General features: G+C 67.3%; 56 protein-coding genes (2 of these 56 only partly in view). 23 read left to right on the top strand and 33 right to left on the bottom strand.

Annotated elements, in window-relative coordinates:
* The 6 genes in view from gspE to gspG are tightly spaced (at most 35 nt apart) and all read right to left on the bottom strand, a layout consistent with a single transcriptional unit that may run on beyond the window.
* Positions 1-125, bottom strand: partial view of a type II secretion system ATPase GspE gene (gene gspE, locus DN388_RS09670; protein ID WP_058541159.1) — the 5' portion only. The gene continues 1294 nt to the left of window position 1, outside the view; 125 of the gene's 1419 nt are visible here — the first part of the coding sequence; the start codon lies at positions 123-125; its stop codon lies off the left edge, out of view.
* Positions 122-2473 carry a type II secretion system secretin GspD gene (gene gspD, locus DN388_RS09665; protein WP_058541160.1) on the bottom strand — a complete coding sequence of 784 codons (2352 nt, stop codon included), beginning with the start codon at positions 2471-2473 and terminating at the stop codon, positions 122-124. Before gspD ends, gspE begins: the two co-directional genes overlap by 4 nt.
* On the bottom strand, positions 2470-2988 hold the full coding sequence (gspM, locus tag DN388_RS09660) for a type II secretion system protein GspM (protein WP_104573128.1): 519 nt from the start codon (positions 2986-2988) through the stop codon (positions 2470-2472). Before gspM ends, gspD begins: the two co-directional genes overlap by 4 nt.
* Entirely contained in the window at positions 2978-3925 is a 948-nt protein-coding gene (gene gspL / locus DN388_RS09655) for a type II secretion system protein GspL (RefSeq protein WP_254999212.1), read from the bottom strand. The genes gspM and gspL overlap by 11 nt, the downstream gene beginning before the upstream one ends.
* A complete protein-coding gene (gene gspK / locus DN388_RS09650; protein ID WP_254999211.1) occupies positions 3922-4854 on the bottom strand; it encodes a type II secretion system minor pseudopilin GspK in 933 nt (310 codons plus the stop codon). Before gspK ends, gspL begins: the two co-directional genes overlap by 4 nt.
* 35 nt (positions 4855-4889) lie before the next feature.
* Positions 4890-5333, bottom strand: a complete 444-nt coding sequence (gspG, locus tag DN388_RS09645; protein WP_058541164.1) for a type II secretion system major pseudopilin GspG — start codon at positions 5331-5333, stop codon at positions 4890-4892.
* Between the two features lie 139 nt (positions 5334-5472).
* Here gspG and gspI point away from each other — a divergent pair, with 139 nt between their 5' ends.
* The gene (gspI, locus tag DN388_RS09640; protein ID WP_043860346.1) at positions 5473-5856 is read left to right on the top strand and encodes a type II secretion system minor pseudopilin GspI; all 384 of its coding nucleotides are present in this window, start codon (positions 5473-5475) and stop codon (positions 5854-5856) included.
* Here the strand turns inward: gspI and DN388_RS09635 are convergent.
* Positions 5843-6274: a type II secretion system protein N gene (locus DN388_RS09635; protein ID WP_043860347.1), complete on the bottom strand. Its 432-nt coding sequence runs from the start codon at positions 6272-6274 to the stop codon at positions 5843-5845. The genes gspI and DN388_RS09635 overlap by 14 nt on opposite strands.
* Positions 6275-6392: 118 nt before the next feature.
* Between DN388_RS09635 and gspH the strand changes: the two genes are divergently transcribed.
* Entirely contained in the window at positions 6393-6836 is a 444-nt protein-coding gene (gene gspH, locus DN388_RS09630; protein WP_054916092.1) for a type II secretion system minor pseudopilin GspH, read from the top strand.
* The gene (locus DN388_RS09625) at positions 6833-7444 is read left to right on the top strand and encodes a type II secretion system protein J (protein WP_043860349.1); all 612 of its coding nucleotides are present in this window, start codon (positions 6833-6835) and stop codon (positions 7442-7444) included. The genes gspH and DN388_RS09625 overlap by 4 nt, the downstream gene beginning before the upstream one ends.
* On the opposite strand, the gene DN388_RS09620 is transcribed toward DN388_RS09625, so the two are convergent.
* The 3 genes from DN388_RS09620 to DN388_RS09610 are packed head-to-tail and all read right to left on the bottom strand — an operon-like array spanning position 7437 to position 9568.
* Positions 7437-8348, bottom strand: a complete 912-nt coding sequence (locus DN388_RS09620; RefSeq protein ID WP_196932333.1) for a DUF4880 domain-containing protein — start codon at positions 8346-8348, stop codon at positions 7437-7439. The two genes, DN388_RS09625 and DN388_RS09620, sit on opposite strands and share 8 nt — an antisense overlap.
* Positions 8349-8387: 39 nt before the next feature.
* Complete coding sequence (locus DN388_RS09615) at positions 8388-8918, bottom strand: sigma-70 family RNA polymerase sigma factor (protein WP_043860351.1); 531 nt, start codon at positions 8916-8918, stop codon at positions 8388-8390.
* Between the two features lie 20 nt (positions 8919-8938).
* Positions 8939-9568, bottom strand: coding sequence for an STN domain-containing protein (locus DN388_RS09610; protein ID WP_235384135.1), 630 nt, complete (start codon positions 9566-9568; stop codon positions 8939-8941).
* Between the two features lie 138 nt (positions 9569-9706).
* Between DN388_RS09610 and DN388_RS09605 the strand changes: the two genes are divergently transcribed.
* Positions 9707-10027, top strand: a complete 321-nt coding sequence (locus tag DN388_RS09605) for a hypothetical protein (RefSeq protein WP_054916095.1) — start codon at positions 9707-9709, stop codon at positions 10025-10027.
* Positions 10028-10233: 206 nt separating this feature from the next.
* On the opposite strand, the gene DN388_RS09600 is transcribed toward DN388_RS09605, so the two are convergent.
* Positions 10234-11532 (bottom strand): ATP-binding protein, encoded by a 1299-nt coding sequence (locus DN388_RS09600; protein WP_254999195.1) that lies wholly within the window; start codon positions 11530-11532, stop codon positions 10234-10236.
* A 15-nt stretch (positions 11533-11547) separates the two neighbouring features.
* On the bottom strand, positions 11548-12249 hold the full coding sequence (locus DN388_RS09595; RefSeq protein WP_043859689.1) for a response regulator transcription factor: 702 nt from the start codon (positions 12247-12249) through the stop codon (positions 11548-11550).
* Between the two features lie 155 nt (positions 12250-12404).
* On the opposite strand from DN388_RS09595, the gene DN388_RS09590 reads away from it, so the two are divergent.
* Genes DN388_RS09590 through mobA form a run of 3 tightly spaced genes read left to right on the top strand, consistent with a single transcriptional unit; the run spans position 12405 to position 17362 of the window.
* Positions 12405-13583, top strand: coding sequence for an efflux RND transporter periplasmic adaptor subunit (locus tag DN388_RS09590; RefSeq protein WP_054916098.1), 1179 nt, complete (start codon positions 12405-12407; stop codon positions 13581-13583).
* Positions 13584-13594: 11 nt separating this feature from the next.
* The gene (locus DN388_RS09585) at positions 13595-16723 is read left to right on the top strand and encodes an efflux RND transporter permease subunit (RefSeq protein WP_123752453.1); all 3129 of its coding nucleotides are present in this window, start codon (positions 13595-13597) and stop codon (positions 16721-16723) included.
* A gap of 60 nt (positions 16724-16783) precedes the next feature.
* On the top strand, positions 16784-17362 hold the full coding sequence (gene mobA, locus DN388_RS09580; protein WP_043859686.1) for a molybdenum cofactor guanylyltransferase MobA: 579 nt from the start codon (positions 16784-16786) through the stop codon (positions 17360-17362).
* Positions 17363-17424: 62 nt separating this feature from the next.
* Here the strand turns inward: mobA and DN388_RS09575 are convergent, their stop codons facing one another.
* The 19 genes from DN388_RS09575 to DN388_RS09485 form a co-directional block, all read right to left on the bottom strand.
* Positions 17425-19002 (bottom strand): diguanylate cyclase, encoded by a 1578-nt coding sequence (locus DN388_RS09575; protein ID WP_254999161.1) that lies wholly within the window; start codon positions 19000-19002, stop codon positions 17425-17427.
* Between the two features lie 257 nt (positions 19003-19259).
* Entirely contained in the window at positions 19260-21092 is a 1833-nt protein-coding gene (locus tag DN388_RS09570; protein ID WP_254999159.1) for a long-chain-acyl-CoA synthetase, read from the bottom strand.
* A gap of 139 nt (positions 21093-21231) precedes the next feature.
* Positions 21232-21894 carry an iron-containing redox enzyme family protein gene (locus DN388_RS09565; RefSeq protein ID WP_043859798.1) on the bottom strand — a complete coding sequence of 221 codons (663 nt, stop codon included), beginning with the start codon at positions 21892-21894 and terminating at the stop codon, positions 21232-21234.
* A 69-nt stretch (positions 21895-21963) separates the two neighbouring features.
* Positions 21964-22362: an ester cyclase gene (locus DN388_RS09560; protein WP_043859797.1), complete on the bottom strand. Its 399-nt coding sequence runs from the start codon at positions 22360-22362 to the stop codon at positions 21964-21966.
* Between the two features lie 38 nt (positions 22363-22400).
* Positions 22401-23177: a hypothetical protein gene (locus DN388_RS09555; RefSeq protein WP_231390606.1), complete on the bottom strand. Its 777-nt coding sequence runs from the start codon at positions 23175-23177 to the stop codon at positions 22401-22403.
* 188 nt (positions 23178-23365) lie between these two features.
* The gene (locus tag DN388_RS09550; RefSeq protein ID WP_043859795.1) at positions 23366-23812 is read right to left on the bottom strand and encodes an HIT family protein; all 447 of its coding nucleotides are present in this window, start codon (positions 23810-23812) and stop codon (positions 23366-23368) included.
* A gap of 319 nt (positions 23813-24131) precedes the next feature.
* Positions 24132-25136, bottom strand: a complete 1005-nt coding sequence (locus DN388_RS09545) for a CDP-6-deoxy-delta-3,4-glucoseen reductase (protein WP_196932328.1) — start codon at positions 25134-25136, stop codon at positions 24132-24134.
* A 14-nt stretch (positions 25137-25150) separates the two neighbouring features.
* Positions 25151-26185 carry a 4-hydroxy-2-oxovalerate aldolase gene (dmpG, locus tag DN388_RS09540; RefSeq protein WP_043859793.1) on the bottom strand — a complete coding sequence of 345 codons (1035 nt, stop codon included), beginning with the start codon at positions 26183-26185 and terminating at the stop codon, positions 25151-25153.
* A 10-nt stretch (positions 26186-26195) separates the two neighbouring features.
* Entirely contained in the window at positions 26196-27137 is a 942-nt protein-coding gene (locus DN388_RS09535) for an acetaldehyde dehydrogenase (acetylating) (protein WP_043859792.1), read from the bottom strand.
* Positions 27134-28993: a feruloyl-CoA synthase gene (locus tag DN388_RS09530; protein ID WP_254999119.1), complete on the bottom strand. Its 1860-nt coding sequence runs from the start codon at positions 28991-28993 to the stop codon at positions 27134-27136. The genes DN388_RS09535 and DN388_RS09530 overlap by 4 nt, the downstream gene beginning before the upstream one ends.
* Positions 28994-29097: 104 nt before the next feature.
* Complete coding sequence (locus DN388_RS09525; protein WP_058541174.1) at positions 29098-29880, bottom strand: 2-keto-4-pentenoate hydratase; 783 nt, start codon at positions 29878-29880, stop codon at positions 29098-29100.
* 29 nt (positions 29881-29909) lie between these two features.
* Positions 29910-30881 carry a nitronate monooxygenase family protein gene (locus DN388_RS09520; protein WP_043861080.1) on the bottom strand — a complete coding sequence of 324 codons (972 nt, stop codon included), beginning with the start codon at positions 30879-30881 and terminating at the stop codon, positions 29910-29912.
* A gap of 31 nt (positions 30882-30912) precedes the next feature.
* Positions 30913-31725: a 3-(cis-5,6-dihydroxycyclohexa-1,3-dien-1-yl)propanoate dehydrogenase gene (hcaB, locus tag DN388_RS09515; RefSeq protein ID WP_054916105.1), complete on the bottom strand. Its 813-nt coding sequence runs from the start codon at positions 31723-31725 to the stop codon at positions 30913-30915.
* 10 nt (positions 31726-31735) lie between these two features.
* Positions 31736-32266, bottom strand: a complete 531-nt coding sequence (locus tag DN388_RS09510) for a 3-phenylpropionate/cinnamic acid dioxygenase subunit beta (RefSeq protein ID WP_043861078.1) — start codon at positions 32264-32266, stop codon at positions 31736-31738.
* 10 nt (positions 32267-32276) lie between these two features.
* The gene (locus DN388_RS09505) at positions 32277-33626 is read right to left on the bottom strand and encodes an SRPBCC family protein (RefSeq protein WP_043861077.1); all 1350 of its coding nucleotides are present in this window, start codon (positions 33624-33626) and stop codon (positions 32277-32279) included.
* A gap of 38 nt (positions 33627-33664) precedes the next feature.
* Entirely contained in the window at positions 33665-34018 is a 354-nt protein-coding gene (locus DN388_RS09500) for a non-heme iron oxygenase ferredoxin subunit (RefSeq protein WP_043861076.1), read from the bottom strand.
* Entirely contained in the window at positions 34015-34866 is an 852-nt protein-coding gene (locus DN388_RS09495) for a protocatechuate 3,4-dioxygenase (protein WP_254999089.1), read from the bottom strand. Before DN388_RS09495 ends, DN388_RS09500 begins: the two co-directional genes overlap by 4 nt.
* Before the next feature lie 4 nt (positions 34867-34870).
* Positions 34871-35167 carry an extradiol ring-cleavage dioxygenase gene (locus DN388_RS09490; RefSeq protein WP_043861074.1) on the bottom strand — a complete coding sequence of 99 codons (297 nt, stop codon included), beginning with the start codon at positions 35165-35167 and terminating at the stop codon, positions 34871-34873.
* A gap of 6 nt (positions 35168-35173) precedes the next feature.
* Entirely contained in the window at positions 35174-35989 is an 816-nt protein-coding gene (locus DN388_RS09485) for an alpha/beta fold hydrolase (protein WP_054916107.1), read from the bottom strand.
* Positions 35990-36283: 294 nt separating this feature from the next.
* Here DN388_RS09485 and DN388_RS09480 point away from each other — a divergent pair, with 294 nt between their 5' ends.
* The 6 genes from DN388_RS09480 (at position 36284) to DN388_RS09455 (ending at position 43378) form a co-directional block, all read left to right on the top strand.
* Positions 36284-36865 carry a TetR/AcrR family transcriptional regulator gene (locus DN388_RS09480; RefSeq protein ID WP_043861072.1) on the top strand — a complete coding sequence of 194 codons (582 nt, stop codon included), beginning with the start codon at positions 36284-36286 and terminating at the stop codon, positions 36863-36865.
* Between the two features lie 447 nt (positions 36866-37312).
* Positions 37313-38350 (top strand): branched-chain amino acid ABC transporter permease, encoded by a 1038-nt coding sequence (locus DN388_RS09475; RefSeq protein ID WP_043861071.1) that lies wholly within the window; start codon positions 37313-37315, stop codon positions 38348-38350.
* Positions 38350-40116 carry an ATP-binding cassette domain-containing protein gene (locus DN388_RS09470; RefSeq protein WP_052504234.1) on the top strand — a complete coding sequence of 589 codons (1767 nt, stop codon included), beginning with the start codon at positions 38350-38352 and terminating at the stop codon, positions 40114-40116. The genes DN388_RS09475 and DN388_RS09470 overlap by 1 nt, the downstream gene beginning before the upstream one ends.
* A 5-nt stretch (positions 40117-40121) precedes the next feature.
* Complete coding sequence (locus DN388_RS09465; protein WP_229589366.1) at positions 40122-40880, top strand: ABC transporter ATP-binding protein; 759 nt, start codon at positions 40122-40124, stop codon at positions 40878-40880.
* A gap of 48 nt (positions 40881-40928) precedes the next feature.
* The gene (locus tag DN388_RS09460; RefSeq protein WP_043861069.1) at positions 40929-42065 is read left to right on the top strand and encodes an ABC transporter substrate-binding protein; all 1137 of its coding nucleotides are present in this window, start codon (positions 40929-40931) and stop codon (positions 42063-42065) included.
* Positions 42066-42097: 32 nt separating this feature from the next.
* Positions 42098-43378 carry an OprD family porin gene (locus DN388_RS09455; RefSeq protein ID WP_054916110.1) on the top strand — a complete coding sequence of 427 codons (1281 nt, stop codon included), beginning with the start codon at positions 42098-42100 and terminating at the stop codon, positions 43376-43378.
* A 216-nt stretch (positions 43379-43594) separates the two neighbouring features.
* On the opposite strand, the gene DN388_RS09450 is transcribed toward DN388_RS09455, so the two are convergent.
* Both DN388_RS09450 and DN388_RS09445 read right to left on the bottom strand, forming a co-directional pair.
* Positions 43595-45232, bottom strand: a complete 1638-nt coding sequence (locus DN388_RS09450) for a methyl-accepting chemotaxis protein (RefSeq protein ID WP_043861067.1) — start codon at positions 45230-45232, stop codon at positions 43595-43597.
* Positions 45233-45377: 145 nt separating this feature from the next.
* Positions 45378-46265: an SDR family oxidoreductase gene (locus DN388_RS09445; protein ID WP_254999069.1), complete on the bottom strand. Its 888-nt coding sequence runs from the start codon at positions 46263-46265 to the stop codon at positions 45378-45380.
* 113 nt (positions 46266-46378) lie between these two features.
* Here DN388_RS09445 and DN388_RS09440 point away from each other — a divergent pair, with 113 nt between their 5' ends.
* From DN388_RS09440 to DN388_RS09395, 10 genes are all read left to right on the top strand, one after another.
* A complete protein-coding gene (locus tag DN388_RS09440) occupies positions 46379-47356 on the top strand; it encodes a LysR family transcriptional regulator (RefSeq protein WP_088515457.1) in 978 nt (325 codons plus the stop codon).
* A gap of 42 nt (positions 47357-47398) precedes the next feature.
* Positions 47399-48103, top strand: a complete 705-nt coding sequence (locus DN388_RS09435) for a GntR family transcriptional regulator (RefSeq protein WP_254999067.1) — start codon at positions 47399-47401, stop codon at positions 48101-48103.
* A 152-nt stretch (positions 48104-48255) separates the two neighbouring features.
* Entirely contained in the window at positions 48256-49188 is a 933-nt protein-coding gene (locus DN388_RS09430) for a 4-hydroxyproline epimerase (protein WP_054916112.1), read from the top strand.
* Entirely contained in the window at positions 49185-50300 is a 1116-nt protein-coding gene (locus DN388_RS09425; RefSeq protein WP_315406570.1) for an FAD-dependent oxidoreductase, read from the top strand. Before DN388_RS09430 ends, DN388_RS09425 begins: the two co-directional genes overlap by 4 nt.
* The gene (locus DN388_RS09420; protein WP_088515459.1) at positions 50293-50529 is read left to right on the top strand and encodes a 2Fe-2S iron-sulfur cluster-binding protein; all 237 of its coding nucleotides are present in this window, start codon (positions 50293-50295) and stop codon (positions 50527-50529) included. The genes DN388_RS09425 and DN388_RS09420 overlap by 8 nt, the downstream gene beginning before the upstream one ends.
* Positions 50526-51782 carry an FAD/NAD(P)-binding oxidoreductase gene (locus DN388_RS09415; protein ID WP_254999052.1) on the top strand — a complete coding sequence of 419 codons (1257 nt, stop codon included), beginning with the start codon at positions 50526-50528 and terminating at the stop codon, positions 51780-51782. The genes DN388_RS09420 and DN388_RS09415 overlap by 4 nt, the downstream gene beginning before the upstream one ends.
* Before the next feature lie 74 nt (positions 51783-51856).
* A complete protein-coding gene (locus DN388_RS09410) occupies positions 51857-52606 on the top strand; it encodes an AraC family transcriptional regulator (RefSeq protein ID WP_043861061.1) in 750 nt (249 codons plus the stop codon).
* Positions 52607-52854: 248 nt separating this feature from the next.
* Positions 52855-53673: a transporter substrate-binding domain-containing protein gene (locus DN388_RS09405; RefSeq protein WP_043861060.1), complete on the top strand. Its 819-nt coding sequence runs from the start codon at positions 52855-52857 to the stop codon at positions 53671-53673.
* Between the two features lie 10 nt (positions 53674-53683).
* Positions 53684-55465 carry an aconitase X gene (locus tag DN388_RS09400; RefSeq protein WP_254999050.1) on the top strand — a complete coding sequence of 594 codons (1782 nt, stop codon included), beginning with the start codon at positions 53684-53686 and terminating at the stop codon, positions 55463-55465.
* Positions 55458-55811 carry the 5' portion of an amino acid ABC transporter permease gene (locus tag DN388_RS09395; RefSeq protein ID WP_043861058.1) on the top strand. It continues 312 nt past the right edge of the window, so 354 of the gene's 666 nt are visible here — the first part of the coding sequence; its start codon is at positions 55458-55460; the stop codon falls past the right edge of the window. The genes DN388_RS09400 and DN388_RS09395 overlap by 8 nt, the downstream gene beginning before the upstream one ends.

Below are 55811 nucleotides of genomic sequence, written 5' to 3'. Positions count from 1 at the left end.
TGGCGGCGCACCTCGCCCAGCGCCCAGGCCGGGGTTGAGGGGCACAGGCGCAGCGGCGCGGCGTGCTCGCCGGCCAGCAGCACCACGCGCTGGGCCTTGGCCCAGGCGTACGGCAGGCGGCTCACCGGGCAACCCCGACTTCATCCAGCGGCACGGCGCGGATCGCCGCACGCGGGGTGCCGATGGCCGCGCCCGCGCGCGGTACGCCCTGCTCGGCGCTGGGCAGCAGCGGCATCTGCGCGTCCGGCAGCGCCCAGGAATGGGCCGGCTTGAGCCCGCCCTGGGCACGGCGGATGAAATCGTAGCGGTTGAGGGTGATGCTGCGCCCCACCTCGGCATCGCGAATGATGTAGGGGCGCAGGAACACCATCAGGTTGGTCTTGCTGGTGGCGCGGCGCTCGTTGCGAAACAGCACGCCCACCCCCGGCAGGCTGGAAAGAAACGGAATGCCGTCGTTGGCCTGGGTGTAGCCGTCCTGCAGCAGGCCGCCGAGCACCATGATCTGGCCGTCGTCGAGCAGGATGCTGGTGTCGATGGCACGCTTGTTGGTGACCGTGCCGGCGGCACTGGAGGCGCGTTCGTCGACGCTGCTGACCTCCTGGTAGATGTCGAGCTTGACCGTGCCGCCTTCGGAGATCTGCGGGCGCACGTTAAGCTTGAGCCCCACCTCTTCGCGCTGGATGGTCTGGAACGGGTTGTTGCTGGTGCCGCCGCCATCGGTGACGTACTGGCCGCTGACAAAGGGGATGGTCTGGCCGACGAAGATGCTCGCCGCCTCGTTGTCCAGGGTCAGCAGGTTGGGCGTGGACAGCACGTTGCTGCCGCCCTTGCTGGTCAGGGCGCGGGCCAGCACCTTGAGGTCGAGCACCTCGCCGATGCCGGGGATGTTCACCGTGCCGTCCACCACGCCCACGCTCAGGCCGGGGGGCAACGCGTCGATGCTGTTCCTGGCACCGCGATTGAACCCGGCACCGCCCAGGTTGGCGCCGCCGAACACGCCGTTCTTGCCCAGGTTGCCGGCCTGCCACTGGATGCCGAATTCGTTGGCGTCGTCTTCGCTGACCTCGACGATCAGGCTTTCGATCACCACCTGGGCGCGGCGCTGGTCGAGCAGGTCGATCACCTCGCGCAGGTTGCGGTACAGCGGGTCGGGTGCCGAAATCAGCAGGGTGTTGGTGGTGGCGTCGGCCTGGATGGTCACCCCGCCGGCGGAAAACGCGGTGTTCTGCTCGCTGCCCTGCGAACCGTTGCCATAGGCGTTGCCGGCCTGGCCGAGGCTGGCCCCGTAGGTGGCGGCTGGCGGGGTGGCGCTGGTGGTCTGCGCGGTGTTCGCCGCCGCGCCGCTGCCGTTCTGCTTGCCTGCCAGCAGGCCACCGCCGCTGAGCCTGGCGCGGGCGTCGTCACCGCTGCTGCTGTCGCTCTCGCCGGTGAGCAGCCCGCGCAGGGCCTGGGCCAGCTTGCCGGCCTGGGCGTTGCGCAGGTACACCACGTGCAGGTTGCTGGGGTTGTTCTGTGCGTTGTCGAGCTTGTAGATCAGATCACGGGCCAGTTGCGTGCGCTCGGGGCTGCCGGCGCGGATCACCACGCTGTTGGAGCGCGGGTCGCCGATCACGCTGATCTTCTGGGTGGGATCGTTGCCCTGGGTTTCGAGCAGCTCCGAGACCATGGCCGCGATGTCGCTGGCGATGCCGTTCTGGATCGCCACCACGTCGGTGTCGATGGCGCTGGGGATGTCGATGCTGTCGAGCAGCCGGGCCACACGCTCGAGGTTCTCGGCATAGTCGGTGACCACCACGGTGTTGTTGCCGGGGTAGGCGTTGATCGGGTTGTTGGGCGACACGATGGGGCGCAGCACCGGGATCACGTTGACCGCGTTCTCGTATTGCAGGCGGAAGGTGCGGGTGAGCATGCCGGTGCCGGCATCCTTGCTGTTGATCGGCCCGCCCAGCAGCTTGGCGTCGGCCTCGGGCACCACCTGGCTGACCCCGCCCACGTCGACCACGCTGAAGCCCTGCATGCGCAGGGCTGCCAGCAGCATGGCGTAGGCACGTGTGGCCGGCACCTCGCCTTCGGACACCAGGGTCAGCTGGCCCTTGACCCGCGGGTCGACCAGAAACTGGCGCCCGGTGGCCCGCGACAGGGCGCGCACCACGGCCTGGATGTCGGCGTCGACGAAGTTCAGCTGCACCGGCTGGTCGCCCAGCGGGTTGCCCGGTGCGGCACTGGCGCTGCCATCGCTGTGGGGCCTGGCGCGGTGGGCGGGGGCACGCGGGGTCGGGCGCTGTGGCTCGACCCGCGCCTGCAGGCCGTGGCGTTCCAGGCTGGTCGGCCCGGGCTGCACGTTGGCCAGCGGTCGGCCCAGCTCGCTGCTGGCCAGTGGCTGCGCAGGCTGCTGGCTGCAACCGGCCAGGGCCAGTGCCAGTACCAGGGGAGCCAGGCCGGCCAGTCGGCGCGGCAGTTGGGTGCACATCATGACGATTCCTTAGCGCCTTGCGCCTGGTCCAAGCGAACGATTCCGGAGAACGACGCCGTGGCCGAGGGGTCGGCCAGCGGGTCGCGTTGCAGGCGGCTGTGCACCACCGTCAGGCCCAGTTGTGCGGGGGCCTGCAGCAGCCAGGCGGTGGCGGCCTCGGCGGGGGCCTGGGCAAGATCGAGCTGCCAGCCGCCCTCCACCGCCTGAAGCTGGTAATGGCCGCTGAGCCCGGCGTGCTCCAGGCTCTGGCGCAGGGCCGGCGCCTGTTGCGCGGCGCCCGGCAGTGAGGGGGCGTGGGCGAGCAGCCCGTCGAGGGTCTGCGCCTGGCTGCGCAGCCTGGGCGTTTCGGCCTCCCAGTGGGCGATGCGCGCCAGTGCCGGCTGCACCAGCACCAGCCACCACAGCGTGGTGCCCAGCAGCAGTGCGGTCAGGGCCACGGCGCGGCGCTCGCGCGCACTCAGGCCGTGCCACCAGGGGCGCAGGCGGCGCAGGGGGTGCCGTGCCTTACTCAACATTGGCCACCTCCTCGCCCGTGGCGGTCGCCGGGCGCAGGGTCCAGCCGTGGTCGCTGCTGCTGGCCTCGATGCCCTGTGCCGCCAGCTGTGTTTGCCAGGCGTTGTCGCCCGGGGGCCGCGGGGCGCCGGGCAGTGGCTGCAGGTCGAGCACGCCGTCGTGGTAGGTCAGTTGCTCGACTGCGCCGGCCAGAAACGGCATGGCGCTGCCGGCGGCCTGCAGCAGGTGGTTGAAGGGTGCGACCGCGCCATTGTCGCCGGCGGCGAGCTGCTGGCGTACCTGTTGCAGCGGGTTGAGGATCACCTGCAACTGCGGGTAGGCAGCGCGTACCTGCTGGTGCATGTGCTGGCGCAGTTGCTGGCCGGTGTCGGCCAGCCGCGCGGCGTAGAGGTTCAGGCCCAGGGTCCAGATCATGGCGGCGCTGGCGCACAGGGCGAGTGCCCGTGGCCAGCCGTGCTGTTCGGCGGCAGGGGCGCGCAGGCCGCTGTGCAGGCTCGCCACCGGGCATGCGCCGGCCCTTGCCGGGGTCGGGTACAGGCCCCGGGGTTTGAGGCCGGCATTCGACAGCCACTGCGCCAGGCCCTGCAATGCCGCCTGCCCCAGCCATGCCACCGCCACCTTCCCGTCTGCTGCGCGTGGCCCGTGGGCGATATGCACGGCGCGCACATCGCCCAGTATCAGGCCCTGCGCCGCGCACTGCACCGCCGCCCCCAGGCGCGCCGCCGGCAACGGCGGCAGTACCAGCTCGGTGCACAGGCTGTCGTCCGGGTGCAGCCACGCCAGCACCTCGCGGCCCCGCGCCAGGCTCTTGAGCTGCGCCTGCGCCGCCTCGCCCTCGGCCTCGGTCCGGCCCTGGCGGTCCAGTTGCCGATAGCCGACCCGCGCCCCGCCCTCAAGCGCCGCCAGCCGCGGCAATGCCATGTGCAGTTGTGCCTTCATGCGCCCACCCGTGCCCAGACAACCTGTGCCAGGGGCGCCTGCCCGCGCAGCAGCAGCGCCTCCAGGCGCACCTCGCGCGAGCCGCTGCGGGCCACGCCGTGCAGGCGGAACCAGTCGCTGGTAATGCCCACCGGCACGCTTTCGAGCACCACGTGGGGCATCTGCAGGCGGTTGACGAAGTCCCCGCGGTTGACGAACCACCGCCCGCCGTCGCGCTCGGCGATCAGCTGGCGCGCCTTGTCTACGCTCAAGCCCGGCACCTGCGCCGCCAGCACCTCGGCCGACGCGGTGTTGCCATTGATCCAGGTGTTGGCCGGCAGCACCGTGGCCACTCGGCGCAGGCGCGCCAGCCCTTCGGCATCCAGCCCCGGCACGGCCAGCTGGTCGAGGCTTCGCAGCATCGGCCGGCGTGCCGGCACCGGGCGCGAAGCGGCACCCGGCGAGGTTGCGCGGCCACTGTCGAAGCCGTGCACCGCCTCGGCCACGGGCGCCTGCCGGCGCGGGTAGCCGTCGATCACCCGCGCCGCGATCGCCTGCGCCACCGGCGCGGCCAGGCCGATCAGTGCACACAGGCGCTCGAAGGTGGCCAGGGCCTGCTCGTCGGGTTGCTCCTCGACCACCAGGTTGCGCAGGTTGAACTTGCCCTGCTCGTCTTCCAGCCGGCCATGAAACACCGCGCCGTGCTCGCCCACCGGCAGGCCGGCGATGGGGCGCGCCCAGCCCTGGTCGAGGCGTACCAGCGGGTCGACGCGGCGCTGCTCGGCCAGTACCTCACGGCTCCAGGCCAGGCCCGCCTGCAGCACGCCCTGCCCCTGGGCACGCTGCTGCAGGCTTTCCAGCTCACGGGTGAATACGCTCTGGCGGCTGATCATGCCCGCTGCGATCACCGCCACCACGGCGGCTATCAGCAAGGCACTGATGATCGCCATTCCGCGTTGCTGCGCGGACGGTCTCATCACGGCGCCTACAGCTGCCAGGAGCCGATATCGGCGTTCACGCCCTCGCCGTCAGGCTCGCCATCGGCGCCCAGCGAGAACACGTCGATCTCGCCGTTGGCACCGGGGTTGAGGTAGTGGTAGGGGCGGCCCCAGGGGTCGTTGGGCAGGCGCTCCAGGTAGGCGCGCCAGGTGCCGGGCTTGGCCGAGGCGGGTTTTTCCACCAGTACCTTGAGGCCCTGGGCGGCGCTGGGGTAGCTGCCGTTGTCCAGGCGGTAGAGCTTGAGCGCCTGCATCAGCCCGGCGATGTCCTGGCGGGCGGCGGTGGCACGCGCCTGGTCGGGGCGGTCGAGCACCTTGGGCACCACCATCGCTGCCAGGATCCCGAGGATGACCACCACCACCATGATCTCGATCAGGGTGAAGCCGCGTTGGCGACGGGGGGCAGAACGGCGTGGGCAGGTAAGCGACATCTCGGCATTCCTTGGCGGGATTCGGGGGCCGATTGTGGCAAGGGCATATGTCAGTGGTATTGAAAATCCTCGGGAGTTCCGGTCGCCAATCGGTCAGACAGACCCCCTAGGATGCAGCTTTGCCCACACCGAGATGCCCATGCGCAGACGCCGCCCGCAACAGGCCGGTTTTACCCTGATCGAAGTGCTGGTGGCGCTGGCCATCGTGGCCGTGGCGATGGCCGCTGCAGTGCGCGCGGCCGGGCTGATGACCCAGGGCAATGGCCTGCTGCGCGACAAGTCGCTGGCCCTGCTCTCGGCCCAGGCGCGCCTTGCCGAACTGCGCCTGGAAGGCCAGGCAACCCCGGGCCTGCGCCGCTTGGAGTGCGACCAGGGGCGCCTGCGCCTGCGCTGCGAGCAGCAGGTCGACAGCCGCCCCGGTGGGCTGCTGCAGGTGCGCCTGGAGGTGTTCGAGCGTGACCGTGAAGGCCCGCCGCTGGCGCGCCTGGAGAGCTGGCTGGGCCAGGCGCCTAGGGGCGAATGAGGCGCGGCAGCGCGGGGCCTTCGGGCAGTCGGGCGATGCCGATGCGGCTGCGCTCCCCGGCGCGCTCGATCACCAGCGCATCGGCTTCTATGGCCACCAGTTGCACCCCCTGCGCCAGTTGCTCGCCCACCCGCACGGCCTGTGGCGCGCCGCCGTTGAGCGAGACGATGGCCACCGCACCGGCACTGCCGGCCAGCAGCCCGCTGAGGCTGATGTCGACCTGCGCCGGCAGGTTGGCGAACCACTGCCCGGCGGCGGCCGGGGGTGCCGATAGGGTCTGCTCCATGGCAGCCGGCACCGGTTGGGGGGTGGGCGTCCAGAGCAACGTGCCCCAGGTCGCGAGCCCGGCCAGCGCCGCGAGCAGCGCCGCGCCCTGGACCAGTTGCGGGGCAGCCACGGGTTTGAATGCTAGTGCCATGGGGAACGGTCTCCGTGTGGTTCCTGGCCCGAGCATACGCGCCGATTCTCACGCTTTTGTTTCACACGACGATCATCTTCGCCGTGCACGCTGTCACCAGCCAAGGAGGCATCGCCCCATGCAACGCAGCCATCCACAACAGGGGTTTACCCTGATCGAACTGATGGTGGTGCTGGTGATCGTCGGCATCGCCAGCGCCGCCATCAGCCTGAACATCCGCCCCGACCCGGCCAGGGCGCTGCGCGAAGACGCCGAGCGCCTGGCGCAGTTGCTGCTGGTGGCCCAGAGCGAGGTGCAGGCCGATGGCCGCGCCCTGCTCTGGCAGGCCGACCGCGACGGCTACCGTTTTGTGCGGGCCGGCGCGGCGCTGGACAGCGACCCGCTGCTGCGCCCGCGCCCCTGGCAGGCCGCGCCGGTGACGGTGCAGCGCACCCCGCAGCGGGCCGTGCGCATCGACCCGGAATGGATCGGCGAGCCGCTGACCCTGCGCCTGGTCAGCGGCCAGCAGCAGATCGAAGTGCGCCGCGATGCCGCCGGCCGTGTCGAGGTGCACCAGCCATGAGGCGCCACCCGCAAGGCGGGTTCACCCTGATCGAGGTGATGGTGGCGATCCTGTTGATGGCCATCGTCAGCCTGGTGGCCTGGCGCGGGCTGGACAGCGTCAGCCGCGCCGACCGCCACGTCAAGGACAGCACCGAACAGGCCCGCGCCCTGCTGCGGGTGTTCAACCAGCTGGAGCGGGACCTGGCCTTGCGTGCCAGCAGCGAACTGGTCGAGCCGGTGCTGGCGGGCATGGACCCGCCCAGCGAAAAACCGCTGCCTGCGGTGCGGGTGCAGGCCAGCGACGGGCGCCCGGCGCGCCTGGAGCTGATTCGCAGCAGCGCCGCCGACGACGGCCTGATGCGCGTGCGCTGGTGGTTGCAGGGTGGCACGCTGTACCGCGCCGCGGCGCCGGCACGCGACCGCTTCCCGCTACCGGCACCTGCCGGCCGGGTGGCGGTACTGGAGGATGTGGCTGAATTCAACCTGCGGGTGTGGGAGCCGGGCAAGGGCTGGCGGCACCTGACCGGCGAGGCCCGGGACAATCCGCCGGGGCTCGAGATCGAACTGCTGCGCCAGAGCGCGCAGGGCCCGCAGCGTTACCGCCAGGTACTGGGGCCGCTCAACTGAGCAGCACCACGCCACCGGGCAGTTCGGTGCAGCGTGCGCCGTAGGCGTCGCGGATCAGCTGCGCCACCCCTGGCAGCTGCGCCAGGCTGAAGCGCGCCTGCACCTTGCGTCGCCCCAGGCTGGGGTTGAGCAGCACCAGCATGCCGGGGCGGTAGCGGTTGATTTCGTCGATCACCTGGCTCAGCGGCGCGTCATGGAACACCAGCCGCTGCTCGCGCCAGGCCATTACCTGTTCGGCATCGAACGGCTGCGCGCTGCCGGCGCTGCGGGCGTCGTAACGCAGCTGCTGGCCGGCGGGCACGGGCAAGCTGCGGCCCTGCCAGAGAATCTGCACCTGGCCCTGCAGGCAGGTGACGCACACGGCCGAATCGGTGTGGCGCACATTGAAGCGCCCGGCCTGGGCCGACACCCAGGCCTGCCCGGCCTGCACCTGCACCGGGGCCTGGGCCAGCACCTCGACCTCGCCTTCGAGCAGGGCGATCGCTTCGCCGCTGCGGTTGATGCGGGTCTGGGTGTTGAGCTCCAGCGCGATACCCTGGGTCAGGTCGATGCGCCGCTGCTCGCCAACGCCGGTGTGAAAGTCTGCCGCTGGCGTGCCGAGCCCGTCCACCAGGTTGCTGCGCAGCAGCACGAAGGCTGCCGAGGCCGCCAGCGCGCCACCCAGGAACGCGCGGCGCCCCAGGGTGCGCAGGGGCACCACGCGCTCGGCCTGGCGCGCCGCCGGCTCCAGCTGCTGCCACAGCTGGCGGGCCTGCTCGAAGGCCTGGGCGTGCGCCGGGCTCTGTGCGCACCACTGGCGCAGGGCGCGTGCGTCGGCGACGGTGGCGCGCCCGGAGGTAAGCAGCAGCAACCAGTCCTGGGCCTGGCTGTGCAGGCTGGGTTCAGCCGAAGTCTGGGGTGTCATGGTCTGAGGGGCCTGCATCAAAATGGCGCTGTGTATTGTTCAAGACGGTTTTCCCGCACCGGGACCGAACCGCTGGAACACTTTTCTTTCCAGCCGCGTGGCGCAGTAACCCAGTGCGGCCTTGAGCTCCTTCTCGACCATGCGCGTGGAGATGCCGAAGCGCTGGGCGATTTCCAGGTGCGAGGCTTCCTCCAGGCGCGCGGCGATGAAGATGCGCCGGCGCCGTGCCGGCAGTTCGTAGAGTGCGCCGAGCAGGCACTGGATTTCCTGCTGGCCGCCGACAATGCGCGCCGGGTCCTGGTCTTCGGCCACCTGCAGCAGGTCTTCGACCTCGGCGCCGGTGAGCAGCCGGGCGTCGGCCTGGCGCCGGTCGGCGGCGATGTTCAGGGCCATGCGGTACAGGTAGGCGTTGGGCTTGTGCAGCGCGTGGGTGGCCTGCATGCGGTCGACCCGCAGGTAGGTTTCCTGGAGCACGTCGCAGGCCAGGTCGTCCGAACCCAGGCGGCGTTTGAGGCGCACCTTGAACTCGTCGTAAGAGGTCAGGAACAACGTGACCAGAGGTGTATTCATACTGCCTAGCCTCCATGCGATTAAGGGCAGTCCATGCGTGTATCGGGCAACAGCAGCAGCGTCACCGGTTGCGCCAGCGCCGAGGGCGGTGGCCGCTCCAGGCGCAGGGCGCGCAGGCTTTCGACCAGCGCGCTGTCACGCCGGTGATCGCCGGTGGAGGCCAGCAGGCGGCTCTGGGCCAGCACCCCGCGGGCGTCGATCCATACCTGCACTGCGGCCCGGTAATGGCCTGGGCGTGCCAGCGCGCTGGCACACAGCGCCTGTTCCACGGCGCGTTGCAGCGTGCGCGCATAATTGCCGGCCGCGCCGGCCCCGCCTGTGGCACGCGGGTTCGGCGCGGCTGCCGGCAGTGCCACGCGCTGCACGGTGAAGGCCTCGGCGCCGCTGTAGCGGGCCATCAGCCCGGTGCCTTCGAGCAGCCTGCGCAGGCCGTCGCGGGCGCTGAACGCGCCGTTCAGCGGCATCGAGCGCTGGCGTGCGGTCAGCTCCCGGTCCACCAGCACCGCCATGCCGCTCTGCTGGCCGAAGGCGTGCAGCGCCTCGTCCAGTGGCTGGGCCGGTATGTCGAAACGGATCGGGCCTGCGCCGTGCACCGGCATCGCCAGCACGGCCAACAGCAGCACGGCGATTCTGGCAAGGCAGTGGCGCAAACCGGTGTCTCCCCCGAAAGTCGCCATCGTGGGGCCTGTGTATGAATCTGATGTGACAGCGGTAGGCAAAAAACCTTAACGATGTGGGAATTCGCCTGGGGCTAGACTGGGGGAAACCGCTTCAGGGAGGGCATGGACATGGGCTGTCGAATCGCGGGGTTGTGGCTGGTTGCCGGTCTGCTGAGTGGCCTGTCGAGTGGCGTGGTGCAGGCGGGACAGGACGAGGGTTGCATCGACGTGCAGGTGGGCCAGGCGCGGGCGCTGGCGTACGACTGCCTGACGCGCCAGTTGCAGAACGGCAACGGGCAGCGCGCGGCGCAGGCCAACCGCAAGGCGATGGAGGTGGATGTGAGCCGGCGCGCGCCGAACCAGCTGGGGTTGTTCAACCAGTCGGCCACGGGGCAGCGCATGGGCAATGCGTTCGGGGTGTCGGTGCGGCCGCAGCGGCCGGGGCCGTGAATTCGACTGCGGGGGGTTGTCAGTGCCGCCCTCTTCGCTGGCAAGCCAGCTCCCACAGGTGGTGACTCAAGGACCGCGTAAAGATCTGCAAGATCGTGGTGAGCCCATCGCGGGTCAAGCCCGCTCCCACAGGTACCGTGGGGACCCGGGGCCTGTGCAAAACCTGTGGGAGCGGGCTTGACCCGCGATGGGCCGCGCAGCGGCCCCTACCGCCCCCGCGGCAAGCAGATGCGAAACTGCGCCCCCCCCAACGCCGACTGCCCCACCGTCAGGGTGCCACCCTGCCCCTCGATCACCCGACGGCTGATCGCCAACCCCAGGCCAAACCCGCCCGTGGCACGGTCCCGACTGCGATCCAGGCGGTAGAACGGCTGGAAGATGCGCTCGCGCTCCTCCTGCGGAATGCCAATGCCGTCATCCTCGACGGTCAGCACGCACGCGCCCTTGGCATCCACGCTCAGGCGCAGCAGGATGCGCTGCCCGCAATAACGCATGGCGTTGCGGATAAGGTTCTGCACCGCCCGCGCCGTCAACCGCGGGTCCAGCACAAAGCGCGGCAGATCCGGCTCGGCACGCACCTCCAGGCTCACCCCGCGCCCATCCAGCTCTTCGGCATAGCTACCCAGGATGCTGTCGACGAACTCGGGCAGCGCCACCTCCACCCGCTCGCCACCCTGGCCATTCTGCAAGCGGTTGTACGACAGCAGCTCAAGCACCAGCGCATCCAGCTCGCGCACGTGCCCCACCAATTCCAGCAGGCGCTTGCGACTGGCCGGGGGCATTTCGTCGTACAGCAGCACCAGGCCGAAATCCAGGCGGGTCAGCGGCGTGCGCAGCTCATGCGACACCGCATTGAGCAACTCGCGCTGCTGGGTCAGCAGGCATTCGATATCCGCCGCCATGGTATCGAACACCTTGGCCAGCGCGCCGATGTTCGAGCGTGGCGAGATCAGCGTACGCTCCGCCAGGTTGCCTTCGCCCAGGCGCTGCGCCGTGGCCTTGAGCCGCTGCAGGTCACGCCAGTGCGGGCGCACCCAGAACAGCAGGCAGCCCAGCAGCGCCGCACCGATCAGCACAGTGATGCCCCACGACAGCAGGTAGATGTCCGCCGGGTCCGGCGGGTTGCGCAGCACCACCATCCACTCGCTGTCCAGCGGCGCCAGGGCGGTTTCGTAATAGCCCCACTCCCCCAGGCGCACCACGTACTGGCCGGCCTGCAGGTGCGCCTGCTCCTCGGCGTTCAGGTCCAGTTCGGCGCGCCGGCGCAGCTCGATGCTGAGGGGGGCGAAATCGGTGTTCAGCGCCTCGGCCACCTGGGGCCAGCTGTCGCGGTGCTTGAGGTGGAACTGGTTGACGATCAGGCGCTGCACGCCCCGCGCCTGGTCCTGGTTGTAGGCGATGTAGCGGTCATGGAACACATGCAGGATCAGTTCGGGGATCAGGAAGATCGACCCGGCATACGCGACGATGGTCACCAGATACAGGCGTACCAGAATTTTCAGCATGGCCGTGGCCGCTCCTCAGAATTCCCACTCGACTCGGCTGAACAGGTAGCCCTTGCCCCACACCGTCTTGATCTTGCGCGCCTCGCCGGCGCTGTCGTCGAACTTGCGCCGCAGCTTGGATATGGCCACGTCCACCGAGCGGTCGGTGCCGTTGAACTCGATGCCGCGCAACTGCTGCAGGATGCAGTCGCGGCTGAGCACGCTGCCGGCATTGCGCGCCAGCACCACCAGCAGGTTGAACTCGCCGCTGGACAACTCCACCGTCTGGTCGCGCCACAGCACGGTGCGTTCGGCCAGGTCGATGCGCAGCCCGCCGATCACGATCAGGTCGCTCTCGAGATGCGGCTCGTTGATGCTGCTGCGCCGCAGCAGGGTCCGCACCCGCGCCAGCAGCACGCGCGGCTCGCACGGCTTGCTGACGTAGTCGTCGGCGCCCATCTCCAGGCCCAGCACCTGGTCGTGGCTGTCGTCGCGGGCGGTGAGCATGAGGATCGGCAGCAGCAGCGATTCGGCGCGCAGCTGCCGGCACACCTGCAGGCCGTCCAGGCCCGGCAGCATCAGGTCCAGGATCACCAGGTCGGGTTTGCTGCGCCGCGCCTCTTCCAGCACGTGGTCCCCCCGCGCAATCACGCTGACGCTGAAACCATTGCGTTGCAGGTAGCTGGCGATCAGTTCGCTCAGGGCGCAGTCGTCTTCGACCAGAAGGATAGTGGGCATGGGTAGTTTGAAAGGCCGGGAAAGTCAGGCAGGATATAGCGCTTATTCGCAGGTCGCGAAATTCTTCACACTTTTTCACACTCGCCCTACATAGCTTAACAACTGCCTGTAGCGCGGCTGCCTTAGCATTGCCGGGTCATTTATGGAAGATCCGCATGCCCAGTTCAAGCCCCGTCCGTCTGCGTACCCTGGCGCCCCTGTTGCTGCTGAGCCTGGCCCTGGCCGGCTGCGACAGCAAGCCGCCCGCCGAAGAACAAGCCCCCAAGCCCGCCGTCAGCGTCGAAACCGTGCACGAGCAACCCCTGGCCATCAGCACCGAGCTGTCGGGGCGCATCCTGGCGCCACGCATTGCCGAGGTGCGCGCGCGGGTGGCCGGGGTGGTGCTCAAGCGGGTGTACCGTGAGGGCAGCGACGTGAAACAGGGCGACGTGCTGTTTCGCATCGACCCGGCACCGTTCAAGGCCGACTACGACAGCGCCCGCGCCAACCTGGCCAAGGCCGAGGCCACGCGCTTTCAGGCACGCCTGCAGGACCAGCGCTACGCCGAGCTGATTTCGATCGACGCGATCAGCCGCCAGGAGCATGACAACGCCCGCGCCGCCGCCATGCAGGCTGACGCCGAAGTGGCAGCGGCCAAGGCCGCGCTCGAGCGTGCGCGCCTGAACCTGGGCTATGCCACCGTGACCGCGCCGATTTCCGGGCGCGTGGGCCGTGCCCTGGTGACCGAGGGCGCGCTGGTGGGGCAGAACGAATCGACCCCGCTGGCGATCATTCAGCAGCTCGACCCGATCCATGCCGACCTGACCCAGTCGACCCGCGAGATCAACGCCCTGCGCCGTGCCCTGCGTGCCGGCGAGCTCAAGCAGGTGGGCCAGGACCAGGCCCGCGCCACGCTGATCCAGGATGACGGCACCCCTTATCCGCTGGCGGGCAAGCTGCTGTTCTCCGACATCAGCGTGGACCCGAGCACCGGCCAGATCACCCTGCGCAGCGAGTTCCCCAACCCCGACCTGGACCTGCTGCCCGGCAGCTTCATCCGCGTGCGCCTGGAACAGGCGGTGCAGCCCAAGGGCATCAGCGTGCCGCAGCAGGCCATCCTGCGTGACAGCGCGGGCCTGCCGCGGGTGCTGCTGGTGGACGCTGAGCAGCGCGTGAGCGAGCGCGCCGTGGTGCTGGGCAGCGTGCAGCAGGACCGCTGGATCGTCACCGAGGGCCTGGCCCCGGGCGATCGCATCGTCACCGAAGGCCTGCAGCACGTGAAGGTGGGTGACCAGGTGAGCGTGACCCCCGCCACCGACACGGCTGCCCCCATCGCCCAGACCACCGCCCAGTGAGGCCCTGATCCATGCCGCAGTTCTTTATTGACCGCCCGGTGTTCGCCTGGGTGGTCGCGCTGTTCATCCTGCTCGGCGGTGCGCTGGCCATCCCGCAGTTGCCGGTGGCCCAGTACCCCAACGTGGCGCCGCCACAGATCGAGGTGTACGCGGTATACCCCGGTGCCTCGGCGCAGACCATGGACGAGAGCGTGGTCAGCCTGATCGAGCAGGAGCTCAACGGCGCCGATCACCTGCTGTACTTCCAGTCCACCAGCAGCCTGGGCAGCGCCACGGTAACGGCGACCTTCCAGCCGGGCACCAACCCGGAACTGGCCCAGGTCGATGTGCAGAACCGCCTGAAGATCGTCGAGTCGCGCCTGCCGCGGGCGGTGACCCAGCAGGGCCTGCAGGTGGAGAAGATCTCCACCGGGTTCCTGATGCTGGTGACCCTGACCGCCGACGATGACCGCCTCGACGAAACCGCGCTGAGCGACTTTCTGGCGCGCAACGTGATGAACGAGGTGCGCCGGGTACCGGGCGTGGGCAAGGCGCAGCTGTATGGCTCGGAACGCGCCATGCGTATCTGGCTCGACCCGCAGAAGCTGATCGGCTTCAACCTCACCCCCGAGGACGTGAACCTTGCGATTGCCGCGCAGAACGCCCAGGTGGCCCCTGGCAGCATCGGCGACCTGCCCGGCAGCCCGACCCAGGAAATCACTGCCAACGTGCTGATCAAGGGCCAGCTGTCGACGCCCCAGGAGTTCGCCGACATCGTGCTGCGCGCCAATGCGGATGGCTCGCGGGTCACCGTGGGTGATGTGGCGCGGGTCGAGATCGGCGCCCAGGAGTACCAGTACGGCACGCGCCTGAACGGCAAGCCGTCCACCGCCTTCAGCGTGCAGCTGGCGCCCGGTGCCAACGCCATGCAGACCGCAACCCTGGTCAAGGCCAAGATGGACGAGCTGTCGCGCTACTTCCCGCCCGGGGCGGTGTACGACATCCCGTATGACACCTCGCCGTTCGTCAAGGTGTCCATCGAACAGGTGATCAACACCCTGATCGAGGCCATGGTGCTTGTGTTCCTGGTGATGTTCCTGTTCCTGCAGAACATCCGCTACACGCTGATCCCGACCCTGGTGGTGCCGGTGGCACTGATGGGCACCTTCGCGGTGATGCTGACGCTGGGCTTCTCGATCAACGTGCTGACCCTGTTCGGCATGGTGCTGGCCATCGGCATTCTGGTGGACGACGCCATCGTGGTGGTGGAGAACGTCGAGCGGATCATGGCCGAGGAAGGCCTGCCGCCCAAGCAAGCCACGCGCAAGGCCATGCAGCAGATCAGCGGCGCCATCGTCGGCATCACCGTGGTGCTGGTGGCGGTGTTCGTGCCGATGGCGTTCATGCAGGGCTCGGTGGGGGTGATCTACCAGCAGTTCTCGGCGTCGATGGCGGTATCGATCCTGTTCTCGGCGTTCCTTGCCCTGAGCCTGACCCCGGCGTTGTGCGCCACCCTGCTCAAGCCGATCGCCAAGGGCGAACACCACGTCAAGCGCGGTTTCTTCGGCTGGTTCAACCGCAAGTTCGAAGGCATGAGCAACGGCTACCAGCGCTGGGTGATGCACGCGATCCAGCGCAGCGGCCGCTACCTGGTGGTGTATGGCCTGCTGCTGGTGGCGCTGGGCTGGACCTTCAGCCAGCTGCCCTCCTCGTTCCTGCCCACCGAAGACCAGGGCTACACCATCACCGACGTGCAGCTGCCGCCCGGCGCCAGCCGCAACCGTACCGTGCAGGTGGCCGAGCAGATCGAGGCGCACAGCGCAGGCGAACCTGGCGTGGGCAACACCACGGTGATCCTGGGCTTCAGTTTCTCGGGCAGCGGGCAGAACGCGGCGCTGGTGTTCACCACGCTCAAGGACTGGTCCGAGCGCACCGCCAAGGACAGCGCCGAGGCCATCGCCGAGCGCGCCAACATCGCCTTCAGCCAGTTCAAGAACGCGGTGGCCTATGCGGTGCTGCCGCCCTCGGTGGATGGCCTGGGCACCTCGACCGGTTTCGAGTTCCGCCTGCAGGACCGTGCCGGCGTGGGCCATGCCGGGCTGATGGCGGCGCGTGACCAGTTGCTGGCCGAGGCCGCGAAAAGCCCGGTGCTGGCCAACGTGCGCGAGAGCGCCCTGGCCGAAAGCCCGCAGGTGCAGTTGCTGATCGACCGCAAGCAGGCCAACGCGCTGGGCGTGTCGTTCGACGACATCGGCACGGTGCTCAACACGGCCATCGGCTCGACCTACGTCAACGACTTCCCCAACCAGGGCCGCATGCAGCGGGTGGTGGTGCAGGCCGAGGGCGACCAGCGCAGCCAGGTCGAGGACCTGCTCAAGATCCACGTGCGCAACACCAGCGGCAAGATGGTGCCGTTGTCGGCCTTCGCCCAGGCGCAGTGGGTATCGGGGCCGGTGCAACTGACCCGCTACAACGGCTACCCGGCCATTGCCGTGTCGGGCGAGCCGGCACCGGGCTACAGCTCGGGCGCGGCGATGGCCGAGGTGCAGCGCCTGGTCGATGCGCTGCCGCTGGGCTTTGGCCTGGAATGGACCGGGCTGTCGCTGCAGGAGCAGTTGTCCGGGGCGCAGGCACCGATGCTGATGGCGCTGTCGCTGCTGGTGGTGTTCCTGTGCCTGGCGGCGCTGTACGAAAGCTGGTCGATCCCTACCTCGGTGCTGCTGGTGGTGCCGCTGGGCGTGCTCGGTGCGGTGCTGGCGGTGACCCTGCGCGACATGCCCAACGATGTGTTCTTCAAGGTCGGCCTGATCACCCTGATCGGCCTGTCGGCGAAGAACGCGATCCTGATCATCGAGTTCGCCAAGAGCCTGGTGGACGAAGGGCATGACCTGGTCGAGGCCACCGTGCAGGCCGCGCGCCTGCGCCTGCGGCCCATCGTGATGACCTCGCTGGCGTTCATCCTGGGCGTGGTGCCGCTGGCGATTGCCACCGGCGCCAGCTCGGCGAGTCAGCAGGCCATCGGCACCGGGGTGATCGGCGGCATGCTCAGCGCCACGCTGGCGATCGTGTTCGTGCCGGTGTTCTTCGTGGTGGTGATGCGCGTGACCGGCTGGCGCCGGCGTGACGCCCAGGCCGACACTGCGGTGGTCGAACAAAGCTGATGGACAGCCGCGCGGCGGTCATGGGATGGTGCTAGCCCGCTTATGGACTGGAACCTTGCAATGACCGCCGCCGTACTTCCCCCCTGCTCCATTCTTTTGCTGGCCGGCGGCCGTGGCCAGCGCATGGGCGGGCAGGACAAGGGCCTGCTGTCCTGGCAGGGCCGCCCGCTGATCGCGCACGTGCACGCCGTGGTGCGTGACCTGAGCGATGACCTGATCCTTTCCTGCAATCGCAACCAGCACGCCTATCGGGCGTTTGCCGACCAGTTGGTGGGCGATGCCGAGCCTGGGTTTCCCGGGCCGCTGGCCGGGGTGCTGGCCGGGCTTGCGGTGGCGCGGCATGCCTGGCTGGTGGTGCTGGCGTGTGATGCACCGCTGATCGAGCGCGGGTTGCTCGAGCAGCTGCTGAGCGTGGCGGTCACCGGGGACTGCGCGGCGATGGTGCGCCAGGGCCAGCAGTGGCAGCCGATGTTCTGCGTGATCCCGGTGCGCCAGCAGGCGAGCTTGCAGGCGGCATGGCAGGCCGGTGAGCGCAGCCTGTTGCGGGCGTTGCTGGAGCATCCGTTGCAGGCGGTGGAGTGTGCAGAGGAGGACCGGCGCCTGAGCAACTTCAATACGCCGCAGTGGTTGGGGCAATAAGGCTTTTGTGTCGTCTGTGAGGGCCTCTTCGCGGGCCAAGCCCGCTCCTACAGAGGCTTGCGCTACCCCTGTGGGAGCGGGCTTGACCCGCGATGGGCGGCACCGCCCCCCTCGAACACCACACACCGATTGCGCCCCGCCGCCTTGGCCGCATACAGCGCCTGATCGGCCGCCGCCACCAGCGTCAGGGGCGTTTCGCCCTGCCCCGCCATGCCTGCCACGCCGATACTCACCGACACCCGCCCGAACGGGCTGCCAGCATGCACGATGTTCAGCTCGGCCAACCGCGCCAGCACCGTCTCGGCCACCACTACCGCGCCCGCCACCTCGGTATTGGGCAGCACCATCGCCAGCTCTTCCCCGCCATAACGCGCCACCACATCCGTCGGGCGGCGCACGCACTCGCGCAACAAGGCGCTCACCGCCTTGAGGCATTCATCACCGCCAATGTGCCCGTAGGCGTCATTGAAGCGTTTGAAATGATCGATATCGATCAGCAGCAACGCCAGCGGCTGGGCCTCGCGCTGGGCACGCCGCACTTCGCTGGCCAGCACCTCGTCGAAACGCCGGCGGTTGGCCAGCCCGGTGAGCGTGTCGTGGGTGGCCAGCACCGCCAGCTGCCGGTTGGTGGCCAGCAGTTCTTCGCGCGCCACCAGCAATTGCGCATCCATCTCGGCGCGATGGCGCATGTCACGGATCAGCAGCCGGCCAATCACCGCGATCACCCCCTGCAACGCCAGTACCAGCCCCACCGTCAGCCACGCTTCCATGCGCCAGGCGTCCTGGGCCTCGCGCTTGCCGATGGCCACGGTGGTCACCAGTGGCAGGTGCTCGTTCTTGCGAAACGCATACAGGCGCTCCACCCCATCCAGGCTCGAGGCAAACGAAGCCGTGCCCACCGAGTTTTCCACCAGGTAGCGGGTGTAGATCGGCGACCGGGAAAAGTCGCGGCCCATGTCCTGCTCGCGAAACGGGTAGCGCACCAGGATGCGCCCACTGGTGTAGGTGAGCGCGATCGCACCGTCCTTGCCCACGTCGATCTTGCCGAACAGGCGCAGAAAGTTCTCCACCCCCAGGGTCACCGCGATCACCCCGGCGAACTGCCCCCCGGGCTGCTCGAAACGCCGGCTGACGGTGATCACCCAGTCCTGGGTGGAGCGGCTGCGGATCGGCGGGCCGATGAACACCTCGCGGGACGGGTTGTCGCGATGGTGGATGAAGAACTCGCGGTCGGCGCTGTTCGCACCGTCCGGAATCGGGCCGTTGGTCGACATCAGCCATTCGCCCGTCGGGCCATAGATGGTCAGCCCATGCAGTTGCGTCAGCAGTTCGTTCTGCTCCTCCACCAGCCCGGCCAGGCGCGCCAGTTGCTGCGGCCCGCCGCCATCGACTTCGAGCCGCTCGCTCAGGCCCAGCAGCATCATCGAACTCTGGCGGATGATGCCCTCGGCATAGGTGTCCAGTGCCTGGGTCAGGTTGAGGCTGTGTACCTGAACCTCGTTCAGCGCGCGCTGACGTGCAGCCCATATCTTCCAGGCCGTCAGCGATGCCAGCGATACGCAGATCACCAGCAACAGCAGCACGGCCAGGCGCACGTCACGCTTGTGCGGCAGCGGCACCGGCAGTAAGGGGGTCGACATCATGAAACGCTCCTGCGATGCCACAACTGAAGGCATCCTGCCATCAGCTGTACTCCGGAATGCCCTGTACCGCAAGGGGCAGAGCATCAGGCGCGCAATCAAGCGGTGGGGGTCACGACGGGCTGCTGCAGAATCCGGCAGGCAGAAGTTGCAGGGCGGTGAAGCTGAAATTGGATCGCAAGGCCGCCCGCTCCAGTGAGCAGCCTTGCGCATGCATGCAGGCAGGCCTCGCGGTGCGCCGCTGGCGCGGTTGCCCTTCAGTAGCGGAACTTGCCGCCATGAATGTCCTGCAGCACCTGATCGGTCACCCGCACGTAGGTTTCGGTGCCCGGCAGCCAGGCATACACCGGGTCTTCGCCGGTCTGGCTGGGGTCGAAGGCTTCGCTTCTGAGCTTGGTCTTCTGGTACTTGAAGGTGCCGGTGGTTTCCATGCAGGTCTTGACGCGCAAGAACATCGGCACCGCGTAGTGAGGCATCTGGCTCTTGACGAAGCGCAGCAGGTCGCAGAAATCCAGCTGCTCCAGCGGCGCCGACGGGGTGATGGCGGCCATCCCGGCGCGACCGTTGGTGTTCTTGATTTCCACCCCGTAGGCCACGGCTTCGGCAATGTGGGGGTGCTGCACCATGATGTTCTCGACTTCGGTGGTGGAGACGTTCTCGCCCTTCCAGCGGAAGGTGTCCCCCAGGCGGTCGACGAACTGGGCATGGCCAAAGCCGATATCGCGAATCAGGTCGCCGCTGTTGAAGTAGCGGTCGCCCTTTTCGAACACGTCGTAGAGCACCACCTTCTTGCTCTTCTCCGGGTCGGTGTAGCCATCGAACGGGGCGTCGTCGTCGATCTTGGCCAGCAACAGGCCCTGACCGCCCTTGCCGACCTTCTGCATGAATCCGTCGGCGTTGCGCCGTGGTTCGCCGGTGTCGTGTTCGTACTCCACCAGCGACCAGGCGTTGATGGCAAAGCCGATGGTGTTCTCGAAATTGAGGATGTTGGTAAAGCCGATGTTGCCGTCACTGGCGGCGTAGAACTCGCAGACCCGCTCGATGTTGAAGCGTTTCTTGAAGTCGAGCCACACGCCCGGGCGCAAGCCGTTGCCGATCATCTTCACCACCGGGTTGTCGCCATCGTTGCCGGCCGCAGGCTGATCGATCAGGTAGCGGCACAGTTCACCGACGTAGCAGATGGTGGTGGCCTTGAATTTGCGCGTGTCTTCCCAGAACTGGCTGGCGCTGAACTTGCGGCGGATGGCGAAGCCCGAGGCACCGGCCAATGCCGAACCCCAGCTCACGCACAGGCCGGTGCCGTGATACAGCGGCAAGGTGCAATAGACGATGTCATCGGGGCGCATGTCCAGGGCGATCATGCCGAAGCTGCCGTAGACCTTCATCCAGCGCCCATGCTTGAACACCCCGGCCTTGGGCAGGCCGGTGGTACCGGAGGTGTAGATGTAGAAGCAGGCGTCGTCGAGGTAGACCTGCTGGGTAGTCGCCGGATTGGCCGTAGCGTGCCCCTGACTGGCAAGGGTCAGGTTGACGTAGCCCTCGGGGGCGGTGCCGGCATCGCGCGTGGTGTCGGTGTCGGCCAGGAAAAAGCTGCGCTGCCTGTCGATGGCCACCTCGTCGCGCACCGCCTCGAACGATGGCACCAGCTCCTGGCCGACGATGATCGCTGACGGGTTGACCAGGCCCAGGCTGTGGATCAGCACGTTGTTGGTCTGCGAGGTGTTGAGCATGGCGCAGATGCCGCCGATCTTGCTCACGGCCAGTACGCTGACCAGCAATTCGGGGCGGTTCTCGATGAAGATGCCTACCACATCGCCTTTTTTCAGGCCACGGGCCAGCAGGTAGTGGGCGAAACGGTTGGCCCACTGGTTGACCTGTTCGTAACTGAAGCGCGTGTCCTTGTAGAGCAGCGCCGGCCCTTGAGGGTTGCGCGCAACCGCCTGTTCGAAGGCCCAGCCCAGGCCACAGGGCTGATCGGCCTTGAGTTTGGAAACCTTGAGGCCCCTGACGAGCCGAGGAATGGCCCGAGTGATCGAGGGAATTTTGCGCAGCATCATGCCCCAGGTAATCATGTCGCTATTACTACTCATGGCACCTCCTGGTGGATTGACCGTGGCCGCCAGGCGGTTCGACAAACGCCATGACCAGCCAATCGTTTTTATTGTTGTGCACGCCATGTGAAAAAGTCCTCGCGCAGCGGGGTGCGCGAGGACGCCTGGTACCGATCAATCAGAACTCGTCGGCGACCGACTCGAGGATCTTGCCCATCAGGTAGACCGTGGTGCGGGCCACTTGCTTGACCGCCTCTTTTTCTTCGTCGGTCACGACCCAGCGGTCGATGGCGGCGTTGACCTGCTCGGAGTGCTTCTCGTCGATGATCGCGTGGGCGACGAAGAAGGTCAGTTGCTGGTCGGTCAGCTTGAGATGGTTCTTGCACACGTCCATCAGGGGTTCGAGGTGCTCATAGCAGTCCTCGGCCCAGAAGCTGTAGCCCAGGCGCGGAATGATGCCGCGGCATACGGAAACGAAGTCCAGGTAGCCGTAGAACGCCTCGGTGGCCGGCAGCATCGGTTTCTCGAACTCCGACGGGTCCACGCCAATGGCGATCAGGTCGTTGTACGCCATGTTTTCGTGGCCCAGCTCTTCCAGCGCATGCTTCATCGCGAAACGCAGCAGGCCGACCTTCTTGTGGTCCTGGTTCCAGCACGCCACCGCCTGGTTGATCGCGTTGTTCTTGGTGTAGTGGTACACCTGGACAATCGACTTGATGTACAGCTCACGCTGCAGTTCGGGACGCTTCATCATCTGGAAGAAACGGCCGGCCTTGATCTTTTCCCATTCGGCGTCACAGATGGCTTTGAGCTCTTTGCGAAACGCGGTCACTTCAGTCATTTCACTCTCTTCCTTGGCGTGTTGATAAATCGTTCATGACACGTGTTATACGGTCAGGCGAATACGGCGTTACAGGCGCAGCACGGACTTGATGATGTAGATGAACTTGGAAAAGAAGCCCAGGCCTTCGATAGTGTCCCAGTGTTCCATCAGCACACCATTTTCAACACGGTAGATATCGATCACCTTGTAGTTCACCGTGAAGAACCTGTGCTTGGCCCAGTGCTTGGCATACAGGAAGACATAATCGCCTTCGGCGCAGACCCGCTCGATACTGGTACCCGACTCGGGGAACGTCTTGAAGAACTGCGTGAAGTAGGTCTTGAAGCCTTCGCGGCGCGGGGGAATGAACACGTTGTTGTGCTGCACGTAGTCCTCGGCAATCAAGGTATCGGCAACCGCGAGTTCACGCTGACCAAACATGCGCTCGTAAAACTCGATGACCACTTCTTTGTTCCTGGCTTCCATCTTGGATCAACCTCAATGTTGTCGTTATTGTGTGATGCTTATCCCGCCAGTGACTGCCTCGCGTGACGGGCGGCCAAGGTATGACGAATCAGGTCATCGACGTCCTTCAGGTCTGCCGGGCAGCTGGGCAGGCCGAAGAAGGGCGTCACCGACGGCATCAGATCGCCTTTGTACAGGGCGTAGTAGTGATCGCCACGGGCCTTGATCTGGAAGAAGATGCCGTCCTGATCGAACACGAAGCTGTCGAACTTCGGCGCCAGCCGTGGCTTCACATAGGTGATGAACGTCTTGTAGCCGCCTTGCAGGGCCACCAGCGAGGCACCGGTCATGGCCAGCCCGTTGACCACGTTCTTGACCGGGGCATGCTTGTCGACGATCAGGCGCGAAAGTTCGACGCACTCGTGCTCGTAGTTGGGCCCGGAGAACTGCACCAGTTGTTCATGGCTGATGAACTCACCCGACTCGTGAGGGAACGGCGTAATACGCTGAGTGCCGATGATTTCACCATCATGATAAAAGGCAAACACATAGGAACGCGGGTCGTATTCATCCAGGCACACGGTGTTGTCGACCGAGTTGCCAAACAGCGTCTTGTAATAGATCTTGCGCTGCCCATACAACCGGCTACGGGCACGAGAAAGTTCGATGAATTGCGCAGGCGTTACCACCTGCCTGACCTTTACCTTGTCAGACTGGCACAACTCCTGGAGGACTGAATCATAGAAACTGTAGATGGCCGAACCGGCGGAATCATCCTTGACCAACTGCATACTTGCCGAAGGCAAGTCAGCCTTGTTACTGGCGAGTGACGGCATGAGAAATCCCTTCTTATTGTGATCTGTAGTATTCAACTCAGCCCAGCGCACGACTTAAGTTTCCACAGGACAATACATAGCTTCGCCTCCTTGCGTAGATAGCCATAGGTTGTTGATTTACGGGCTGCGCACAGCCAGACACTCACCCGCTAGTGGCGGGCGTGCCGTTGAACCAGAGCGAGGTGCAGTCAGTTCGGTGGTAGCGAGGCCAAGGCTCGGCGGATCTGCTCGGCGCGCTCGCCCAGCACCTGTGGCGTGGCGATCGGGAGGTCCGCATGACCCAGGTTGAAACCGTCACCGACAAAGCGGGCCAGCACATGCAGGTGCGCGTGACCTACGGTCTGCCCGGCCACTGCGCCATCGCACAGCAGCAGGTTGATACCTTCACAGGGCTGTTCTTCGAGGCTCAGGCCGCTTTCACGCAGGGCGGCCGCCATCCGTTGACCCACACGCATCATGTGGCCACAGGTTTGAGGAGGGATATCACCCAGGCCGCTTGCGTGGGCCTTGGGAATGACCAGGACATGGCCAGGAGTGATCGGCTGAATCGAGAGAAAGGCCAGGCACTGCTCGTCTTCGTAGACAACGGCAGCCGGTGCTTCTTTCTTGGCGATTGCACAGAAAATGCAGTTCACGGATAGCTCCCTCTATTGTTGTAGGTGCAACCCCGGTGGAGGCATGAAGATCCGGGATGCTACAGGCTGCATTCCATTGCAGAGTTGACCGCGCAGCTTGTAGGAGAAATTACCCCTGGCCTTCCTCAGCTGTACACGGGAGTTTTGAAATTTTTTGTATCTGAATCCCGTAAATTTCCTAATGGGTTGATTTGAATGGGTTTTCCCAAGGTAACTTTTTGTATCCGGGCTGCATGGGTGCGTCACCGGCCAGGGCCCTGAGGGCCGAGGACGGTGACGCCATCACCCACCCGCTGTGCGTGGGGTCGCCCGGCCTGAGCTACACGAACGCATCGGCATGAAAATGCGCGGGCTCCAGCCCCCGCTGCTCGACGAAATCGCGTCGCGCCGAGTCGACCACGATCGGCGCACCGCAGGCATAGACCTCGAAGTCCTTGAGGCTATGGAAGTCCTGCAGCACCTGGCGGTGCACGAAGCCGGTGGCGCCCTGCCAGTCGCAGGCCGGGCCCGGCTCGGACAGCACCGGGGTGTAGCGCAGCCACGGCAACTGCGCCTCCCAGGCCAGCAGCTGTTCATGCCGGTAGAGGTCCTCACGGCGCCGCCCGCCCCAGTACAGGTACACCGGGCGGCGGTTGTCGCCGCGCTCGCGCAGTTGCTCGAGCAGCGCCTGCACCGGGGCAAAGCCGGTGCCGCTGGCCAGCAACACCATCGGCCGTTGGCTGTCGCGCAGGTAGAACGAACCGAACGGCCCCTCCATGCGCAGGATCGCCCTGGGCTGCAACGCATTGAACACATGCCCGCTGAACACCCCGCCCGGCATGTGCCGGATGTGCAGCTCAAGCTGGTTGTCGCGCGCCGCTGCGGTGGCCATCGAGTAGCTGCGCCGGCTGCCGTCCTTGAGCAGCACCTGCACGTACTGCCCCGGCAGGTAGGCGAATGCGGCGCCCGGCGCGAGCATCAGGCGCAGCACCGCCACGTCGTGGCTGACCTTGTCGAGGCTGGCCACGCGCACGCCCATCTGCTGGATGCCGATGCCGCGCAGCTCGGTGACTTCCGGCGCGTCGATGACCAGGTCGGAACGTGCCCTGGCGCAGCAGAACAGCGCCAGGCCCTGGGCCCGCTCGGCTTCGCTGAGCACTGCCAGCGGGCTGTCGGCGTGGTCCACCTCGCCGCTGAGCACCTGGCCCTTGCAACTACCACAGGTGCCGGTGCGGCAGCTGTGCTTGAGCATCAGGCCATCGGCCAGGGCAGCGTCGAGCACGCTCTGCCCGGCGTTGACCGGGCAGCTCAGGCCGACCGGCTGGATCTGCAGGGTGAAGCTCATGTGCGTACCCTCCGTCACTGCGCGCGTCCGGCGGCGGCCAGCAGGTCCAGCGCCACGTCGACGATCATGTCCTCCTGGCCGCCGACCATGCGCCGCTTGCCCAGCTCGACCAGGATGTCGACGGTTTTCAGGCCATAGCGCGCCGCGGCGATTTCGGCGTGGCGCAGGAAGCTGGAGTAGACCCCGGCATAGCCCAGCGCCAGCGATTCGCGGTCGACCCGCACAGGGCGGTCCTGCAACGGGCGCACGATGTCGTCGGCTGCATCCATCAGTGTGTAGAGGTCGGTGCCGTGGTTCCAGCCCAGGCGCTCGGCGGCGGCGATGAACACTTCCAGGGGCGCGTTGCCGGCGCCCGCGCCCATGCCGGCCAGGCTCGCATCGATGCGATCGCACCCCTCCTCCACCGCGGTGATCGAGTTGGCGACCCCGAGGCTGAGGTTGTGGTGGGCATGCATGCCGGTTTCGGTCTCCGGCTTGAGCACGGCCTTGAACGCGCGAAAGCGATCACGCACGTCCTGCATGTTCATCGCACCGCCGGAGTCGGCCATGTACACGCAGGTGGCGCCGTAGCTTTCCATCAGCTTGGCCTGGGCGGCCAGCTGCTCGGCCGGGATCATGTGGCTCATCATCAGAAAGCCCACGGTGTCCATGCCCAGCGCGCGCGCATATTCGATGTGCTGGCGGGCCACGTCGGCCTCGGTGCAGTGGGTGGCCACGCGCACCACGCGGGCGCCGGCGTCATATGCGGCCTTGAGGTCGTGCACCGTGCCGATGCCGGGCAGCAGCAGGGTGGTGATCCTGGCGTGACTGATCACGTCGGCCACGGCCTCGATCCACTCCAGGTCGGTGTGGGCGGCAAACCCGTAGTTGAAGCTGGAGCCCTGCAGGCCATCGCCGTGGGCCACTTCGATGGAATCGACCCTGGCCTTGTCCAGCGCACGGGCGATGTCCTGCACGTTCTGCAGCGAGTACTGGTGGCGCACCGCGTGGCTGCCGTCGCGCAGGGTCACGTCGCTGATGTAGAGCTTCTTGGCGGGATTGAACGTCATGCGGGCATCCTCAGTTGTGCGCCATGGCCTGGGCCATGCGCTCGGCGGTCGCCATCGCGGCGGACGTCATGATGTCGAGATTGCCGGCGTAGGCCGGCAGGTAGTGGGCGGCGCCTTCGACTTCGAGAAACACCGAGGTCTTGAGCCCGCTGAAGCGGCCCAGGCCCGGGATCAGCAGCGGCGCCTGGGGCTCGATCACCTCGAACTGCACCTGCTGCTTGAGCCGGTAGCCGGGCACGTAGGCCTGCACCGCCTGGGCCATCTCGTGGATGGAGGCCTGCACGCGGGCCTGCTCGCAGGCTTCGGAGAGCACGAACACGGTATCGCGCATGATCAGCGGCGGCTCGGCCGGGTTCATCACGATGATCGCCTTGCCCCTGGCTGCACCGCCGATGGCTTCGATGGCCTTGGAAGTGGTTTCGGTGAACTCGTCGATGTTGGCGCGGGTGCCGGGGCCGGCGGACTTGCTGGCAATCGAGGCGACGATTTCGGCGTAGTGCACCTTGGCCACCCGCGACACCGCGGCCACCATCGGGATGGTCGCCTGGCCGCCGCAGGTGACCATGTTGACGTTCAACTGCGCCAGGTTCTGCTCCAGGTTCACCACCGGCACGCAGTACGGGCCGATGGCTGCCGGGGTCAGGTCGATCAGGCGGATGCCGGGCTTGCGTGCGCGCAGGTAGGCGTCGTTGCGTACATGGGCGCCGGCCGAGGTGGCATCGAACACGAAGTCGATATCGGCGAACTCGGGCATGCGCGCCAGGCCCTCGACCCCTTCGTGGGTGGTGGCCACGCCCAGGCGGCGGGCGCGTTCCAGCCCGTCGGAGGCCGGGTCGATGCCGACCATCACGGCCATTTTCAGGTGCTTGCCGTGGCGCAGCAGCTTGATCATCAGGTCGGTGCCGATATTGCCGGAGCCGATTATGGCGACATTGAATTTTGCAGGGTTCATACGGCTTCTCCGTAGACTTCGGCGAGGAGGATGACGCTCGGGTCGAGGCTGTCGGCGTACAGGCGCTGCACGGCCTCGGCGCGCAGGCTCAAGGCGGTGCGCTGGTTGATGTAGCCCTTGTCGGTGATCTCGCCGTCGTTGAGGCTGGGCGGCGAATCGAGGATCACCAGGCGCACGGCATGCTGGGACGAGGCCGGGTATTCCCGGGCCAATGCCTGCAGGCCCGCGCACAGCGCCAGGCGCACCTCGGGCTGCAGCGCCAGCTGTGCACCGCTCATGTGCTGGCCCTCGGCGCCGAGCAGGTCGCGCAGGGCCTGGGACGGGTAGACCAGCGCGCCGATCATGTCGCGGTCATGCCCGCCGATCACGCAGTCGCTGGCATACGGCGCCAGCGCGCTGACCAGGCGTGGGCGCAGCGTGCCCACCGACACCCAGGTGCCGCTGCTGAGCTTGAAGTCCTCGGTCACGCGGCCGTCGAACTGCACGCCCAGCTCGGGGCGCGCCGGGTCGACCAGGCGCCCGGCGTCGCCGATGCGGTAGAAGCCCTCTTCATCGAACGCCGCCAGGGTGCTGGCCGGGTCGCCCAGGTAGCGCGGGAACACCGAGGGGCCGCGCACGCGCATCTCCAGCTTGTCGCCGGCCGGCACGAACTTGAGCTCGGTGCCCGGTACCGGCAGGCCGATGATGCCGGCCTTGTCGGCGGCAAAATGCACGCTGGTGACCACCGGCGAGGTTTCGGTGGAGCCCCATTCGGTGGCGAAGAACAGCGGCGTGTCGCGCACCTTCCCGGCACACGCCACCAGCCGGCTCCAGCTGCTTTGCGGCAGGGCGGCAGCGGCATAGAACAGCATGCGCAGGCGCCCGAACAGGGCCTGGGCCAGCGCCGGGTCGCGCTCCAGGTGCGGCAGCAGCATCTCGTAGCCGCGCGGCACGTTGAAGAACAGCGTGGGCCTGACCGAGCGGATGTTCTCCAGCGTGCGGTCGATCTGCCCCGGCACCGGCAGGCCGTCGTCGATGTACAGGGTGCCGCCGTTGCGCAGCACCAGGTTGAAGTTGTGGTTGGCGCCGAACACGTGGCTCCAGGGCAGCCAGTCGAGCACGATCAGTTCGCCCTGCTCCAGAAAGCGCCAGCACTGGGCGATCGCCTGCTGGTTGGCGCAGAGCATGCCGTGGGTGTTGACCACGGCCTTGGGCGCACCGGTGGAGCCGGAAGTCATCAGGTAGCGCGCCGGGGTGTCGCCATCCAGGCGCGCGAAGGCGGCCATCACCGCCGGGGTCTCGGCCTTGTACAGGTGCGGCAGGGCCAGCGCACCGGGGATTTCCTGGGCGTTGCGCGCCGCCACCACCGGGCAGTCCGGGTCGACCAGGGCGATGGCGCGGCCATAGGCATCGCCGTCGTTGACGAAGATCAGCCCCGGCTTGAGCACCTCGACAATCGCCTTGAGCTTGGCGCAGCCGCTGCCGGTATTGCGCGAGTAGGCCACCGAGATGGTCGACACCGGGACGCCCACGTGCATCGCCGCCAGGGTCAGCAGCGCCTGGTCCAGGTCGTTCTCCGAGAGCATCAGCAGCGGCCGGCCGGCTGCGATGTCCAGTTCCAGCAGGCCCTGGGCCAGGGCGCCGACGCGCTGGCGCACCTGCTCGTAGGTCAGGCTGAACCAGCCCGCGCCGCGCCGTTCGGCCAGGTAGGCACGCTGCGGCGCCTGCACGGCCCAGTGTTCCAGCCACTGGCCGATGCAGCGCGCATAGGGTTGCAGCGGCTCGGGCGAGCTGAGCACGAAGCTGCCGTCGGCACGCGGTTCGTACAGCACCTGGGCGGGGGCCAGCTGGGTGGGGTCGTTGAAGAAGTCGTACATTGCACGCCCTCGTGAGCGCGGCAGGCCGTCGGCCCGCTGCTCACTGGTTTTATTGTTGTAGGTACCGGCGGTCGGTCAGGCCGCCGGGTTCAAGCCGGCACTGCTCAGGTGAAGCGACAGCTCACTTCGCCCAGGCGGGTCAGGCGCAGGCGCAGGCTGTCGCCCGCCACCACCGGCACCATCGGCCCCAGCGCGCCGGACAGCAGCACGTCACCGGCCTGCAGCGGGCGCCCGGCCAGGGCCATGGTGCGCGCCAGCCACAGGCAGGCATCCAGCGGGTTGCCCATGCACGCGGCGCCCACGCCGATGGCGGCCTGGGCACCGTTCTTCTCCAGCAGCATGCCTTCCAGGGCCAGGTCCAGGCCGTGCAGGCTGACCGGGGTCTTGCCCAGCACGTAGAGGCCCGAGGAGGCGTTGTCGGCCACGGTGTCGACCAGGGTGATCTTCCAGTCCTCGATGGCCGAGTCGACGATTTCCAGCGCCGGCAGCACATGGTCGACCGCGCGCAGCAGCTCGCCCAGGGTGGTGTCGGGGTCGGGCAGGTCGCGCCCCAGCACGAAGGCGATCTCGCCCTCGGCCTTGGGCTGGATCAGCCGCGTGCTGTCGATGGCCTGGCCATCGTGGCATTCCATGTCGGCGAACAGCATGCCGAAGTCGGGCTGGTCGACGCCCAGTTGCTGCTGCACCGCCAGCGAGGTGAGGCCGACCTTGCGCCCGCTCAGGCGCCGGCCGGCGGCCAGCGCGGCCTGGGTGGCGAGTTCCTGCACGGCGTAGGCGTCGTGCAGCGACTGGATGTCGAAACGCTCGGAAATGCGCCCGCACGGGGTGCGGGTCGAGCGGGCCTGGGCCAGCGCTGCGGCGGCGGCCTGAAGGTTGGGGTGGGTCATGGGGTTGCTCCTGAACGGGTCCGGTTGGCTTACAACGCGCGCGCGCGACTCTGGCGATAGCCCTGGTGCAGTTCGTCGACCAGCTCGGCCACGCTGCAGGTGCGGGTGATCTGGCCCACGCCCTGCCCCGCCGACCACACGTGCTTCCACGCCTTGTTGGCGGTGGCGATGTCGCCGGAGAAGTCGATGCTGGGGCGGGTTTCGCTGCGCGGATCGATGCCGGCCTTGTCCAGCGACGGCTGCATCCAGTTGGCCAGCACACCGCTGACCGCCTTGGTGGTGGTCACCTGGTCCAGCGAGCACTCCACCAGCATGTCGCGGTAGGCGTCCTCGACCAGGCTTTCGTGGGTGGCGATCAGGCGCGTGCCCACCAGCGAGAAGTCGCAGCCCAGCACCTGCGCGGCATGGATGTCGCGCCCGTTGGAGATCGCCCCGGCCAGGCCCAGCGGGCCGTCCCAGAACTCGCGCACTTCGGCGACGAAGGCGAACGGGTTGTAGTTGCCTGTATGCCCGCCGGCGCCGTTGCACACCAGCACCAGGCCATCGACGCCGGCGGCCACGGCCTTGCGTGCCAGGGCCGGGCTGATCACGTCGGCGATCACCACCCCGCCATAGGCGTGCACGGTGTCGAGCACGCGCTTGGGGCTGCCCAGGGCGGTGGAAACGATCGGCGGCTGGTAACGGCGCACCAGTTCAAGCTCGGCCTCGAAGCGGTCGTAGGTGCTGTGCACGATCATGTTGAGCATCCACGGCGCCCACTGCTCGCCACGCTGCTGCGCGGCGTCACGCTCGCCGACGATCTGTTCCAGCCATTGCTGCAGTTGCTCGACGGTGCGCGCATTGGGCGCCGGCAGGCTGCCGACGATGCCGGCCTGGCAGCTGGCGGCGAGCAGGCGCGGGCCCGACACCAGGAACATCGGCGCGGCCAGCACCGGCAGGTCGAGCCCGGCGAACAGGTTCAGGAGTTGCTGTTGCGGTGCACTCAGGCTTGTTGTTGTCATCACGCATCTCTCTTGTTCTGGTTATCAAGGCTCAGGCCTTGCGCGACCGCGTGGGGCCGGCGCTGCGAATCTCCCAGCCGCCATCGCTGTGGATGATGTTGGCGGTGGTCAACCCGGCATTCTCGCGCGAGGCCAGCAGCACGTAGTGCCCGGTGTGGTCCTCGGGCTCGGCAATCCGTTGCAGGGGCACAGCCTGCGCGGCACCGGCCTCGAACCCGGGGATCTGGTTGAGCGGTACGCTGCGGCTGTTCAGGCCATCCAGGCTTTTCATCGGCGTGTTGGTCGCCCCCGGCGCCACGCCGTTGACCCGGATGTCCGGCGCCAGCTCGTAGGCCAGCTGGCGGATCATGCCCACCAGCGCATGCTTGGCGGTGACGTACAGAATGCCACCACCGCCGGCATAAAAGGCACTGTTGGACAAGGTAAAGATCATGCTGCCACGGGTTTGGCGCAGCGCCTCGATCGACGCCTGCGCGCCGAGCAGGTAGCCCTGCACGTTGGTGGCGAAGAGTTTCTGGAACGCACCCTCGAAATCCTGCGGGGCGATGCGGTCCAGGCGGGTGAAATAGTCGAACACCGCGGCGTTGCCGACGAAGGTGTCGAGCCTGCCGAACGCCTCCAGGGTGGCGGCCACGGCGCGCTGGTTATCCTGATAGCGCGCCACGTCGCCCTGCACGGTGATCACCGCATCGCCCAGCTCGGCAGCCAGCGCCGCCAGTTGCGCCGCGTCGCGGCCCATTACCGCGACCCTGGCGCCTTCGGCCACGTAGCGGCGCACGATGGCGCTGCCGATGCCGCCGGTACCGCCGGTGACCAGTGCCACCTGCCCTTTCAACCAAGCCATGTGCAGGCCCTCATAGGAACGTGTTGATGTTCTTGCACAGCAACATCGCGTTGGGGATCAGAATCTTGCGCTTGAGCAGCTTGAGGCCCTCGGCCTCCAGGCGCAGCACGTCCTCGCGCCGCCCGGCCAGCTGGGCGTGTTCGTCCAGGCCGCGGCTGCGCACGTTGACGAAGCACGAGTACGCCAGGTACTCGCCCGGCTCGGCGCCGGCGTACACCTCGATGTTGCTGACCAGGTGCACGTTGCGCGTGGGCGGGTTCTCGGCCCAGGCCGAGGGCTGCTTGAAGCGCGCCACGCGGCGCTTGAGCTCGCGCATGCCGTCATCGAAGAAGGCCATGTGCTCCAGGCGGTAGGGCCCGGACTTGTCTTCGCGGCGACGGTTCTCGATGCCGGGCATCCAGTAGTGGATGGCTTCGCTCAGGCTCAGCAGCCATTGGTCCCAGCACTCGTTGTCGAGCAGGCGCGCCTCGCGCAGCAGAAACTGTTCGACCCGGCGGGCCTCGTCGATGGACACCGGGGTGTCCTGCAGTTGGTGTGTCATCTCGCCCCCCTCAGCGCAGCGTGCCGTTGCGGTCTGGTACGTCGGCCCAGGTCGGTGCCTGCAGCAGGTCTTTCCAGCGCTGGTAGAACGCCCGCGCGTTGCATTCGTTGAGCTGGCCCTTGAACACGTTGCCCGGCAGCTCGCTGTCGTCCAGGCGGGTGTGCATGCCCAGGCCCACGTACAGGTCCTGGTAGCGCGTGACCACGCCCCGGCTGGTCTTGGTGCAGTACTCCCAGTTCTCGCCGTCGTCCATCTCGAACACGCCGGTGGGCGAGAAGGTCATCATCGCGCCACGGCGCCATTTGTCCTTGATGTCCTGCGGGGCGTTCTTGTTGACGATGACCCAGGTGAACAGCTCGATCTTGTGCGGGCCACGCGGCTGCCAGATGCGCACGGTGTTCTGCCCCGGCAGGAACGAGAAGTTGGGGAACACGGTGAACGAGGAGATCGCGCCGATCAGCTTCGAGCGGAACTCGCCCAGGCGCTCGGCGACCTTGGGGCGCAGCACGTGCAGGTACTTGTTGATGTCCTTTTCGCCCAGGGTGGCGGCGTTGCCGACCACGTCGGTGGCGAACTCGTAGCCGTGGCCGTTCCAGTTCACCGAGTAGGATTCGGGCAGTTCGCCGACATTGGCCACTGGGCCGCCGAGCATGGCCTTGGCCGCCGAGTCGTGGGTCCAGCCGCCGTGCAGGATGTCGCCGACGAAGTTTTCGGCGGCGATCTTCCAGTTGCACTCGATGGTGGAGCGGATGCAGCCGCCCAGGAACTCGCTGCCGCCCTCGTCCATGTCGAGCATCACGTCCATGTACCAGGTCATCGGCCCGAGGTACTCCTCCAGGGTCGGCGCATCGCTGGCAAAGGTGGCGAACACCAGGCCCTTGTAGCTGGCCACGCGGGCTTCGCGCAGGCCATGCCTGGACTTGTCGAACTGGCTTTCTTCGTAGCACTTGGATTCGTGCATGCCCATCAGGCGCCCGCCATCGGCGCCGAACGACCAGCCGTGGTAGTTGCAGATGAAGCCGCGGGCGTTGCCGGCCTCGGCAAAGCACACCTTGTTGCCGCGGTGCGGGCAGGCATTGAGGAACACCTTGATCGAGGCGTCCTTCTGGCGTACCACCAGCACTTCGTCCTCACCCATCGAGGTGGTCAGGTAGTCGCCGGACCTGGGCAACTGGGATTCGTGGGCGACGAACAGCCAGCAGCGCGCGAAGATCTTCTCCAGCTCCTGCTCGTAGATCGCCTCGTCCCAGAACACCTTGCCCGACAGGCGCCCCTCCTGCATGTCGCAGAGGCGGTCGAGGTTGCCCAGGGCGGGCGTGCTTTCGAGGGTTCTGAGCGGTATGTGCTTGTTGTTATCCATGGTTCAGACTCACAGGTATGCGGTTGGACGGCGCCCGGTCAGACCGGGCTGTCGGCGTCGGCCAGCGCCTCGTCGGCTTCCAGGGCCGTGTCGGCATACACCTCGCGGTCGGTGACAATGACCTTGTAGGTGCGCAGGTGCCGTTCGCAGGGGAAGGTCACGGCCTTGCCGCTGGGGATATGGAACTGGCCCCAGTGCACCGGGCAGGTGATCAGGTCGTCTTCCATGTCGCCTTCGGCCAGCGAGGCGGTGGCGTGGGTGCACATGTCGGTGGTGGCGTAGAAGGTGCCGCCCAGGTTGTAGACGCACAGGGCATCGCCATCGCCGTTGGCGACCTTCTTCAGTTCGCCCGGCGCCAGCTCGTCACGCTGGCAAAGCAGTACGCGGCTCATGCCGGCTCCTCGTTGTTGAGTTGCACAAAGCCCAGGCCGGTGACCCAGGCGGGCACGGCTTCATAGGCGATCACTTCACCGCGCGGACGCTCCAGGGCGGCCATGGCGCAGGCGAAGTTGCGGATTTCCATCGCGCCGTTGCCGGCCCGACGCAGGATGTCTTCGTCGCGGTAGGCACACAGTGCCTGCAGGTCGCCGTTTACCGCGTGGGCAAGGATTTCGCGGTCGAAGTCCTCGGCCACCTGGCCCATCTCGACGGTGCCTACCCAGTGGCTGATGCCGCCGCTGCCGATGATCACCACGCGCTCGTCGGCGTCGAACGCCTCGACTGCCGCGCGCAGTTGCCGGCCCAGGTCGGCCGAGCGCTCCAGCGAGATGTACGGGTCGACGCCGCACGCCAGGTACACCGGGATGCTCGGCAGCTCACGGCCCAGCAGGGCCTCGGCCGGCTTGACCACCAGCTGGTGCGGGATCGAGAACGAATGGTCGACGGTGAAGCTGCGCGCCACGGTCCAGTCCACGCCCTGCCCTTCACCGTGATGGACAATGTGCTCGGCCAGCGCCTGGTGGTTGCGCACCACGCCCCGGTCCAGGCCCGGCAGGCGGTCGATGGGGCCGTCCACGTCGCCGGTGCCGATCACGTAGCGCGGCAGGCAATGGGGGCCGAACAGGATGTAGTGATCGCAGCCGACGATGATCGCCGCCGTGGGCTGCAAGGCGGCCAGGCGCTCGGCGCATTGGGCATAGGCGCCCCATACGGCATCGCGTTGTGCAGCCGGTGGCGCTTCGGGCGCCACGAACATCACCGGGTCATGCGGCATCCAGAAGCCGCCCACTATCTTGCCCATCGGTTCACCCCTTGAGCGCGGCGGAAAACCCCGCGCCTTGTTCATCGGTACAGCCCAGGCGCTGCTTGTAGACGCGCATGCTGCGTTGCGGCGAAAGCTCCTGCCAGAAGCCCATGGTCAGCATCGGGTTGACCCCGGCCGCCTGCAGGCCGGCCACGTCGAAGTCGAGGATCATCTGCGCCTCGTCGGGGGCCAGGGCAAAGCGCTGCACGAAGCCTGCGGCGTCTTCACGAAAGCGCTGCTTGGCCGCGCGCTCCACGCACAGCTGCCACAGCACCCGCTCCATCACGTTTCTGCTCATGCCGGACTACTCGCCGAGAAAGTCGCGAACCAGCGCGGCAAAGCGCCGTGGCTGCTCGCTCTGGACCCAGTGACCGCAGCGCCCGAACAGGTGCAGGTCGGCGTCGGCAATGCTGTTGGCGATCAGCAGCCCGCACTCCGGCGGCACCACACGGTCTTCGCGGCCGTGTACCACCAGCGTCGGCGCCACGATCTTGGCCAGCGCGGCGGCGGGGAAGCCCTTGACCATCGTCTGGCCTTCGGCGGCGGGTTGCGGGATCAGCTTGCGCAAGGCGGCCTGGGCACCGGGCCGGGCACTGGCCTCGTAGCGGGCCTGCACCATGGCGTCGGTGATCAGCGCCTTGTCGTAGGGGAACAGCTCCATCAGCTGGCGCATGTTGGCCAGCGACGGCTCGTATTCCCAGGCACCGCGCAGGCCGGGGGTCTGCACGAACTCGCCGGCCGGGGTGCCGAGCAGCACCAGCTTGTTGACGCGCTCGGGGGCGAACACTGCCAGGCCGATGGCCAGGGCGCCGCCGAACGAGTTGCCGATGAAGGAGGCCTTCTGGATATCCAGGGCATCCATGATGCCGATCAGGTGGCTGACCCACAGCTTGATGTCGTACCGGGCGTCATCCTTGAACTCGGTGAAACCGAAGCCGGCGATGTCCGGCACGATCACCCGCCAGCGGTCGGCGAACACCGGCACGCTGGCGGCCCAGTTGGCCCAACCCGAAACACCCGGGCCCGAGCCGTGCAGCAGGAACAGCGGCTCGCCCTGGCCGGCCTCGTGGTAGTGGGTGTGGTGCCCTGCTGCGAGCAGAGTCTTTGCAGTTGCGCTCATGTCGGCCTCCGGTTTTTATTCTTAACATACAGTTGTGTATCTGCATGCTATTTACCGTTTTGACCTGAGTCAATGAAAAAACATGACTATTTTCAAATAATGAGCAGCCGTACCTACACCTATGTACTGTCATGTATGGCAGGATGCGGACACCCGGCACTGGCCTTGTGGCCAATGCCGGCAATAGCTTCGCCGTTGCGGCGGGCGTTAGAATGACGGTTTGCTGCCAAGGCCAAGCGTCGAACCCTGCGCTGCCCTGGCGCTTATCCAGCTTGTTGGACAAGGCCCTACACAATGTCATCACGCACCAACCTCACGCGGGAAGATTGGATTCATGCGGCACAGGAAGTGCTTGTCACCAGCGGCGTCGACGCCGTGCGCGTCGACACCCTGGCCAAGGAACTGAAGATCACCCGTGGCAGTTTCTACTACCACTTCAAAAGCCGCGGCGAACTGCTCGAAGGCATCCTGGGCAACTGGCGCGCACGCGCCACCGAGGATGTGATCCTCAACCTGCGCACGGCCCACAGCTCGCCGCTGCAGCAGTTGCAGCGCCTGCTGGAGCTGCCTTCCCACGGCCAGACCGCCAAGGACGCCGCCTCGATCGAACTGGGCATCCGCGGCTGGGCGCGGCGCGACAAGCAGGCGCGCCAGGCCATCGACGAGGTGGACAGCCATCGCCTGAACTACATCGAGGGGCTGCTGATTCAGGCCGGCGTGCCCAGCGACGAAGCCCAGGACCGCGCCTACCTGATCTACGCCTACCAGATCAGCCTGTCGCTGCTGCACAGCGAAGACACCCCGCAACAACGCCTGGCGCGCAGCCAGCGCATGGCCGGCATCCTCCTCCCCGCGTGCAGCCACGCCCCGGCCTGAGCGCCTGTGCCGACCCGCTCGGCACATTGCAAATACACAAATGTATCTTTGTATATCCAATACCCGCCATCCAGCGGGTATTGGCACGCTCGTCTTTAAAAATATTTATTCAATAAATTCAAATAGATAATCGAATAAATCGGCGAATGCAGGCGCGCCGCTGCGGCGCCTGTTGACAAGCCGCCCACCTTCCCGCGTAGTCTATACATACACATGCACATGTGTATTTAAACGCCTTGCATGTTGCCCTGCCCCGGGCAGGGGCGCACCACAATAAGAATAGAAAACGAGTACTTCACTATGCACGCGCCTGCACGCTCTCGCCGGGTCCCGCCCTGCGCGCCCGACCCGTCACGCCCCCGGTACGGCACCGCCGCACCGACGCCGACCGCCCTCTGCGACCGGCATCCCACCTCCCCCTTGCCCACTGCTCGCTGAGGCCTGCCCATGGATTTTTCGATACTGGCGTTTCTTGCCCAGGACGGCCTGACCACGGGCGCGATCTACGCACTGGTGGCGCTGGCCCTGGTGCTGGTGTTCTCGGTGACGCGCACCATCCTGGTGTGCCAGGGCGACTTCGTCACCTACAGCGCCCTGACCCTGGCCACCCTGCAGCTGGGCCTGATGCCCGGCACCGTGTGGCTGCTGCTGGGCTGCTCGCTGGCCGCCTGCGCACTGGACTGCACCGACGCCGCACGGCGCCGTCAATGGCGCCGGCTGCCGGGCCTGCTGGCGCGCTACCTGAGCCTGCCGCTGCTGTTGTGGGCGGTGCTGGGCAACCTCGACCTGGCGAGCCTGCCGGCGCTGCTGCAGATTCTGCTGACCCTGGCCCTGGTCACGCCGCTGGGGCCGTTGCTGTACCGCCTGGTGTACCAGCGGGTGGCCGAGACCTCGGTGCTGTTGCTGTTGATCGTGTCGGTGGCGGTGCATATCGCGCTGGTGGGCGTGAGCCTGCTGATGTTCGGCGCCGAGGGCGTGCGCACCGAAGCCCTGGCCGAGTCGGTGTTCATGCTCGGTGAGCTGCCGGTGGGCCTGCAGAGCCTGCTGGTGATCGGCAGCGCGCTGCTGCTGATCGGCCTGCTGTATGCCTTCTTCGGCCACAGCCTGTACGGCAAGGCGCTGCGTGCCACTGCGCTCAACCGTACCGGTGCACAGCTGGTGGGCATCCCCACCCAGTTGGCCGGCAAGGCCGCGTTCGGCCTGGCCGCGCTGATCGGCGCGATCTCCGGGGTACTGATCGGCCCGCTGACCACGCTGTATTACGACTCGGGCTTTCTGATCAGCCTCAAGGGCTTTGTGGCGGCGATCTTCGGCGGCCTGGCCAGTTACCCGATAGCCGCGGCCAGTGCGTTTTTCGTCGGCGTGCTGGAGAGCTTCGCCAACTTCGGCGCCTCGGCCTACAAGGAGGTCATCGTGTTCACCGTGGTGATCCCGGTGCTGCTGTGGCTGTCGCTGAAAAACCCGCATCTGGAGGAGCAACACTGATGGCCCTGCGACTGATCCCCCTGTTGGCCCTGCTGCTGGTGGCGGGCCTGGCGCCGCTGGTGCTGCCCGCGTTTCACGTGACCCTGCTCAACTACATCGGCCTGTACAGCCTGGTGGCCCTGGGCCTGGTGCTGCTGACCGGCATCGGCGGCATGACCTCGTTCGGCCAGGCTGCGTTCGTGGGCATTGGCGCCTACGCCAGCGCGGTGCTCACCACCCAGTACGGCCTGTCGCCGTGGCTGGGCCTGCTGGCGGGGCTGGCGATCACCCTGGTGGTGGCCACCAGCCTGGGCCTGCTGACCCTGCGCCTGGCCGGGCACTACCTGCCCATCGGCACCCTGGCCTGGGGCCTGGCGCTGTTCTACCTGTTCGGCAACCTGCCGGGCCTGGGCGGCTTCGGCGGCCTGCAGAACCTGCCGAACATCGAGCTGCTGGGCTGGCAGATCAGCGGCTCGGCCGATTTCGCCGTGCTGATCGGGTTGTTGCTGGCGGCCAGCCTGTGGCTGCTCGACAACCTGCTGCACAGCCGCCAGGGCCGTGCCATCCGCACCCTCAAGGAATCGGCCGGGATGGCCGAGGCGATGGGCATCGATACCGCACGCAGCCGCCTGCAGGTGTTCATCATCGCCGCCCTGCTCGCGGCCCTGTCGGGCTGGCTGTACGCGCACCTGCAGCGGGTGGTCAACCCCACGCCGTTCTCGGTGGTGATGGGCATCGAGTACCTGTTCATGATCGTGCTGGGCGGCGTCGCCAGCCTGTGGGGCGCGCTGCTGGGCGCAGCGTTGCTGACCCTGATCAAGCAGGTGCTGCAGGACGTGCTGCCGCAGCTGTTCGGGCATGCCGACAACGTCGAGATGATCTTCTTCGGCGTGCTGGTGATCCTGGTGCTGCAGTACGCCCGCGGCGGCCTGCTGCCGGTGTTGCGCAGCGTGCTGCCGGCCAGCCGCCCGCGCACCCTGGCGCTGGATGACGCGCCGGCCCTGCCCCGGCGCAGTATGCCGGCGGCCGGCAAGCCGCTGATGGTGGCCCAGGGGCTGCTCAAGCAGTTCGGCGGGCTGGTGGCCAACAAGAACATGGGCCTGTCGGTGAATGCCGCCGAGGTGACCGCGCTGATCGGCCCCAACGGCGCCGGCAAGTCGACCCTGTTCAACCTGCTGTCGGGGGTGCTGACGCCCAATGCCGGGCAGATCACCTTCAACGGCCAGCGCATCGAAGGCCTGTCGCCGCGCGCCATTGCCCACCTGGGCGTGAGCCGCACCTTCCAGCACGTGCGCCTGCTGGGCGAGATGAGCGTGCTGGAGAACGTCGCCCTCGGCGCCCATGCCCGGGGCAAGGCCGGGTTGCTGCGCTCGATGCTGCACCTGGAACGCAAGGAAGAAGCCGCCCTGCTCGCCGAGGCCACGCGTCAGATCCAACGGGTGGGCCTGGGCGAATACCTGCACACCCCAGCCGGCAGCCTGCCGCTGGGCCAGCAGCGCATCGTCGAGATCGCCCGCGCGCTGTGCAGCGACCCGTTGCTGTTGCTGCTCGACGAACCCGCCGCCGGCCTGCGCCATGGCGAGAAACAGGCGCTGGCGCAACTGCTCGAGCAGTTGCGTGGCGAGGGCCTGGGCGTGCTGCTGGTGGAGCACGACATGGAGTTCGTGATGGGCCTGGCCGACCACATCGTGGTGATGGAATTCGGCCAGCCCCTGGCCAGCGGCACCCCGCTGCAGATCCAGCAGAACCCTGCGGTGCTGGCCGCCTACCTCGGAGGTGTCGAATGAGTCGCCTGCTGGATGTGCGCAACCTGTCGATCAACCACGGCAAGGTCGAGGCGGTACGCAATCTCGACCTGCACCTGGAGGAAGGCCAGATCGTCAGCCTGATCGGCCCCAATGGCGCCGGCAAGACCACCCTGATGGCGGCGCTGATCGGCCTGCTGCCCTGCCAGGGCCAGGTGACCTACGCCGGCCAGGCGTTGCTGGGCCACCACGACGTGGCCCAGCGCATCGACCAGGGCATGGTGCTGGTGCCCGAGAGCCGCGAGCTGTTCGGCCTGATGAGCGTGGAGGACAACCTGCGCCTGGGCGCCTTCAGCCGCCACCGGCGCGGTTTTCGCGACCATCAGCAGACCCTCGACGAGGTGTTCGGGCTGTTCCCGCGCCTGCTCGAACGGCGCCAGCAGGCCGCCTGCACGCTCTCGGGCGGCGAGCGCCAGATGCTCGCCATCGGCCGCGCGCTGATGGCCAAACCGCGCCTGCTGATGCTCGACGAACCGAGCCTGGGCCTGGCGCCGCGGGTGATCGGCGAGATCTTCACCATCTTCGACACCCTGCGCCAGAGCGGCGTGTCGATCCTGCTGGTGGAGCAGAACGCCCGCGCTGCGCTGAAGATTTCCGACTACGGCTACGTGCTGGAGGTCGGCGAGATCGTGCTTGAAGGCGACGCCCAGGCGTTGGCCAGCAACCCCCGGGTGGTCGAAAGCTACCTGGGCCGCGCACCCGCGCCCACCGCCACCACGGAGGTGATCAGCGCTACCGGCACGTAGCGCCCCGCAGCACTTGCCACACCCATAAAAACAATATCAGGAGCTTGCATGAAACCTATTCTTCCCTTGCTGTTGCTGGCCACGCTGTCGACCGCTGCACAGGCCGACATGACCGTCGGCGTGATTCTCTCCACCACCGGCCCGGGGGCCTCGCTGGGCATCCCCGAGCGCAATACCGTGGCGCTGCTGCCCAGGGAGATTGCCGGGCAGGCCGTGAAATACGTGGTACTGGACGATGCCAGCGACAGTACCGCCGCGGCCAAGAACGCGCGCAAGCTGGTCAGCGAGCACAAGGTCGACCTGCTGATCGGCTCGACCACCGTGCCCACCTCGGCAGCAGTCGCGCAGATCGCCAAGGAGAGCCAGACCGCGCAGATCGCCCTGGCACCGTTCAGCCCCGCCAGCGGCGAGCAGAGCTGGATCTTCACCATCGCCCAGACCAACACCCTGATGGCCCAGGCGCTGATCGAGCACATGCAGCAGAACGGTGTGAAGACCCTCGCCTACATCGGCTACAACGATGTGTGGGGCGAAGACTGGCACAAGGTGCTCAGCGAAATGGCGCCGGCGGCAGGCATCACGCTGGTGCGCGACGAGCGCTTCAACCGCACCGACTCGTCGGTCAGCGGCCAGGCGCTGAAGGTGATGAGCAGCAAGCCCGACGCAGTGCTGATCGGCGCCACCGGCACCCCTGCGGCGCTGCCGCATACCGAGCTGCGCCGGCTGGGCTACAAGGGCACCGTGTACCACACCCACGGCGCGGCCAACAGCGCGTTCCTGCGCATCGGCGACAAGGCGCTCAACGGTGCGATACTGCCGGTGGGCCCGGTGGTGGTGTGGGACAAGCTGCCCGCCAGCCACCCCTCCAAGGCCATCGCCAGCCAGTACGCGCAGGACTACCAGGCCAAGTACGGCGACAACAGCCTGTCGCCGTTCGGCGCCTACCTGTACGACGCCATGCTGCTGGTGCAGGCGGCCACCCCGGCGGCGCTCAAGGGTGCCGAGCCCGGCACCGCGCAATTTCGCCAGCAACTGCGCGACCAGCTGGAGCAGACCCGCGACGTGGTCGGCACCCATGGCGTGTACAACCTCAGCGCCACCGACCATTTCGGCCATGACCAGCGCGCGCGTGCACTGGTGAGCGTGCAGGACCAGCAATGGGTCCTGCTGCATGCCCCTGAATAAACCCCCACAACAATAATAAAAAAGGCAGATCCATGAGCACTCTGAAACGGGTCAACACCACCCTCGCCCTCGGCACCCTGTGCGGGCTCAGCCCGGCACTGCTGGCCCAGGGTTTCATCGAAGACAGCAAGGCCACCCTGACCGCGCGCAACTACTACTTCGACCGTGACTACAAGGGCGAATCGGCGCAGTCGGCGACGCGCGAATGGGCCCAGGGCTTCATCCTGCGCTTCACTTCCGGCTACACCCCGGGCACTGTCGGCTTCGGCCTGGATGCCCAGGCCATGCTGGGCCTGAAACTGGACTCCAGCCCCGCGCGCACCGGCACCGGGCTGCTGCCGTTCGACCCCAGGGACCGCGACCCGCGCGACGATTATTCGGAGCTGGGCCTGACCGGCAAGGTCAAGGTCTCCAGGACCGAACTGCAGGCCGGCACCCTGGCACCGTTTTCGCCGATCCTGTTCGCCAGCCCCACGCGCCTGCTGCCGCAGACCTTTCGCGGGGTGCAGTTCAAGTCCCAGGACATCGACAACCTGACCCTCAGCGGCGGGCGCCTGGACCGCATGAACCAGCGCGATTCCACCAACTACCAGAAGATCACCGTCGCCGCGCCCAACCGGCGCTTCAATGGTGCGGCCGAGTCGGACAGCTTCACCTATGGCGGCGGCGACTATCAGTGGTCCGAGCAGCTGGTGCTCAAGTACTACCATGCGCAGCTGGAGGACATCTATCGCCAGGACTACGTCGGCTTCGTCGACAACCGTGCGGTGGCGAACGGGCGCCTGAAGACCGATGTGCGTTACCACATCAGCGGCGAGGACGGCCCGGCCAGGGCCGGCAAGGTCGACAACCGTACCTTCGGCGTGATGAGCACCTACAGCCTGGGCGCACACAGCCTGGGGCTGGGCTACATGCAATTGAGCGGCGATACGGCGATGCCGTACATCGCCGGGTCCGAGCCGATGGTGGTGAGCGAGGGCGCATTGAGCAGCGAGTTCCTCAACCCCAAGGAGCGTACCTGGCAGGTGCGCTATGACTACGACTTCGTCGCCCTGGGCGTACCGGGGCTCAAGGGCATGCTGCGTTACCTGGACGGCAGCCGCATCGAATTGCCGAATGCGCTGGGCGGCAGCGGGCGCAGCGAGAGCGAGAAGGACATCGAGTTGTCGTATGTGGTGCAGAGCGGCACGTTCAAGAACGTTGCATTGCGGTTGCGCCATGCGTGGTACCGCAATGACTTTGCCTCGACTGCGGCGTTCAGGGATGACAACGAGCTGCGGGTGAACGTGGATTACACCGTGGCGCTTTGGTAACGCGCTGGCATCGTGTGTAGATGAACAAACGCCCCGGCTTGCCGGGGCGTTTTGCATTCCAGGGTGGCCATGACAGTCCGATTGTCTTGCAGTGCCTGGTCAGGCCTCTCGCGGGTCAAGCCCGCTCCCACAGGGTCTTGCGGTGCGTCCAAAATGCTGGCGTGGCGGGTGAGATCCTGTGGGAGCGGGCTTGACCCGCGAAGGGGCCCTCACAATTTACCCCGTAACCACCTGCCCCACCTGCTCCTCCAGCTGCTGCGCCAACGCCCTCAGCTCATCACACGACTGGCGCGTCTGCTCGATGGTGCGCGCGCTCACCGTCGAGGCGTCGTGGATGCGCGTGACGCTGCGGTTGATACCGTCTGCCGTGGCCGCCTGCTGCTCCGCCGCACTGGCAATCTGCAAGGTCATCTGGCTCACCGTGGACGCCGACGCATCGATCAACGCCAGCGCCTGCCCCGCCCGCGCCGAGGCGGCCACCGGCTGCTGCGCCGACTCGACGTTGGCGCCGATCTGCGCCGCCGCCTGGCTGGCACCGGCCTGCACGCGGTTGATGATCTGCTGGATCTCCAGCGTCGACTGCTGCGTACGCCGCGCCAACGTGCGCACCTCGTCCGCCACCACCGCAAAGCCACGCCCGTGCTCACCTGCACGCGCCGCCTCGATGGCAGCATTCAACGCCAGCAGGTTGGTCTGCTCGGCAATCGCGGTGATCACGTCCAGTACGCGCCCGACACTGCCCGAGTCGGTGGCCAGTTGGTCCACCACGCTGCGGCTGTGCTCCAGCGCCTCGGCCAGCGCACCAATCGCCTCACCGGCATCGCGCACCGTGGCGCTGCCGGCCGTGGCCTGTTGCTCGGCATCGCGGGTGGCGCTGGCGGCGACGCTGGCGTTGTGTGCAACGTCCTGCACGGTGCTGACCATCTCGCTCATGGCCGTGACCACGCTGTCGGTCTCCAGTTGCTGGGCCTGCATGCTGCGCTGCGCCGCCTCGGTGATCTGCCCCAGGCTGTCGCTGGTGCTGGAGATGCGCTGGCTGGCCTTGGCCATGCTGCGGGTGACGCGGTGCGCAGCCTCCACCAGGCGGTTGAAGCTGTGCGCCACCTGGGTCAGCTCGTCGAAGCCGTCGGTGGGCAGGCGCAAGGTCAGGTCGGTGTGGCCATCGGTGGCGCGGGCCAGCGCCTGCACGGTGTGGTTGAGCGGCCGGGTGATGCTGCGAATCAGCAGCCAGGCGCACAGCGCCATGCCGAGCAACGCCACCAGCACCAGCAACGCCGGCATGCGCAGCACCGTGTTCACTTCGTGGCGCACGTCCTGCGGGTGGATGCCGCTGGCCAGCACCCAGCCCCAGGGCTTGAACAGCACCACCTCGGACACCTTGAATTCCGGCGCCTGCCCGGCTGCCCGCGGAAACCAGTACTCGACCGTGCCGCGCCCCTGGGCCACGGCCCGGTCGATCATTTCACGGGCGAACGGCTTGCCGTTGACGTCCTTGAAATCGGCCTGCGACTTGCCCACCAGGGCGGGTGCCTTGGGGTGCATGAGCATGCGGTGCTGCAGGTCGAGAATCAGCAGGTAGTTGTCGCCCAGGTAGCGAATGCGGCTGACCATTTCTGCCGCCTGGCGCTGCGCCTCGGCGCGGCTCAGGTGGCCTTCCTCGGCCTGCTTCTCATAATGCGCCAGCAGGGTGGATGCGGTGTCCAGCGCAGTGCCGACACCGGCCATCTTCTCCTGCAGCAGGCTGCGTTGCAGGGTCAGCCCCAGCCAGCCACTGAGCAACACGACAAACAGGGTGATACCGATCACCAGCACGGTGATGCGGGTGCTGATACGCAGATGTCTCAACCCGATCATAGGGGGCATTACCTCATTTTATTGTTATGCACGAAGGCGCAAGGCGCACCGCGCACAAACATACACTATTGTATTTTAAAATGAAGATTGACCAGCTTCTAATCTGGCATTTACCCCTTACAAAAAGATTCAGACATGTATTCGATCAGTAGGCGAATGCAGCCCGGTGCTTGCGCACGAAATCCACCCAGCGCACCGGCTCGCGGCCGGTGATGGCCTGGAAGTTATCGAACACCTGGTCGACCCCGGGGATGGTGCCGGCGGCCATGCGCGTGAAGTTGTCGTGCACGCAGCTCATGTAGGCCATCTCGGCGCCGGCGGCGCGCATGTTTTCGAGAAACACGTCGGGTGATTGCGCGTCATAGCGAAACGGCTGGCCGAGTACCTCGCTCATCACCTGTGCCACCTCGTCGTAGGACTTCACGTCGTAGCCCAGGCGGTAGGTCTGCCCGGCATGGCGCTGCGGGTGCAGCAGGGCCTGCGCCGCCACCCGCGCCACGTCTTCGCCGTCGACCCAGCTGAACCGCGTGTGGCCGGTGTACTGTTCGATCACGCCGTTGCGCACGGCCTGGGTGCCGTCGTAGCTGAGCAGGTTCTGCATGAAGCACTCCGGGCGCAGGTGGGTGAAGCTGAAGCCGCACCATTGCACATAGCGCTCCACGAACTGGTGCCAGGCCCAGTGGCCGATGGTGGCGTCGTCGTCGCCACAGGCCCCCAGGTGCACCACGTGCTGCACCCCGGCGTGGCGTGCGCGGTCGAGAAAGGCCTTGCTCTGGCGCAGCATGTCGACGCTGTAGCCGGTCACCAGCAGCACCCGGTCGACGCGCTGCAGGGCCGGCGCCAGGGTGTGCTCGTGGTCGAAGTCCATGATCACCGTGCGGATGCCACGGGCCTCGAAGGGCTGCGCCTTGGCCGGCGAACGCACGGCGGCCACCAGTTCGATGGTGTCGTCGCCTTGCAGAAAGCGCAGGGTGTCGCCGCCGATCTGGCCGGTGGCGCCGGTGATGAGGACGGTGGGCTTGGTGTCGTGCATGGTCGCAACCTGTTGTGCAGTAGAGGTTGAATCAGGCTACTCGGGAACAAACGGCGTATTGGCGATATGTTTTACCGGGTAAAGTGACTGCAATTCATCAATGGGGTGGGCACATGTATTCTTCGGAACGCCTCAAGGGCATCGACGTGTTCGTCTGCGTGGCCGACCTGGGCAGCTTCAAGGCCGCGGCCGAGCGCCTTAACCTGACCGGCTCGGCAGTCAGCAAGAGCGTCGCGCGGCTCGAGGCGCGGCTGCACACGCGCCTGTTGGCACGCACAACACGGCGCGTGGCGCTGACCGAAGCCGGGGCGGCGTTCTATCGCACCTGTACCGGCGTGCTGGCCGAGCTGGAAGAGGCAGAGCTGGCGCTGAGCACCCAAGACGCCGAGCCGCGCGGCCGGGTACGCATCGACCTGCCGGCGGCCTTCGGGCGCCTGCACGGGCTGCCGGCGATTCTGGCCTGCGTGCGCGAGCATGCGTTGCTGATGCCGCACGTGACCTTCTCCGACCGCTTCGTGGACCCGGTCGAGGCCGGCATCGACCTGTTCGTGCGCATCGGCGGGCCGCAAAGCTGGCCGGCGGCGGTGGGGCACCATTACCTGGGCTCGCAGCGCGTGGTGTTCTGCGCCGCCCCCGCGTACCTGGAGCGCCATGGCGAGCCCGGCAACGAGCTCGAACTGGAACGCCACAGCTGCATCGTGTACGGGCTCAATGACGGCATGGTCGGCCCGTGGCACTTCCCTACCGCCCGCCCCGGGCATACCGAGCGTCGGATCATGCCGGCACGCATGGCGGTGGGCGATGCCGAGGGCCAGGTGGCCGCAGTGCTGGCCGGGCATGGCATCGCACAGCTGCCGACCTGGCTGATTCGTCGTCAGCTGGAAGACGGCAGCCTGGTGCAGGTGCTGGCGCCGCTGGCCACCGACGGCCTGCCGATTCACCTGGCGTGGCTCAAGAGCCGGCAGGCGCAGCCCAAGGTCGCGACGCTGCTGACGCACCTGCGCCAGTGCCTGTCGGGGGACGGTTTCGAGCCGCCGTCGCCGTCATCGTGTGGCAACGCGTCGCGCTCCCGGGCGAACGTTTCCAGATAATTCGTATACCATATCCCTAAATCCCCTCGAATGATTGCCACCGTGAACCTACCCAAACTCAACGCGCCGGACCTGGGCAACACGCCCTCCACGTCCGAGATCATCACCCGGCACCTGCGCGATGCCATCGTGGCCGGGCACTTCGACGAAGACGAGCCGATTCGCCAGGACGACATCGCGCGTCAGTTCAACGTCAGCAAGATCCCGGTGCGCGAGGCGCTCAAGCGGCTTGAGGCCGAGGGGTTGGTGATGTTTCAGCGCAACCGTGGGGCGATGGTCACGCGCTTGTCGGATTTCGAGCTGGCGCAGATGTTCGAGGTGCGCATGTTGCTGGAGGACAAGGTGTTGCGCCTGGCCATCCCGAACATGACCGAGGCCACGTTCGAACAGGCCGAGCGCATCTGCCAGGAGTTCATTGGCGAGAACGATGTGGGGCGCTGGGCGCAGTTGAACTGGGAGTTGCATGCGTGCCTGTACGAGCCGGCGCAGCGACCGTTTCTGGTGAGCATGATCCGTTCGGTGAACGACAAGCTGGAGCGGTACCTGCGCATGCAGATGAGCCTGTCGGCGGGCAAAGAGCGTGCCGACCACGAACACCGCGAGATCCTCGATGCATGCCGGGCGGGTGATGTGGAGCGCGCGGTGGGCTTGCTGGATGAGCATATTGCGGGGGTGTGCGAGACCTTGCTGGAGCACTTGCCGATGGCCAAGCCCCACCCCAGTCTGGAGCCGGGCCGACAAGGCTGACCTCTCAAAACCCCCAGGCCATGGCGCGTTGCAACAGTTCGGACATGTCATGGCCCTATGCCGATTTCGTCATCCACACCGCGCAATTCCATCAAGACGCCACCCCCCACCAACCGCCACCCTTGCGTCCATACCCCCAACGGACGCGCCCCATGAAACGCATCACCGTGATCGACTCCCACACCGGCGGCGAACCCACGCGCCTGGTCACCGCAGGCTTCCCCGACCTGGGCCACGGCAGCATGGCCGAACGCAGGCAACAGCTGGCCGAACACCACGATCAGTGGCGCGCCGCCTGCATGCTCGAACCCCGCGGCAATGATGTGCTGGTGGGCGCACTGCTCTGCGAACCGGTCGACCCCAGCGCCTGCGCCGGGGTGATCTTCTTCAACAACACCGGCTACCTGGGCATGTGCGGCCACGGCACCATCGGCCTGGTGATCTCGCTGGCCCACCTGGGCAGGATCGGCCCCGGCACCCACACCCTCGAAACCCCCGTGGGCAACGTGCAAGCCACCCTGCACGACGACCACTCGGTCAGCGTGCGCAATGTACCCGCCTACCGCTATCGCCACGCCGTCAGCGTGCAGGTGCCCGGCATCGGCGAAGTGACCGGCGATATCGCCTGGGGCGGCAACTGGTTCTTCCTGGTGGCCGAGCACGGCCTGCGTATCAGCGGCGACAACCTCGACGCGCTCACCGCCTACACCGTGGCCGTGCAGCAGGCCCTGGAAGATCAGGGCCTGCGCGGCGAGGACGGCGGCCTGATCGATCACGTCGAGCTGTTCGCCGACGACCCCGACGCAGACAGCCGCAACTTCGTGCTGTGCCCCGGCAAGGCCTATGATCGCTCGCCCTGCGGCACCGGCACCAGCGCCAAGCTGGCGTGCCTGGCCGCCGACGGCAAGCTGCAACCGGGCCAGATCTGGCGCCAGGCCAGCGTGATCGGCAGCCAGTTCGAAGGCTCGTTCGAAACCGCCGGCGATCGCATCGTGCCGACCATTCGCGGCCGCGCGCATATCAGCGCCGAAGCCACGCTGATCATCGAGCAGGACGACCCGTTCGCCTGGGGCATCCGCCTGTGACCCAGGGCCTGGCCGCCGATGTGATCGTGGTGGGCGCCGGCATCATCGGCGCGGCCTGCGCCCAGGCCCTGGCCCGGCGCGGCCTCGACGTGCTGGTGCTGGATGCCGGGCTGCCCGGCGCCACCGCCGCCGGCATGGGCCACCTGCTGGTGCTGGACGACAACCCCGCCGAACTGGCCCTGAGCAAATACTCGCTGCAACGCTGGCGCGACATTGCGCGCAACCTGCCCGAAGGCTGCGCCTACCGCAGCAACGGCACCCTGTGGCTGGCCGCCAACGCTGAAGAAATGGCCGTGGCCGAGCACAAGCATGCCAACCTGCGCGCCCATGGGGTGATCTGCCAGCTGGTCGGCGCACCTCGATTGCGCGAACGCGAACCGCTGCTGCGCGAAGGGCTGGAGGGCGGCCTGCTGATCGAGGACGACGGCATTCTGTATGCCCCGGCCACCGCACGCTGGATGCTCGACCAGCCGCGCATTCGCCAGCGCCAGGCACGGGTCGCCGAGGTGGATGGCGCCCGCGTGCGCCTGGACGACGGCCAGTGGCTGGCCGCCACGGCCGTGGTGCTGGCCAACGGTATCCAGGCCACCGAACTGTGCCCCGAACTGCCGATACAACCCAAGAAGGGCCACCTGCTGATCACCGACCGCTACCCCGGCCAGGTCACCCACACCCTGGTGGAACTGGGCTACGTGACCAGTGCGCACAACGCCAGCGGCCCGTCGGCCGCGTGCAATATCCAGCCGCGCCCTACCGGCCAGCTGTTCATCGGTGCTTCACGCCAGTTCGGCACCACCGACCCGCAGGTGGAAGGCTGGATGCTTGCCAGGATGCTCAAGCGCGCCACCGAATACGTGCCGGCGCTGGCCCAGCTCAATGCGATTCGCGCCTGGACCGGCTTTCGCGCCGCCAGCCCCGACGGCCTGCCGCTGGTGGGCCAGCACCCGCAACGCCCCGGCCTGTGGCTGGCGGTGGGGCATGAAGGGCTGGGCGTGACCACGGCCCCGGCCACCGCCGACCTGCTGGTGGCGCAACTGTTCGACGAACACCCGCCTCTGGCCGCACAGGCCTACCAGCCACAGCGTTTTCTCGGAGAACCGACCCATGCCTGAACTGACCCTGGACGGACGTGCCCTGCGCGTGGCCGAAGGCACCAGCGTGGCCGCTGCACTGGCCCTGGCTGGCGACGGCTGCACGCGTACCTCGGTGAGCGGCCAGCGCCGCGCACCGCTGTGCGGCATGGGCATCTGCCAGGAATGCCGGGTGAGCATCGACGGCCGGCGCCGCCTGGCCTGCCAGACCCTGTGCCGCGACGGCATGCAGGTGGAGACCCACGCATGAGCGCCCATGCCGACGTACTGATCATCGGCGCCGGCCCGGCCGGCCTCAATGCCGCACTGGCCGCTGCCCCCAGCGGTGCACGCATCGTGCTGCTGGACGACAACCCCTGGCCCGGCGGGCAGATCTGGCGCGACGGCCCGCAGGCCAGCGTGCCGACGCAGGCACAGCGCCTGCGCGAGCACGTGGGCGCCTTGAACAATGTGCAGCACCACCCGCAGACCCGCGTGATCGCCGCCACCGGCCCGCGCCAGTTGCTGGTGGAAGACGCCGAGCGCGGCTGGGTGATCGACTACGACACGCTGATCCTGTGCACCGGCGCACGCGAACTGCTGCTGCCCTTCCCCGGCTGGACCCTGCCCGGCGTGACCGGTGCCGGTGGCCTGCAGGCACTGATCAAGGGCGGCCTGCCGGTGCGCGACCAGCGCGTGGTGATCGCCGGCAGCGGCCCGCTGCTGCTGGCCAGCGCTGCCACGGCGCGGCACAACGGCGCGCAGGTGGTAGGCGTTGCCGAACAGGCAACCCGCGGCGCGGTGGCGGGTTTTGCCGCACAACTGCCGCGCTGGCCAAACAAGCTGCTGCAGGCGTTCGGCCTGTTCGACCGCCACTACCGCACCGACAGCCATGTGGTGGAGGCACTCGGCAGCGAGCGCCTCGAAGGCGTGCGCCTGCGCCAGCACGGCAAGCTGGTCGAGCTGGCCTGCGAGCGCCTGGCCTGCGGCTTCGGCCTGATTCCCAACAGCCAGCTCGGCCAGGCCCTGGGCTGCACACTCCACGGCCAGGCGCTGGCCGTGGATGCGTGGCAGGCCACCAGTGAGCCGGGCCTGTTCGCGGCGGGGGAATGCACCGGTTTTGGGGGCAGCGAACTGGCGCTGGTGGAAGGCACCATTGCCGGGCTGGCGGCCGTGGGCGACCGCCAGGGCGCCGCCCGCCACTGGCCGCAGCGAGCGCGCTGGCAGGGCTTCGCCAAGGCGCTCAACCACGCCTTCGCCCTTGCCCCGCAGCTCAAGCAACTGGCCCGCCCCGACACCCTGGTATGCCGCTGTGAGGATGTGCCCTACAGCAAGCTCGCCGGCCAGCGTGACTGGCGCGAGGCCAAGCTGAGCAGCCGCTGCGGCATGGGCGCCTGCCAGGGCCGGGTGTGCGGCGCCGCAGCGCAGCACCTGTTCGGCTGGCAGCCCTCGGCGCCGCGCCCGCCGTTCAGCCCGGCGCGCATCGAGACCCTGCTGTGCCTGGACGACACCCCGCCCGCATGAAACGCAGCCCGGGGCTTTCGAGGCGGGCGCCGGATCTCTATGATCCCGAAGGTGCCCACCAGACCGTCAGCGCCATGTACGTATCGCTCAACAGCTTCCAGCCCTGCGACCTGCCCAGCCTGCTGAGCAGCCTGCAGCCGATCGCGCCGCTGCTCGATACGCTGAGCGACGTGGTGTTCTTCATCAAGGACACCCAGGCCCGCTACGCCTTCGTCAACCACACCCTGGCGCGGCGCTGCGGCTTCAGGCACAGCCACGAGCTGCTGGGGCTGACCGCCGACAGCGTGTTCCCCGAACGCTTCGGCCCGCTGTACACCGCGCAGGACCGCCGCGTGCTCGACAGCGGCCGCGAGCTGGCCGACCAGCTCGAACTGCACCTGTACTTCGGCAACCAGCCGGTGTGGTGCCTGACCCACAAGCTGGCACTGTTCGACACCCAGGGCCAGATCGTCGGCCTGGCCGGCATCTCCCGCGACCTGCAGGCGCCCCAGGCCAGCCACCCCGGCTTCGATCGCCTGGCGGCGGTGGATGCGCACATTCGCGAGCACTTCGCACGGCCCGTGAGCCTGGCCGAGCTGACCGCGATTGCCGGGTTGTCTGCCGCGCAGCTGGAGCGCAACTGCAAGCGTGTGTTCCAGCTCACCCCGCGCCAGATGATCCACAAGGTGCGCCTTGAAGAAGCCTCGCGACTGCTGCACCACAGCGACCTGCCGATCACCGAGATCGCCCTGCGCTGCGGCTACACCGACCACAGCGCGTTCAGCCGCCAGTTCCGCGCCCTCACCAGCCTGTCGCCAAGCCAGTACCGCGATACCCGTCGCTAGACGCGGTGTGTTCCTTTAGGGTGCGCCGCCGCACCCACTGCTCCCATATGTAACACCGCCGGCACCGGGCAGCGTTTCCTGCGCACCGCCCGCCTGCCCTGCCGGATTCAACGCAAGTCCTCTGGCTCAAGGGCCGCACAGCAATTGCATCGCCCGGGCAAAAACAGGCACGCGCATTGCTATAAAAATATCGTATACGAAATTCACAATACGCCCGCTACCAGCACCTTCCGACAAACGAGGCTTCCATGAAAAACCCCGCTTTTGTTGTAGCTCTCAGCGCTGTGCTCAGTACCTCCTTCATCGCCACCGCCCAGGCCGACAAGCTCGATGACATCATCGGCTCCGGCAAGCTGCGCTGCGCCGTGACCCTGGACTTCCCGCCCATGGGCTTTCGCGACGACGCCAACAAGCCGGCCGGCTTCGACGTCGACTACTGCAACGACCTGGCGAAGGTCCTCGGGGTAGATGCCGAGATCGTCGAGACGCCGTTCCCGGACCGTATCCCGGCGCTGGTCTCGGGGCGGGCCGACGTGATCGTGGCGTCCACCTCCGACACCCTGGAGCGGGCCAAGACGGTCGGCCTCACGGTGCCCTACTTTGCCTTCCAGATGGTCGTGCTGACCCGCGACAACACCGGCATCAACAGCTTCGACGACATCAAGGGCAAGGCCCTGGGCAACACCAGCGGCACCTATGAAGCCATCGCGCTGGAGAAGGACGTGAAGCAGTGGGGCAGCGGCAGTTTCCGCGCCTACCAGTCGCAGAACGACACCATCCTGGCCGTGGCCCAGGGGCACATCGATGCCACCGTGGTGACCAACACCGTGGCCGCCGCCACGCTCAAGTCGGGCAAGTACAAGAACCTGAAGATCGCCGGCAACGCACCCTACGTGATCGACTACGTGTCGCTGGGAGCCAAGCGCAACGAGTACGGCCTGCTCAACTACCTCAACCTGTTCGTCAACCAGCAGGTACGTAGCGGCCGCTACAACGAGCTGTTCGTCAAATGGGTAGGCACCGATATCCCGCCGACCGACCTGACCGTGCCGAAGGTCTACTACTGAGGTGCCCGGCATGCCCAGCCCTTCCACTGCCCTGAACGGGCGTAGCCTGGTCGATGGCGCGGCCAGTGGCGAGTTGCTGTTCGCCGACATCGGCCTGAGTTTCTGGGGCGGTGTCGACGCCTTCAGCGGCGAGGTCATCGACCGCCATCACCCGCTCAGCGGCGCACACCTGGCCGGCCGCGTGCTGGCCATTCCCAGCGGGCGCGGCTCGTGTACCGGCAGCAGTGTGATGATGGAACTGATCAGCAACGGCCATGCACCGGCGGCACTGGTGCTGGCCGAGCCGGATGAGATCCTGACCCTGGGCGTGCTGGTGGCGCAGTTGCTGTTCGGGCGCTCGCTGCCGGTGCTGTGCATCGGCCAGCAGGCCTTTGCCGCCCTGCGCGGCAAGGCCTTTGCGCAGGTGCAGGGCGAGCGCCTGGTGCTGTTCGACCAGGCCCCCGCCGAGGCGCTGCCGGCAGCCCCCGCCAGCCCGCCGGCGGCGACGCGCCCGACCACCCTCACCCTTACCGACCACGACCAGGCCTTGCTCGCGGGCGACCTGGGCAAGGCCGCGCAGGTGGCGATGCAGATCGTGCTGCGCATGGCCGAGCTGCAGGGCGCACACAGCCTGGTGGACATCAGCCAGGCGCATATCGACGGCTGCATCTACACCGGCCCCGCCAGCCTGCGCTTTGCGCAGCAGCTGGTGCAGTGGGGCGCCAGGGTGCGGGTGCCGACCACCCTCAATTCGATTTCCGTGGACCAGCGCCGCTGGCGCGAACTGGGTATCGACGCGGCGCTGGGCGAACCTGCCAGTGCGCTGGGCGATGCCTACATGGCGATGGGTGCGCAGATGAGCTTTACCTGCGCCCCCTACCTGCTCGACAGCGCGCCGAAGCTCGGCGAGCAGATCGTGTGGGCCGAGTCCAACGCCGTGGTGTACGCCAACAGCGTGCTCGGCGCGCGTACCCTGAAGTACCCCGACTACCTGGATATCTGCATCGCCCTGACCGGCCGCGCGCCGCTGATCGGCTGCCACCTGGAGGCCCAGCGCAAGGCGCGGGTGCAGATCGACCTGCCGGCGCTGACCCACCTGGACGATGCGTTTTACCCGCTGCTGGGCTATCACATCGGCGCCATGGTCGGCAGCCAGATCCCGCTGGTGACGGGGCTGGAGGGTTTTGCCCCGACCCACGACGACCTCAAGGCCTTCGGCGCCGCGTTCGCCACCACCTCGGCGGCGCCGCTGTTCCATATCGCCGGGGTCACCCCCGAAGCGCTGGACCCGGCCCAGGCGGTCAGCACGGGCGAGGTGCTGCCGGTAAAACGCATTGCCCTGGCCGACCTGCTGGTGAGCTGGCGCGAGCTGAACAGTGCCCGTGACAGCCAGGTGGACCTGGTGTCGCTGGGCAACCCGCACTTCTCCCTGGGGGAGTTCGCGCACCTGGCACAGCTGTGCCGCGGGCGCACACGCAACCCGGCGGTCAGCCTGGTGATCACCTGCGGCCGTGCGGTGCTGGAGCAGGCCCGTGACGCCGGCCACCTTGCCCCGATCGAAGCCTTCGGCGCGGTGCTGGTGACCGACACCTGCTGGTGCATGCTCGGCGAGCCGGTGATCCCGCCCGCCGCCCGCACACTGATGACCAACTCGGGCAAATACGCCCACTACGCCCCCGGGCTGGCGGGCCGGGCGGTGCATTTCGCCAGCCTTGGCGAGTGCGTCGAGGCCGCCTGCACCGGCAGCGCCAGCGGTCGCCTGCCGGCCTGGCTGCAGCCGGCCGCCCCACAGGAGAGCCCCGCGCATGTTTGACTACACCTTCCAATGGCGCTCGGCCCTGCGCGCCCTGCCCGACATGCTGGCCGGCGCCTGGGTCACCTTCGAGACCGCCGCGCTGTCGATGATCTTCGGCGTGCTGATCGCCCTGGCCTTGACCGTGATGCGTGAAGCGCAGCAGCCGGTGTTGCGCGGCATCGGCAATGCCTGGGTATCGATTGCGCGCAACACCCCTTCGCTGTTCCAGATCTACATCCTGTACTTCGGGCTTGGCTCGCTGGGGCTGCACGTGAGTTCGTGGTTCGCGCTGCTGGCCGGCATCACCTTCAACAACGCCGGGTACCTGGCGGAGAACTTTCGCGGCGGGCTCAAGGCAGTGCCG

The organism is Pseudomonas sp. S12(2018) (assembly GCF_024355235.1).
GTDB classification, from domain to species: domain Bacteria; phylum Pseudomonadota; class Gammaproteobacteria; order Pseudomonadales; family Pseudomonadaceae; genus Aquipseudomonas; species Aquipseudomonas palmensis.
The sequence above is the reverse complement of the archived record's forward strand: the minus strand, read 5'-3'. Positions and strand labels throughout refer to the sequence as shown.

Excerpts from the sequence above, each read along its gene's own strand:
- gspG (WP_058541164.1), bottom strand. The coding sequence starts at position 5,333 with ATGTCGCTTACCTGCCCACGCCGTTCTGCCCCCCGTCGCCAACGCGGC.
- DN388_RS09560 (WP_043859797.1), bottom strand. The coding sequence starts at position 22,362 with ATGGAAGCCAGGAACAAAGAAGTGGTCATCGAGTTTTACGAGCGCATG.
- DN388_RS09490 (WP_043861074.1), bottom strand. The coding sequence starts at position 35,167 with ATGAGCAGAAACGTGATGGAGCGGGTGCTGTGGCAGCTGTGCGTGGAG.
- DN388_RS09410 (WP_043861061.1), top strand. The coding sequence starts at position 51,857 with ATGTACGTATCGCTCAACAGCTTCCAGCCCTGCGACCTGCCCAGCCTG.
- DN388_RS09400 (WP_254999050.1), top strand. The coding sequence starts at position 53,684 with ATGCCCAGCCCTTCCACTGCCCTGAACGGGCGTAGCCTGGTCGATGGC.
- DN388_RS09525 (WP_058541174.1), bottom strand. The coding sequence starts at position 29,880 with ATGACCCACCCCAACCTTCAGGCCGCCGCCGCAGCGCTGGCCCAGGCC.
- DN388_RS09605 (WP_054916095.1), top strand. The coding sequence starts at position 9,707 with ATGGGCTGTCGAATCGCGGGGTTGTGGCTGGTTGCCGGTCTGCTGAGT.
- DN388_RS09545 (WP_196932328.1), bottom strand. The coding sequence starts at position 25,136 with ATGAGCTTCACCCTGCAGATCCAGCCGGTCGGCCTGAGCTGCCCGGTC.
- DN388_RS09620 (WP_196932333.1), bottom strand. The coding sequence starts at position 8,348 with ATGACACCCCAGACTTCGGCTGAACCCAGCCTGCACAGCCAGGCCCAG.
- hcaB (WP_054916105.1), bottom strand. The coding sequence starts at position 31,725 with ATGGCTTGGTTGAAAGGGCAGGTGGCACTGGTCACCGGCGGTACCGGC.
- DN388_RS09555 (WP_231390606.1), bottom strand. The coding sequence starts at position 23,177 with ATGCCGTCACTCGCCAGTAACAAGGCTGACTTGCCTTCGGCAAGTATG.
- gspM (WP_104573128.1), bottom strand. The coding sequence starts at position 2,988 with ATGTTGAGTAAGGCACGGCACCCCCTGCGCCGCCTGCGCCCCTGGTGG.
- DN388_RS09485 (WP_054916107.1), bottom strand. The coding sequence starts at position 35,989 with ATGAGCGCAACTGCAAAGACTCTGCTCGCAGCAGGGCACCACACCCAC.
- DN388_RS09440 (WP_088515457.1), top strand. The coding sequence starts at position 46,379 with ATGTATTCTTCGGAACGCCTCAAGGGCATCGACGTGTTCGTCTGCGTG.
- DN388_RS09625 (WP_043860349.1), top strand. The coding sequence starts at position 6,833 with ATGAGGCGCCACCCGCAAGGCGGGTTCACCCTGATCGAGGTGATGGTG.
- DN388_RS09470 (WP_052504234.1), top strand. The coding sequence starts at position 38,350 with ATGGCCCTGCGACTGATCCCCCTGTTGGCCCTGCTGCTGGTGGCGGGC.
- DN388_RS09635 (WP_043860347.1), bottom strand. The coding sequence starts at position 6,274 with ATGGCACTAGCATTCAAACCCGTGGCTGCCCCGCAACTGGTCCAGGGC.
- DN388_RS09565 (WP_043859798.1), bottom strand. The coding sequence starts at position 21,894 with ATGACTGAAGTGACCGCGTTTCGCAAAGAGCTCAAAGCCATCTGTGAC.
- DN388_RS09415 (WP_254999052.1), top strand. The coding sequence starts at position 50,526 with ATGAGCGCCCATGCCGACGTACTGATCATCGGCGCCGGCCCGGCCGGC.
- DN388_RS09475 (WP_043861071.1), top strand. The coding sequence starts at position 37,313 with ATGGATTTTTCGATACTGGCGTTTCTTGCCCAGGACGGCCTGACCACG.
- dmpG (WP_043859793.1), bottom strand. The coding sequence starts at position 26,185 with ATGACGTTCAATCCCGCCAAGAAGCTCTACATCAGCGACGTGACCCTG.
- gspK (WP_254999211.1), bottom strand. The coding sequence starts at position 4,854 with ATGGCGATCATCAGTGCCTTGCTGATAGCCGCCGTGGTGGCGGTGATC.
- DN388_RS09505 (WP_043861077.1), bottom strand. The coding sequence starts at position 33,626 with ATGGATAACAACAAGCACATACCGCTCAGAACCCTCGAAAGCACGCCC.
- mobA (WP_043859686.1), top strand. The coding sequence starts at position 16,784 with ATGACCGCCGCCGTACTTCCCCCCTGCTCCATTCTTTTGCTGGCCGGC.
- DN388_RS09520 (WP_043861080.1), bottom strand. The coding sequence starts at position 30,881 with ATGACAACAACAAGCCTGAGTGCACCGCAACAGCAACTCCTGAACCTG.
- DN388_RS09500 (WP_043861076.1), bottom strand. The coding sequence starts at position 34,018 with ATGAGCCGCGTACTGCTTTGCCAGCGTGACGAGCTGGCGCCGGGCGAA.
- DN388_RS09480 (WP_043861072.1), top strand. The coding sequence starts at position 36,284 with ATGTCATCACGCACCAACCTCACGCGGGAAGATTGGATTCATGCGGCA.
- DN388_RS09600 (WP_254999195.1), bottom strand. The coding sequence starts at position 11,532 with ATGCTGAAAATTCTGGTACGCCTGTATCTGGTGACCATCGTCGCGTAT.
- gspD (WP_058541160.1), bottom strand. The coding sequence starts at position 2,473 with ATGATGTGCACCCAACTGCCGCGCCGACTGGCCGGCCTGGCTCCCCTG.
- DN388_RS09570 (WP_254999159.1), bottom strand. The coding sequence starts at position 21,092 with ATGAGTAGTAATAGCGACATGATTACCTGGGGCATGATGCTGCGCAAA.
- gspH (WP_054916092.1), top strand. The coding sequence starts at position 6,393 with ATGCAACGCAGCCATCCACAACAGGGGTTTACCCTGATCGAACTGATG.
- DN388_RS09460 (WP_043861069.1), top strand. The coding sequence starts at position 40,929 with ATGAAACCTATTCTTCCCTTGCTGTTGCTGGCCACGCTGTCGACCGCT.
- DN388_RS09430 (WP_054916112.1), top strand. The coding sequence starts at position 48,256 with ATGAAACGCATCACCGTGATCGACTCCCACACCGGCGGCGAACCCACG.
- DN388_RS09530 (WP_254999119.1), bottom strand. The coding sequence starts at position 28,993 with ATGTACGACTTCTTCAACGACCCCACCCAGCTGGCCCCCGCCCAGGTG.
- DN388_RS09595 (WP_043859689.1), bottom strand. The coding sequence starts at position 12,249 with ATGCCCACTATCCTTCTGGTCGAAGACGACTGCGCCCTGAGCGAACTG.
- gspL (WP_254999212.1), bottom strand. The coding sequence starts at position 3,925 with ATGAAGGCACAACTGCACATGGCATTGCCGCGGCTGGCGGCGCTTGAG.
- DN388_RS09590 (WP_054916098.1), top strand. The coding sequence starts at position 12,405 with ATGCCCAGTTCAAGCCCCGTCCGTCTGCGTACCCTGGCGCCCCTGTTG.
- DN388_RS09420 (WP_088515459.1), top strand. The coding sequence starts at position 50,293 with ATGCCTGAACTGACCCTGGACGGACGTGCCCTGCGCGTGGCCGAAGGC.
- gspI (WP_043860346.1), top strand. The coding sequence starts at position 5,473 with ATGCGCAGACGCCGCCCGCAACAGGCCGGTTTTACCCTGATCGAAGTG.
- DN388_RS09495 (WP_254999089.1), bottom strand. The coding sequence starts at position 34,866 with ATGGGCAAGATAGTGGGCGGCTTCTGGATGCCGCATGACCCGGTGATG.
- DN388_RS09535 (WP_043859792.1), bottom strand. The coding sequence starts at position 27,137 with ATGAACCCTGCAAAATTCAATGTCGCCATAATCGGCTCCGGCAATATC.
- DN388_RS09405 (WP_043861060.1), top strand. The coding sequence starts at position 52,855 with ATGAAAAACCCCGCTTTTGTTGTAGCTCTCAGCGCTGTGCTCAGTACC.
- DN388_RS09615 (WP_043860351.1), bottom strand. The coding sequence starts at position 8,918 with ATGAATACACCTCTGGTCACGTTGTTCCTGACCTCTTACGACGAGTTC.
- DN388_RS09510 (WP_043861078.1), bottom strand. The coding sequence starts at position 32,266 with ATGACACACCAACTGCAGGACACCCCGGTGTCCATCGACGAGGCCCGC.
- DN388_RS09450 (WP_043861067.1), bottom strand. The coding sequence starts at position 45,232 with ATGATCGGGTTGAGACATCTGCGTATCAGCACCCGCATCACCGTGCTG.
- DN388_RS09445 (WP_254999069.1), bottom strand. The coding sequence starts at position 46,265 with ATGCACGACACCAAGCCCACCGTCCTCATCACCGGCGCCACCGGCCAG.
- DN388_RS09575 (WP_254999161.1), bottom strand. The coding sequence starts at position 19,002 with ATGTCGACCCCCTTACTGCCGGTGCCGCTGCCGCACAAGCGTGACGTG.
- DN388_RS09585 (WP_123752453.1), top strand. The coding sequence starts at position 13,595 with ATGCCGCAGTTCTTTATTGACCGCCCGGTGTTCGCCTGGGTGGTCGCG.
- DN388_RS09455 (WP_054916110.1), top strand. The coding sequence starts at position 42,098 with ATGAGCACTCTGAAACGGGTCAACACCACCCTCGCCCTCGGCACCCTG.